This is a genomic window from Streptomyces sp. NBC_01320, from assembly GCF_035974375.1.
GTDB lineage: Bacteria > Actinomycetota > Actinomycetes > Streptomycetales > Streptomycetaceae > Streptomyces > Streptomyces yanii.
In genome coordinates, this window is the sequence record NZ_CP108391.1 from 516,650 (window position 1) to 573,981 (window position 57,332).

49 protein-coding genes and 10 pseudogenes (2 of these 59 running past the window's edge) are annotated in these 57,332 nt (G+C 69.3%); 39 read left to right on the forward strand and 20 right to left on the reverse strand.

Annotation, left to right across the window (positions count from 1 at the left end; genetic code table 11):
• Both OG395_RS57435 and OG395_RS57440 read left to right on the forward strand, forming a co-directional pair.
• Positions 1–1,440: the 3' portion of an ABC transporter ATP-binding protein gene (locus OG395_RS57435; RefSeq protein ID WP_327250084.1), read on the forward strand. The gene continues 318 nt to the left of window position 1, outside the view; 1,440 of the gene's 1,758 nt are visible here — the last part of the coding sequence; the start codon falls outside the window, past its left edge; it ends in the stop codon at positions 1,438–1,440.
• 58 nt (positions 1,441–1,498) lie between these two features.
• On the forward strand, positions 1,499–2,896 hold the full coding sequence (locus OG395_RS57440; protein ID WP_327250085.1) for a salicylate synthase: 1,398 nt from the start codon (positions 1,499–1,501) through the stop codon (positions 2,894–2,896).
• A gap of 160 nt (positions 2,897–3,056) precedes the next feature.
• On the opposite strand, the pseudogene OG395_RS57445 reads toward OG395_RS57440, so the two are convergent.
• Positions 3,057–3,617: pseudogene (locus OG395_RS57445) on the reverse strand (SAM-dependent methyltransferase); the annotation flags it as partial.
• 12 nt (positions 3,618–3,629) lie between these two features.
• A pseudogene (locus tag OG395_RS57450) lies at positions 3,630–4,955 on the reverse strand (IS701 family transposase).
• Positions 4,956–5,808: 853 nt separating this feature from the next.
• Between OG395_RS57450 and OG395_RS57455 the strand changes: the two are divergent.
• The 11 genes and pseudogenes from OG395_RS57455 (at position 5,809) to OG395_RS57495 (ending at position 16,334) form a co-directional block, all read left to right on the forward strand.
• Positions 5,809–8,016, forward strand: a complete 2,208-nt coding sequence (locus tag OG395_RS57455; RefSeq protein ID WP_327250087.1) for a fibronectin type III domain-containing protein — start codon at positions 5,809–5,811, stop codon at positions 8,014–8,016.
• A 16-nt stretch (positions 8,017–8,032) separates the two neighbouring features.
• The gene (locus tag OG395_RS57460; protein ID WP_327250088.1) at positions 8,033–8,755 is read left to right on the forward strand and encodes a hypothetical protein; all 723 of its coding nucleotides are present in this window, start codon (positions 8,033–8,035) and stop codon (positions 8,753–8,755) included.
• A gap of 201 nt (positions 8,756–8,956) precedes the next feature.
• A pseudogene (locus OG395_RS59075) lies at positions 8,957–9,751 on the forward strand (IS701 family transposase); the annotation flags it as partial.
• Between the two features lie 61 nt (positions 9,752–9,812).
• A complete protein-coding gene (locus OG395_RS57465; protein ID WP_327250089.1) occupies positions 9,813–10,280 on the forward strand; it encodes a hypothetical protein in 468 nt (155 codons plus the stop codon).
• A 323-nt stretch (positions 10,281–10,603) separates the two neighbouring features.
• Positions 10,604–11,056: a hypothetical protein gene (locus OG395_RS57470; protein WP_327250090.1), complete on the forward strand. Its 453-nt coding sequence runs from the start codon at positions 10,604–10,606 to the stop codon at positions 11,054–11,056.
• A gap of 45 nt (positions 11,057–11,101) precedes the next feature.
• Positions 11,102–11,521 carry a DUF3800 domain-containing protein gene (locus OG395_RS57475; RefSeq protein WP_327250091.1) on the forward strand — a complete coding sequence of 140 codons (420 nt, stop codon included), beginning with the start codon at positions 11,102–11,104 and terminating at the stop codon, positions 11,519–11,521.
• A gap of 887 nt (positions 11,522–12,408) precedes the next feature.
• Positions 12,409–13,482, forward strand: a complete 1,074-nt coding sequence (locus OG395_RS57480; RefSeq protein WP_327250092.1) for an integrase core domain-containing protein — start codon at positions 12,409–12,411, stop codon at positions 13,480–13,482.
• Positions 13,483–13,822: 340 nt separating this feature from the next.
• On the forward strand, positions 13,823–14,116 hold the full coding sequence (locus tag OG395_RS59080) for an RNA polymerase sigma factor (protein WP_442818847.1): 294 nt from the start codon (positions 13,823–13,825) through the stop codon (positions 14,114–14,116).
• A 64-nt stretch (positions 14,117–14,180) separates the two neighbouring features.
• Positions 14,181–15,446, forward strand: a complete 1,266-nt coding sequence (locus OG395_RS57485; RefSeq protein WP_327241578.1) for an ISL3 family transposase — start codon at positions 14,181–14,183, stop codon at positions 15,444–15,446.
• 28 nt (positions 15,447–15,474) lie between these two features.
• On the forward strand, positions 15,475–15,783 hold the full coding sequence (locus OG395_RS57490; protein WP_327250093.1) for an RNA polymerase sigma factor: 309 nt from the start codon (positions 15,475–15,477) through the stop codon (positions 15,781–15,783).
• A 308-nt stretch (positions 15,784–16,091) separates the two neighbouring features.
• The gene (locus tag OG395_RS57495) at positions 16,092–16,334 is read left to right on the forward strand and encodes a cold shock domain-containing protein (protein ID WP_327250172.1); all 243 of its coding nucleotides are present in this window, start codon (positions 16,092–16,094) and stop codon (positions 16,332–16,334) included.
• Between the two features lie 240 nt (positions 16,335–16,574).
• Here the strand turns inward: OG395_RS57495 and OG395_RS57500 are convergent, their stop codons facing one another.
• From OG395_RS57500 to OG395_RS57510, 3 genes are all read right to left on the reverse strand, one after another.
• Positions 16,575–16,904 (reverse strand): hypothetical protein, encoded by a 330-nt coding sequence (locus OG395_RS57500; RefSeq protein ID WP_327250094.1) that lies wholly within the window; start codon positions 16,902–16,904, stop codon positions 16,575–16,577.
• On the reverse strand, positions 16,864–19,578 hold the full coding sequence (locus OG395_RS57505) for a hypothetical protein (protein ID WP_327250095.1): 2,715 nt from the start codon (positions 19,576–19,578) through the stop codon (positions 16,864–16,866). Before OG395_RS57505 ends, OG395_RS57500 begins: the two co-directional genes overlap by 41 nt.
• 66 nt (positions 19,579–19,644) lie before the next feature.
• A complete protein-coding gene (locus OG395_RS57510; RefSeq protein ID WP_327250096.1) occupies positions 19,645–19,836 on the reverse strand; it encodes a hypothetical protein in 192 nt (63 codons plus the stop codon).
• Between the two features lie 393 nt (positions 19,837–20,229).
• On the opposite strand from OG395_RS57510, the gene OG395_RS57515 reads away from it, so the two are divergent.
• Positions 20,230–21,468: an IS256 family transposase gene (locus tag OG395_RS57515; protein ID WP_327250097.1), complete on the forward strand. Its 1,239-nt coding sequence runs from the start codon at positions 20,230–20,232 to the stop codon at positions 21,466–21,468.
• 139 nt (positions 21,469–21,607) lie between these two features.
• Here the strand turns inward: OG395_RS57515 and OG395_RS57520 are convergent, their stop codons facing one another.
• Complete coding sequence (locus OG395_RS57520) at positions 21,608–23,035, reverse strand: IS1182 family transposase (protein WP_442818733.1); 1,428 nt, start codon at positions 23,033–23,035, stop codon at positions 21,608–21,610.
• Between the two features lie 374 nt (positions 23,036–23,409).
• Here OG395_RS57520 and OG395_RS57525 point away from each other — a divergent pair, with 374 nt between their 5' ends.
• The 6 genes and pseudogenes from OG395_RS57525 to OG395_RS57550 all read left to right on the forward strand — a co-directional run.
• Positions 23,410–23,997 (forward strand): hypothetical protein, encoded by a 588-nt coding sequence (locus tag OG395_RS57525; protein WP_327250098.1) that lies wholly within the window; start codon positions 23,410–23,412, stop codon positions 23,995–23,997.
• Entirely contained in the window at positions 23,994–24,188 is a 195-nt protein-coding gene (locus OG395_RS57530; protein WP_327250099.1) for a hypothetical protein, read from the forward strand. Before OG395_RS57525 ends, OG395_RS57530 begins: the two co-directional genes overlap by 4 nt.
• Positions 24,189–24,541: 353 nt before the next feature.
• The gene (locus OG395_RS57535) at positions 24,542–24,796 is read left to right on the forward strand and encodes a type II toxin-antitoxin system Phd/YefM family antitoxin (protein ID WP_327250100.1); all 255 of its coding nucleotides are present in this window, start codon (positions 24,542–24,544) and stop codon (positions 24,794–24,796) included.
• On the forward strand, positions 24,793–25,044 hold the full coding sequence (locus OG395_RS57540; RefSeq protein ID WP_266992441.1) for a type II toxin-antitoxin system RelE family toxin: 252 nt from the start codon (positions 24,793–24,795) through the stop codon (positions 25,042–25,044). Before OG395_RS57535 ends, OG395_RS57540 begins: the two co-directional genes overlap by 4 nt.
• Positions 25,045–25,273: 229 nt before the next feature.
• Positions 25,274–25,543 (forward strand): annotated as a pseudogene (locus OG395_RS57545) (DUF6192 family protein); the annotation flags it as partial.
• Between the two features lie 10 nt (positions 25,544–25,553).
• Positions 25,554–25,710: pseudogene (locus OG395_RS57550) on the forward strand (RacP protein); the annotation flags it as partial.
• Between the two features lie 552 nt (positions 25,711–26,262).
• Here OG395_RS57550 and OG395_RS57555 read toward each other — a convergent pair.
• Positions 26,263–26,661: pseudogene (locus OG395_RS57555) on the reverse strand (transposase); the annotation flags it as partial.
• 215 nt (positions 26,662–26,876) lie between these two features.
• Between OG395_RS57555 and OG395_RS57560 the strand changes: the two are divergent.
• The 4 genes from OG395_RS57560 to OG395_RS57575 all read left to right on the forward strand — a co-directional run bounded on the left by OG395_RS57560 (position 26,877) and on the right by OG395_RS57575 (position 29,740).
• Positions 26,877–27,167 (forward strand): helix-turn-helix domain-containing protein, encoded by a 291-nt coding sequence (locus OG395_RS57560; protein ID WP_327250101.1) that lies wholly within the window; start codon positions 26,877–26,879, stop codon positions 27,165–27,167.
• Positions 27,168–27,209: 42 nt separating this feature from the next.
• A complete protein-coding gene (locus tag OG395_RS57565; RefSeq protein WP_442818832.1) occupies positions 27,210–27,953 on the forward strand; it encodes an IS256 family transposase in 744 nt (247 codons plus the stop codon).
• A gap of 215 nt (positions 27,954–28,168) precedes the next feature.
• Positions 28,169–29,485, forward strand: coding sequence for an IS701 family transposase (locus OG395_RS57570; protein ID WP_327250102.1), 1,317 nt, complete (start codon positions 28,169–28,171; stop codon positions 29,483–29,485).
• Positions 29,486–29,536: 51 nt separating this feature from the next.
• Positions 29,537–29,740 carry a hypothetical protein gene (locus OG395_RS57575; protein WP_442818833.1) on the forward strand — a complete coding sequence of 68 codons (204 nt, stop codon included), beginning with the start codon at positions 29,537–29,539 and terminating at the stop codon, positions 29,738–29,740.
• A 50-nt stretch (positions 29,741–29,790) separates the two neighbouring features.
• Here the strand turns inward: OG395_RS57575 and OG395_RS57580 are convergent, their stop codons facing one another.
• The 3 genes from OG395_RS57580 to OG395_RS57590 all read right to left on the reverse strand — a co-directional run bounded on the left by OG395_RS57580 (position 29,791) and on the right by OG395_RS57590 (position 33,487).
• Positions 29,791–30,027 carry a hypothetical protein gene (locus OG395_RS57580; protein ID WP_327250103.1) on the reverse strand — a complete coding sequence of 79 codons (237 nt, stop codon included), beginning with the start codon at positions 30,025–30,027 and terminating at the stop codon, positions 29,791–29,793.
• Positions 29,987–32,878 (reverse strand): NACHT domain-containing protein, encoded by a 2,892-nt coding sequence (locus OG395_RS57585; protein ID WP_327250104.1) that lies wholly within the window; start codon positions 32,876–32,878, stop codon positions 29,987–29,989. Before OG395_RS57585 ends, OG395_RS57580 begins: the two co-directional genes overlap by 41 nt.
• 351 nt (positions 32,879–33,229) lie before the next feature.
• Positions 33,230–33,487 carry a hypothetical protein gene (locus OG395_RS57590; RefSeq protein WP_327250105.1) on the reverse strand — a complete coding sequence of 86 codons (258 nt, stop codon included), beginning with the start codon at positions 33,485–33,487 and terminating at the stop codon, positions 33,230–33,232.
• 263 nt (positions 33,488–33,750) lie between these two features.
• Between OG395_RS57590 and OG395_RS57595 the strand changes: the two genes are divergently transcribed.
• Positions 33,751–34,392: a hypothetical protein gene (locus OG395_RS57595; RefSeq protein ID WP_327250106.1), complete on the forward strand. Its 642-nt coding sequence runs from the start codon at positions 33,751–33,753 to the stop codon at positions 34,390–34,392.
• A complete protein-coding gene (locus tag OG395_RS57600) occupies positions 34,386–34,949 on the forward strand; it encodes a PP2C family protein-serine/threonine phosphatase (protein ID WP_327250174.1) in 564 nt (187 codons plus the stop codon). The genes OG395_RS57595 and OG395_RS57600 overlap by 7 nt, the downstream gene beginning before the upstream one ends.
• Before the next feature lie 34 nt (positions 34,950–34,983).
• On the opposite strand, the pseudogene OG395_RS57605 reads toward OG395_RS57600, so the two are convergent.
• Positions 34,984–35,844, reverse strand: a pseudogene (locus tag OG395_RS57605) (helicase associated domain-containing protein); the annotation flags it as partial.
• Positions 35,845–35,880: 36 nt separating this feature from the next.
• Here OG395_RS57605 and OG395_RS57610 point away from each other — a divergent pair.
• The 6 genes and pseudogenes from OG395_RS57610 (at position 35,881) to OG395_RS57635 (ending at position 38,346) form a co-directional block, all read left to right on the forward strand.
• Positions 35,881–36,315 (forward strand): hypothetical protein, encoded by a 435-nt coding sequence (locus OG395_RS57610; protein ID WP_327250185.1) that lies wholly within the window; start codon positions 35,881–35,883, stop codon positions 36,313–36,315.
• Positions 36,312–36,632: a hypothetical protein gene (locus tag OG395_RS57615; protein ID WP_327250107.1), complete on the forward strand. Its 321-nt coding sequence runs from the start codon at positions 36,312–36,314 to the stop codon at positions 36,630–36,632. Before OG395_RS57610 ends, OG395_RS57615 begins: the two co-directional genes overlap by 4 nt.
• A 151-nt stretch (positions 36,633–36,783) precedes the next feature.
• Positions 36,784–36,889: pseudogene (locus tag OG395_RS57620) on the forward strand (transcriptional regulator); the annotation flags it as partial.
• A 240-nt stretch (positions 36,890–37,129) separates the two neighbouring features.
• Positions 37,130–37,567 (forward strand): hypothetical protein, encoded by a 438-nt coding sequence (locus OG395_RS57625; RefSeq protein WP_327250108.1) that lies wholly within the window; start codon positions 37,130–37,132, stop codon positions 37,565–37,567.
• A 318-nt stretch (positions 37,568–37,885) separates the two neighbouring features.
• Positions 37,886–38,128, forward strand: coding sequence for a hypothetical protein (locus OG395_RS57630; RefSeq protein WP_327250109.1), 243 nt, complete (start codon positions 37,886–37,888; stop codon positions 38,126–38,128).
• On the forward strand, positions 38,125–38,346 hold the full coding sequence (locus tag OG395_RS57635) for a LexA family protein (protein ID WP_327250110.1): 222 nt from the start codon (positions 38,125–38,127) through the stop codon (positions 38,344–38,346). Before OG395_RS57630 ends, OG395_RS57635 begins: the two co-directional genes overlap by 4 nt.
• Positions 38,347–38,397: 51 nt before the next feature.
• Here OG395_RS57635 and OG395_RS57640 read toward each other — a convergent pair whose 3' ends face one another.
• On the reverse strand, positions 38,398–39,174 hold the full coding sequence (locus OG395_RS57640) for a class I SAM-dependent methyltransferase (RefSeq protein ID WP_327250111.1): 777 nt from the start codon (positions 39,172–39,174) through the stop codon (positions 38,398–38,400).
• A gap of 190 nt (positions 39,175–39,364) precedes the next feature.
• Positions 39,365–39,952 (reverse strand): molybdopterin-dependent oxidoreductase, encoded by a 588-nt coding sequence (locus OG395_RS57645; protein WP_327250112.1) that lies wholly within the window; start codon positions 39,950–39,952, stop codon positions 39,365–39,367.
• 355 nt (positions 39,953–40,307) lie between these two features.
• On the opposite strand from OG395_RS57645, the gene OG395_RS57650 reads away from it, so the two are divergent.
• From OG395_RS57650 to OG395_RS57670, 5 genes are all read left to right on the forward strand, one after another.
• Positions 40,308–41,192, forward strand: a complete 885-nt coding sequence (locus OG395_RS57650) for a hypothetical protein (protein ID WP_327250113.1) — start codon at positions 40,308–40,310, stop codon at positions 41,190–41,192.
• A gap of 2 nt (positions 41,193–41,194) precedes the next feature.
• Positions 41,195–41,629, forward strand: a complete 435-nt coding sequence (locus OG395_RS57655) for a hypothetical protein (protein WP_327250114.1) — start codon at positions 41,195–41,197, stop codon at positions 41,627–41,629.
• Between the two features lie 81 nt (positions 41,630–41,710).
• Complete coding sequence (locus tag OG395_RS57660; protein WP_327250175.1) at positions 41,711–42,874, forward strand: IS701 family transposase; 1,164 nt, start codon at positions 41,711–41,713, stop codon at positions 42,872–42,874.
• A gap of 1,356 nt (positions 42,875–44,230) precedes the next feature.
• Entirely contained in the window at positions 44,231–44,473 is a 243-nt protein-coding gene (locus OG395_RS57665; RefSeq protein WP_327250115.1) for a type II toxin-antitoxin system VapB family antitoxin, read from the forward strand.
• Entirely contained in the window at positions 44,473–44,892 is a 420-nt protein-coding gene (locus tag OG395_RS57670) for a PIN domain nuclease (protein WP_327250116.1), read from the forward strand. The genes OG395_RS57665 and OG395_RS57670 overlap by 1 nt, the downstream gene beginning before the upstream one ends.
• Positions 44,893–45,129: 237 nt before the next feature.
• Here the strand turns inward: OG395_RS57670 and OG395_RS57675 are convergent, their stop codons facing one another.
• The 6 genes and pseudogenes from OG395_RS57675 to OG395_RS57700 form a co-directional block, all read right to left on the reverse strand.
• Positions 45,130–46,437: a DUF2399 domain-containing protein gene (locus OG395_RS57675; protein ID WP_266753053.1), complete on the reverse strand. Its 1,308-nt coding sequence runs from the start codon at positions 46,435–46,437 to the stop codon at positions 45,130–45,132.
• Positions 46,427–50,590 carry a TIGR02680 family protein gene (locus OG395_RS57680; protein ID WP_327250117.1) on the reverse strand — a complete coding sequence of 1,388 codons (4,164 nt, stop codon included), beginning with the start codon at positions 50,588–50,590 and terminating at the stop codon, positions 46,427–46,429. Before OG395_RS57680 ends, OG395_RS57675 begins: the two co-directional genes overlap by 11 nt.
• A complete protein-coding gene (locus OG395_RS57685) occupies positions 50,587–52,062 on the reverse strand; it encodes a TIGR02678 family protein (RefSeq protein ID WP_266753049.1) in 1,476 nt (491 codons plus the stop codon). Before OG395_RS57685 ends, OG395_RS57680 begins: the two co-directional genes overlap by 4 nt.
• 118 nt (positions 52,063–52,180) lie before the next feature.
• On the reverse strand, positions 52,181–53,713 hold the full coding sequence (locus tag OG395_RS57690; protein WP_266753048.1) for a TIGR02677 family protein: 1,533 nt from the start codon (positions 53,711–53,713) through the stop codon (positions 52,181–52,183).
• Between the two features lie 157 nt (positions 53,714–53,870).
• Complete coding sequence (locus OG395_RS57695) at positions 53,871–54,257, reverse strand: hypothetical protein (protein WP_327250118.1); 387 nt, start codon at positions 54,255–54,257, stop codon at positions 53,871–53,873.
• Between the two features lie 91 nt (positions 54,258–54,348).
• Positions 54,349–54,639, reverse strand: a pseudogene (locus OG395_RS57700) (transposase); the annotation flags it as partial.
• Between the two features lie 116 nt (positions 54,640–54,755).
• On the opposite strand from OG395_RS57700, the gene OG395_RS57705 reads away from it, so the two are divergent.
• Positions 54,756–56,030 (forward strand): ISL3 family transposase, encoded by a 1,275-nt coding sequence (locus OG395_RS57705; RefSeq protein WP_327250119.1) that lies wholly within the window; start codon positions 54,756–54,758, stop codon positions 56,028–56,030.
• A 29-nt stretch (positions 56,031–56,059) separates the two neighbouring features.
• On the opposite strand, the pseudogene OG395_RS57710 reads toward OG395_RS57705, so the two are convergent.
• Positions 56,060–56,812 (reverse strand): annotated as a pseudogene (locus tag OG395_RS57710) (IS256 family transposase); the annotation flags it as partial.
• A gap of 129 nt (positions 56,813–56,941) precedes the next feature.
• Between OG395_RS57710 and OG395_RS57715 the strand changes: the two are divergent.
• A protein-coding gene (locus tag OG395_RS57715) for a Mu transposase C-terminal domain-containing protein (protein WP_327250120.1) crosses the window boundary here: on the forward strand, positions 56,942–57,332 show its 5' portion. Its footprint extends 230 nt past the window's final position; only the first 391 of its 621 coding nucleotides appear in the window; its start codon is at positions 56,942–56,944; its stop codon lies off the right edge, out of view.

Consider the following 57,332-nt stretch of genomic DNA (forward strand, 5'->3'; position numbering starts at 1 on the left):
GCAGGCCGCACGGCCGAGTTCAGCCGACTGGCCGGACAGAACGTCATCCAGGTGATGAGCACACCGGCCCACCTGCTGCGCCCTTTCATCAGCTCCCTCCTCACCCCGGCGACGCTGGTGATCGCCACCTTCTTCTTCGACGTCCGCACCGCCCTGGTCCTGCTGGTCTGCGCGCCCGTACTGTTCGCCGTCCAGCAGGCGAGCACGTCGCTGATGCGCCGGCTCGACCTCGGCCGCGACGCCGCGATCGGCGAGTCAGCCGACCGGGTCCTGGAGTACACGCGAAACCAGCAGGTGCTGCGCGCGTTCGGCCGGACCGCGGAGGGCTACAGGGCGCTGGACGACGCCCTGGTGGCCGAGGCGCGCGCCGACCGGCGGCTCATCGCGCGGGGCCTGCCCGGCCTGGTCTCCTTCAGCTTCGCCACCCGGCTCGTCTTCGCCCTGCTGCTCGCGCTCGGCGTGTCCTGGCAACTCGACGGATCGCTCACCGTGCCCACCCTGCTGGCCCTCCTGGTGCTGCTGGTCCGCCTCATCGACAGCGTGTCGTCAGCCGCCGAGGCCGGCGCGGGCATGCGCATCGCCCGCAACACCCTGGAACGCCTCGGCGCCGTCCTCGACGAACCGCCGTTCCCCCAGCCCGCCGAGCCGCAAACACCCCGCGACACGAGCGTGGAGTTCACCGGAGTCGGCTTCCGCTACGACGACGGGTCGGCCGACGGGGCAGCCGCACGCCCGGTTTTGAAGGATGTGGCCTTCCGCCTGCCCGAGCGCGGCATGACGGCTCTGGTCGGGCCCTCCGGCGCCGGCAAGACCACGATCGCCGGCCTGCTGGCCCGCTTCCGGGACAGCACCGAGGGCACCGTCCGCATCGGTGGCGTCGACGTCCGCGAGATCGCCGCCGACGACCTGGCGGCCCACGTATCCCTCGTGTTCCAGGACGTCTACCTCTTCGACGGCACGATCGAGGAGAACGTCCGGATCGCCGCCCCCGACGCGAGCCCCGGCGAACTGGACACGGCGGCGGCCCTTTCCGGACTCGACCGCGTGATCGAGGAGCTGCCCGACGGATGGGCTACGAAGGTGGGGGAGGGTGGCGCGCGACTGTCCGGCGGACAGCGCCAGCGCGTGTCCATCGCCCGCGCCCTGCTCAAGGACGCCCCGATCCTCGTCCTCGACGAGGCCACCGCCGCCCTCGACCAGGAGAACGAGGCGCTGTTCGCCGAGACCGTACGCACCATGGCTCACCGCAAGACCCTCCTGGTCATCGCGCACCGGCTGAGCACCGTCGTGAACGCCGACCAGATCCTCGTCCTGGAGGACGGCGAGATCACCGAACGGGGCACGCACGACGACCTGGTCACGGCGGGCGGCACCTACGCCGCCTTCTGGGAGCGGCGGGCCCAGGCCCACGGCTGGCGACTGGAGGCGGCACCGTCGTGACCTCACACCCGGCACCAGCGATCGACCGGACACAGCGGCAGAGGAAAGGCATGACACGATGACCACCGGAGTCCGGAGCACCTGGGAGGCATGGGCGAGTTCCGTATCCCCGCTCGCCTGCACGAGCATCCGAGAGCCCTGCCCCGACCCGGCGGCGACCGCAACCCGCCTCGCACAGGCGGGACTCGCCGACCAGTACATGGTGTACGAGGCGGAAGCCGGTGTCTGGCACTTCGTGGCCGGCTCCGCCGTGAGCGTCACCGCCGACGCCACCAACCTCACCGCGCGTTCCGCCGGACAGACCTGGACTTCGTGCACCGGCCAGAAACCACTGACGGCGTTCGCCACCGCCCTGTCCGTCCTGCACGACGCGGGCGACGAATCACGCCACTTCTACGGCTGGGCAGCCTTCGAACTCGCCCACCTCCTTCACGCGGACCCCACGACAGCCGGAGACCAGCCTCTGCTCCACGCGATGATCCCGTCCGTCGAAGTGACCCTCACCGGCGACCGAACAGTGGTCCGCACGGTGGACGAGGCATGGACACAAAAGGTCGCCGACCTGCTTGCGGAGCCCCCACGAGGACGGACGGCTCACGACGAACCGACGCCGGAGAGCACCGAGGGCGTCATCGCCGTCGGCACCGCCGCCTACGGCCAGGCGGTGTCCCGGACGGTCGCGGACATCCACGCGGGGCTCCTGGAGAAGGCAGTGGTCTCCCGGAAGGTCCCGCTGCCCGCCGAGCCCCGCCCGGACTTCCCCGCCACCTACCTCGCGGGCCGCCGGGCCAACACACCGGCACGCTCCTACCTCATGAATCTCGGCGGCTACCAGGCGGCCGGGTTCAGCCCCGAGACCGTTCTGGAGGTCGAGGCGGAGGGGCGCGTCAGCACCCAGCCGCTCGCGGGCACCCGCGCACTTGGCGCCGACCCGGCGGAGAACGAGCGTCGGCGGTCGGAACTGCTCAGCGACCCCAAGGAGATACACGAACACGCCGTGTCCGTCCGCCTCGCCTGGGACGAGATGGCGTCCGTGTGCCGCGCCGGCTCCGTAGCGGTCGAGGAGTTCATGGCTGTCAGGCCGCGCGGATCGGTGCAACACCTGGCATCGCGGGTGACGGGCCGGCTGCGGTCGGACGCCGGACCATGGGACGCCTTCGCCTCCCTCTTCCCGGCGATCACTGCTACCGGGGTCTCCAAACGCGCCGCGCTTCAGGCCCTGGCCCGTCACGAGCAGGGACCACGGGGGCTGTACGGCGGCGCCGTGTTCCGGGGGAGCACCGGTGGAGCCCTGGACGCCGCGCTCGTCCTGCGCACCCTCATCGGTGCTGGGAATGAGGCGTGGCTGCGGGCCGGTGCCGGGGTCACCGGACAGTCCAGCCCCGAGCGGGAGATCGAGGAGACCTGCGAGAAACTGCGCAGCGTGGCTCCCTACCTCAGGTTCGTCGAGGACTGAGCCGGCATCTCCCGAAGAGCTGCCCGAGGTCCTGATCGGTCCGGACCGTGGTGCGGTTCGGGCCGATCAGGACCTCGGGCGGGCCAGGCTTCCGGGCTGCCGTACGGTGATCGTCGAGTACGCCTTCGTCGGACGGCGGACTCCCGCCGACTCGGCCCGGTCAGCCGACCACCGGCCCCCGGCGGACGAGCAGCACGTGGTCGGCCACGGTGGCGGTCTGCCCGCCCGGGCCGGTCGCCTCCCGCCGTGGTGCTTCGGCTCGCTCGACGGTCCAGTCGGAGGCGGGCAGGGCGAGCGCTGCGTAAGTTTCCTGCGGGGTGTCGAAGTGCGTGTCGCTGTCCTGGTTCCAGGACCAGGGCGCGATCGACCCGTGGTCCACCACAAGGAGCCGGCCCCCAGGGCGCAGGGCCTCGGCCGCGGTGCGCAGGATCGCGTCGCGGGGCAGCTCGTAGGGCGTGTGGAAGTACTGGACCGAGACCAGGTCGAAGTCCCCGGCGGGGAAGGTCTGCCCCAGATCGTGGCACTCCGCCGTGACGCGGGCATCGAGGTTCTCCGCGCGGGCGAGCGCGGCCACACGTTCCACCGCGGTCGGCGAGATGTCCACTGCGGTGACCTTCCAGCCGTGGCGGGCAAGCCACAGGGCGTCGCCGCCGGTTCCGCATCCCAGGTCGAGCGCGGCCCCGGGAGTCAGCCCCGAGGCCACCTCGTCCAGCAGGGGATTGACCCGGCTTGCCTAGTACTGCAACGACACTTCGTGATGTCCTCTGCGTTTGTAGTGGCTGATGCGAGCTCGTGCTTGGCTCTTTCTTCGCCATACGGACCAGGCGAGTACGTACTGGAAGCCATGGCGGACGGGAAAGCAGATGCGATTGAAGAGACGCCGGGACTCGTTCATGGCCACGGGTATGAGGGATCGCTCGGTATCGGTTTCGGGACCCCCTTTTTTTGCCTCCACCCGCAGGATTGCGAGGAAGGCGAGGGCGGCCATGGAGAGAGTTATGTGCCGGTACCACGCGGTATAGCCGCGGGCTTGGTAGTGATCAAGTCCGGTCTCGTTCTTCGCAGCCTGGAAGCATTCCTCGACCATCCACCGGGGCCCCGCGATCCGCGCGAGTTCCTCAAGAGGCGTCCCGGTCGGGGAAAAGCAGATGTAATAGGCGATTTCCGTGGGGTCGGTAAGGCTGCGGCGTGCCAGCAGCCAGTGGTCCCAGCCCTCGCGGCGCCAGGGCCGGATCGCGGCTGCCGCCCAGTCGTAAACCCTCGGCCCATGAGCACCGTTGCCGCAGTTCAGAGACTTCCACTCATCGTCGGCCAGCTGGCTGATCAGCTCGTGAGCGCGGGCCTGACCGAAGAATTCCATGGTGATGACCATCTGCGATTTCGGAACCGCCAGCACGTGAGGTATTTCGTGTTCCTCCAGCCACAGCCGGATTCAGCTTGTCTGGCCGTAGACTTCATCAGCAGTCACCCAGCCAAACGGGATCCCGGCCTCCATCGCGCGTTGCAGCATGCGCAGTCCCAGGTCCGGTTTGGTGGCGAACTCGACATCGTCTTCGATACCGGCCGCCCGGCAGCATTCACGGTCCGACGTCCAGCCCTTCGGAAGATACAGCTCACGGTCTATCAGGGCACGCCCCTTCCCGGATCCGTAGGCCAGGAAGACTCCGATCTGAGAATTCTCAATCCGGCCGGCCGTCCCCGAGTACTGTCGGGCCACACCCGCCGACCGGACGCCCTTCTTCAGGAATCCCGTCTCATCGAGGATGAGAATTCCCTGTTCGGGATCCCCGAGGAGTTCCACAACCGCGTCGCGGACATCGTCGCGCAGAGCTTCGGTGTCCCACACGTAGTGGTTCAGCACATGCTGCATGCCCTGGGGGCCGCCATCGCCGACGGTCTCCGCCAGGGTCCAGCCGTTCTTGCGTTCCGTCTCACTGAGCAGTCCCCGCAGGTAGGACACCGCCCGTCTCCGCGACTCCACACGCCCGAACCGACCCGCAAACCGCGCCACGAAGTCATCGAATACATCTGACCAACCGTCAGTTATCTCTTTCTGCACGCAGCGATCAACGAGACAGCGTCCACAACGTCACGAAGTGTCGTTGCAGTACTAGTGCTCACCATCAGCGATGAGCTTCAAGGCGTCCTGGCGACGGTGGAGACCGCCGAATTGACTGTCCAGCACGGCATTGGGTCGAAGAGCGGGGGGCTGGTGATCCCGACGCGATCGGCGGCCTGCTGCACGAGTTGGCGGAACTCGCCCGCGGGGCACAGCGGCGCGGGGAACGGCTGTACTGCTGGATCTGCGTCTGATCGACCCGAGTTCCGCACTACCCCAGAGGACTGACGCGTCGGGCTGTGCTGGTGGGACCGTCTCTCCAAAGGAGCGACACCTAAATGGCTTCGCCGGCGGAACCTGGTCCCGGCATGATTCCCAGCCTCCACGGCTCGCCGAACTCCTTCGGTGCCTTGCCGAACAGCCGCAGCCGCGGCCGCAGCTCTCGCGAGTCCAAGTGGCTGGTGTCGGTGGAGCCGCAGCATCGCCTCGGCGACGGGGCGCGACCACAACCGCGCTCACCGCCGCCTGTGGACACCGCCCCCGCGCGCCGGTCGGCGCCCGGCGGACCGACTCGTCATGTCCGCAACCGGGTTGGCCAGTGCTGATGCGGCATCCAGCCACTGCGAGTGGTTCGCGGCCATGACAAACGGCGACGGACCCCTCTACCATCGCGGCACGCAATTGGCATTTTATGTGACTAGGGGGGCTGATGCGGAGCAGATACTTCCGAAATAGCTTAAGAACGACGGCAGTTGTCGTGTCGTTGGCGCTCCCGGTGGCACTGCTGAGCCTGCCGGCGCCCGAGGCAGCGGCGGCTGAACCGGTCAGGCTCGTCCCTGCCGCATGTGCGGGCATGACCCCGCCGCAGGAGGAGAACCACTCCGCCATCCGGGTCGACGCACCGGAACACGGTGCCGAGGTCGCGGTCGACGAGGAGGGGAAGATCGACCTCGGCGGCGTCCTACACAAGCACGCGACGATGGTCGACGTGTCGGTCGGCAAGCTGGTGACGACCGACTTCACCCTCGGCCCGCCACCGGACGGGGTCTCGGGCTGGGCCTCGTCATGGGAGACGCGCCTGCGGCCGCCGGAACTGGGCGAGAACCTGGTGTGCACCCGCGCTGAGCGCGAGCCCAAGCGGCACGCGAGGGTCCTGCGTTCCATTACCGTCGTCGACAACATCCCGCCGAGCAACGTCGCCGGTCTGACGGTCGGCGACATCACGGCGTACTCGGCCAAGGTGACCTGGGCCGCGGCCACCGACAACTACGGCCTCGCCGGATACGAGATCAGGGTCGACGGCGGCGCCCCGCACCGTACGAACAGCGGCACCCGCTCGTACACGATCACGGGGCTGGCGCCGGAGACCGAGCACACCGTGTCCGTGGTCGCCGTCGACCTGGCCGGCAACAAGTCGCCGACGCCCGCCACGGCGACCTTCCGCACCACGCAGAAGCCGCCGGAGCCCGTCGGGCTGGAGTTCGACCCGGGGGAGGGTGGCGCCCTGGCCACATGGCACCCCGATCCCGCCTATGACGTCACCTACCGCGCCTTCCTCGATGGTTCTCTGTACGAGGAGTTCTCGCTGAAGCAGTACTGCGAGGACACTGCTGGCAACCCGGCTGACCCGTGTACTGCGGACAGCGTCGTCAAGTACCCGATCGAGCCCCTCGAAGCGCTCACGTCGCACACGTTCCGGGTCGACGCGATCGGCGAGGACGGCACGAAGGTACGGGACTTCGGGGGCGAGTTCATCACCTCGGCCGTCGAACCCACGGTGCCCGAAGCGGTCACACAACAGGTGACCAGCGAGGGCTCGCAGTGCGCCGCGCAGGGCGGCGACTTCTACGTCGCGCCGAGCCTGCGCGGCGACGTCCCGGTGCCGGCAGGAGCCACGCAGGTGTTCGAGGGCTGCTACACCGCTGCGGACGCCACCTGCATCGAGGACAACCTTCCGCTGGACGAGGACAAGAAGCTCGACTGCGACGACGACGTCACCGACATGCTCAAGGAGGTCGCTCCGCCCGGCAAGGGACCGGCGATCGACTCGCTGAGCGGCACCACCGGCCAAGTGGGAACGCAGTTCGTGCCAGGAGCCGCGGTCCAAACGGTCGCCTGGTGCGCCCAGGGCGCCTGTGCACTACTGCTGGCGCCTCCCACGGTGGCGGTCGAGGCCGCGGCGGGTGCGGCCGCCACCTCCGCTGTCGCCACCTTCGTCGTCGTCACGATCGCGGGGATCGTCATCGGGATCGCACTCGGCGTGCTCTGGGCGATCCTCTTCCCCACCCCGATAGCCATCGGAGGGCTCCTCGAATACCCGATTCACCACGACGACGACCTCACCACGTTCGACAACTGGCACCTGGACGAAGGCGATTGGTACAACAGCCTCAAGGCGTACGCCCAGGTGATCACGACGACGAAGGAGATAACCGGTCGGGACAACCTGCCCTTCGCCTGGGACGACAGCGAGGACGCCAAACTCAAGAGCATCATCGACGCGGCGTGCACCGCCCAGCGGGGCACCCAGGGAATCGCGGCTTGCGACGACGACGTTGTCGTCTACGTTCCCGGTGGTACGAACTACCGGGGTGCGCCCATGCAGGAGACCGGGACCCATATCGTGGAGGCCATGGGCAACGGAAGCTACCCGCAGCCCCCGGCGCGGTCCAAGTGGTTCTACCCGGGGCGCAGCGAACGCGGCCAGGCCGCGACGGCTGCGGGTTACGACCGCAACTGGTACGACAACAATCCGCGCTTCCAGCCGAACGTCTGCAACGGGCGGGTCGCGAAGACCTGTGACGAGTTCCCGTTCTGGGGGACGGACCAGGCGGTCGACCTGTCGGGTCTGACCGCTTCTCTGAAGCCGGTGCCGAACGCGGAGTCGCTGCCGCAAGCCCATGACCTCTCCGCGTTCTACGGCAAGTGCAAGGTGAAGGACACGGACAAGTTCATCGTGCTGCCGATCAAGCCCTGGGTCGAGGCGAACGGGCCGAGCTTCGGATTCCGGATCAACCCGGGCGGGACCGACCTGTGCATGCAACCCAAGGCAATTCCGTAATGAAGGCAACTCCGTAATGCTCGATGACATGCTGGCGCTGCGTGACGCGGCGCAGGACTACCGGACAGCGGCGTCGACTGCGGGCCTCACCTGGCCCGCAGCCGACGCCCCGTCCGGCGGGCAGCCCCCGCCGGACCTGGTCCACCGGCTCTTCGACGTGGACCACGTCGCGGAGCAGGTGACCTGGCTCCAATTCCAGGGGTGGCATGCGCGGCGGCTCCTGCCCAACGGCGGAAAGCTGCTCCCGTGGCCGACCGACGGGGAGGCACTCGACATCCTGTCGCTCTCCGTCGGCGTGCCGTTCCCCTGGCGGCATCAGCTGCCGCTGTTCCACTTCGACGTCATCGTCTACACGTTCGTGCTCGCCGGTGATCACGAGGGCGAGATCTGGCGCTATGAGATCGCCCCGGACGCCTGGGACGCAGTTCGAGCCGCCACCAGCCTGGCCGCCCTGTTCTCCACCTGGACGAAGGGGATTGAGGCCGGTGTCATCGAATACAACGACTTCAACGGATGGCTCTCCGTCTCCGACGGTACCCGCAGCGGCCTCGACCTGCTCCAGGAGCGAGCGCCGAGCCTTGATCCCCTGGCCTTCCCGGTGTCCATGCCCCTTCATCCGCTGCTGCGGGCTCGACAGGCCGAGTGCGGGGTCGACATGAGCTGCGTCGACCGGGGCTTCGAGTGCATGGAGGAGCTGCTCGGCGAGATCGAGGCCATCCGCACCTCCCTCGGTGTCTGAGCAAGATCGGCAAAACCGTCGCTGTATGGCCGGGCTCCGACGTTTCCGCAGGGCGGCTATGTCGGCCTCGACTTTCGTCGTTCTGACCAACTGTCAGATAGGTAGCTCGCACGGGTGACCTGTGGCCATCGGCCCGGCCGGGAGGCAGACGCCAAGGAAGCATCGGCGGTGCTTATGTCGCCTGCTGTGAGGGACCCGCCGATGCTTCCGGATCCGACCGTACCCGCATCTCTGCTCGCTGTGCTGGGCGCTTTGCGCGGCAGTTTCACCTCGCCGACCTTCTCCACGTTCGCCGCGCTGGTCACTGGGCTGATCGCGAACACCGGTCGGGGCACGGTCACCGGGATGCTGCTGGGCGCGGGGTTGACCCGTTGCTGGTCCCATGACCGGGCCCACTCCTTCTTCGCCCGCGCCCGCTGGGAGCCGCAGACGCTGGGCGCGTCGCTGTCCCACCTTGTGGTGCGCTCTGTGGTGCCCGACGGCACCCCGCTGACGGTGGCGGTGGACGACACGCTGTTCAAACGGCGTGGGAAGAAGGTCTTCGGCGCCGCCTGGCAGCACGACGGCTCCGCCGCCGGCCGCGACGGGATCGGCTACGGCACCTGCTTCGTCGTCCTCGGCCTGATCGTGGACCTGCCGTTCCTGCCCCGTCCGGTGTGCCTGCCGGTGGCCGCCCGGCTGCACCGCCCGAAAGGCGAGCAGACCAAGGTCGAACTGGCCGCTTCCATGATCCGATTCCTGGCCGCCTGCCACTGGAGCCGACGTATCGATGTGGTCGCGGATGCCGCCTACCACGGCAAGGCGCTGCGTGACCTGCCCGTATCTGTCACCTTCACTACCCGGCTGCCGTCCCACGCGGTGCTCTACCGCCTTGCCCCACCGCCGACCGGACGGCGCGGTAGGCCCCGCCTGAAAGGCGACAGGCTCGGCACTCCGGCCGAGCTGGCCGCCACGCTGGCGTTCACCCCGCAGGCCGTGACCCGCTACGGCCGCACCGAGACCGTGTTCACCGCGCGAGACCACCTGCCTGTGGTACGGCTCCTTCCACACCCAAAGGGTGAAGGTGCTGCTGCTCCGCGAGGATGCCATCGACACCGGCTACGACCTGGCGTTGATCTCCACCGACCTGACCGCGTCGGGCGGGCAACTGGTGGCCCGGTATGCCGCGCGATGGTCGATCGAGGTGACCTTCGGCGAAGCCCGCGGCATCCTCGGCGTCGGCCAGGCCCACCACCGGACCCGGCGCGCGGTCCAGCGAGGGGTTCCGTTCGGCCTGTACTGCTACACGATCACCGTGGTCTGGTACGCGCTGTACGGCCACCACCCCCAGGACGCGGCCGAGCACCGGGCACGGGCCCCGTGGTACCTCACCAAGACGCACCCGGCGTTCTCCGACATGACCGCCAAGCTCCGCCGAACGATCATCGCGGCCCGATTTATGCCCATCGACGCCGGTCAGCCCACAGATACCGAAATCCGCGCCGTGCAAGAGGCATGGGCCGCAGCCAGCGCACACCTGGCATGACGATCAATCAGAACGTCGAAAGTCGAGTGTCGGCAACCCGTGTTCGGAATCAACGTCGGCAAACGATGGACATCGACGGACCTACTCGCCAGTTACTTGCTCCCTGGTGTCCAAGCTAGGACTGTTGGCCCCCTTGGGCGCGGGCCCCCTCCTGTTCGCGGTCCGAGCACGGGTGCCGTTGCCCGAAACCCGAAACCGGTGGCCGCCTCGCCCGTCTGCCCGGCATGCTCCAGAAATGAACACTCCCCCCTGACTCGCCCCCTGTTGTCTACGCAGATGAGTCCTCGAACTCAGGGCAGAACCTGCTCGACCCGGATCAGCCGGTGTTCACGGTGGCCGGTGTCCATCTGCCTGACGAGTTGGCCGCGTCCATCGTGGACGAGGTCCGAGCTCAGCTTCCCCCCACCCAGGGAGAGCCCAAGTACGGCTCACTCGCCCGGTCCTCGCGAGGACGGAAGGCGTTGATGCGGGCCTTCGAGCAACTGCCCGAGGGGAGCACCCGCAGCCATCTGATACACAAGCCGTTCATGGTGACGACGAAACTGGTAGACGTCCTGGTCGAGCCGCTGGCGGATGCGGACGGCTTAAACCTGTACGAGGACAAGCAAGGGCTGGCTCTGGCGGAACTGCTGCACGTGTGCGGGCCGGCCTTCGGGGACGCTGCGGCCTACCGGCAGCTACTTCAGACCTTCGTGAACTGGGTGCGTCAGCGGGTCTCAACCGACGACCTGTTCGCAGCCGTGGCCGCATACAAGGCGTCGGTGTCGGTGGATTAGGGCGACTTCGCCGAGTGGATTGATCTACTCGAGTACTGCCGGGGCGTGGCCGATGAGACCGCCGCCGACCTCGCGGCCGGCGAACAGCGGGACCTGCTCGACCCGGCGGTGCCCTCGCTGTACTGCCTGTGCACCAGCTTTGGCGAATCTGTTGGGCAATTCCGTCTCGTTCACGACGCGTCCAAGGTGATCGACCGCAACGCGATGCTGTTGCGCATGGCGCACCTGCTCCCGGACCTTGCCCGCCCGGGGCAATTCAACGACCCGTTTCCGGCCACTCAGATCGACTTCGCAGACAGCAAAGCCCACCCACAGCTCCAACTGGCGGACTTGGCGGCGGGCGCGGTACGGCAATGGGCGGCCCACTTGGCAGTGGGCGGCGGCGACCGATTCTCGGAGGAACTGGCGGACGTGGTGCGGCCCTGGGTGGTCGACGCTATCTGGCCGTCCAGCCCCGAGCATTGAGCTGTCCTCGTCCGGGCCGGGGTGACGGCGATGGACCTGCACCCCATGCAGGTCACTTGGTTCTTCCTCAAGGCCGCGTCACAAAGCTCTCACCGCTACTTTGCGGCTTGGGCCAGAGGTAGGAGTCCGCGGCCTCTCCGTGAGGGGCGCACCGAGGGCCGCGGCCTGCAGGGGGAAGTAGAGCGGACGAGCGCGTTCGCGCTCGGCACTCCCGAGTGCGGGCCTTTGCGGACCGTGCGTTCACCGTCGACGGCCGAATCGGCCGCGACCGGCCTCCCGGCCGTTGCCGGGCGCGGCCCGCCTCCTGCCGCACGTCACGCGCCCCGCCACAGCCCTGCCGCTCCGCTGAGCGCTGCGAGCCGTCCACGCAAGGTGGTGCCTGCCTTCCCTCCTCGAAGCGTGTTTGCGACGCCAGGTGGCTGCTCGACGCCACCCAAAAGCGGGGCGGCGTGCTCGATGGTCCGGTTCGTTGCCGTCTCAGGCGTGGAGGCGATCGCTTTCTGTGGATTGTGGCTGAGGTACCGGGGGAAGCAGTCGCGTCGATCTCGGCACGCGTCGACGCCAGTTCCACATCGTCGACCTTTTCGCCGGACCCCGACGCTTTTGGCCACCGTCCCGCTTGAAGAAGTTGGCTGACACGGCGGTCCGCCCACGAACAACCCACAGCCAGTTCCGTGCCCCTCGGCGCAACTCCCCGGCGATCAAATTCATCGTGTCGATGTCCTGATACGCCGGGTTCCCCATCGCCTTCGAGGTCGCACTGGACGGCAAGCCAAAGCCTCCGGTCACCGTGAGGGAACTGTCCGTAGAGAACCAACCTGCGGGGCTCGTAAAGTCATCGCCGCAGGTCGGGAAGGTAGAGCGTTCTCGGCTGGGACCATGTCGGCGTGATCATCTCGATGCTGTACAAGGTGGCTCGCAGGCTGCTGTCCGTCCCTGGGGTGCTCCTGCGCCGCGACACCGATAAGGAAGCCGAGTTGCTCGTCCTCCGGCATGAGAATGCGGTGCTGCGCCGTCAGCTCGCCCGCCCGGTCCGTTACGAGCCAGCGGACCGGTTCTGGTTGGCTGTACTCTCCAGCCTGATACCCCGTCGCCGCTGGCACGAGGTCTTCGCGGTTACTCCCGGGACCCTGTTGGCCTGGCATCGCAGGTTCATCGCGGCGAAGTGGGACTACAGCGCCCGGCGCGCCCGCACCGGACGGCCGCCGACCAAGGCAGCGCTCAAGAAGCTGATCCTGCAGCTCGCTCGAGAGAACGCGCAGTGGGGGCACCGGCGGCTGGCCCGACTCGGACACCCCATCGCCGCATCCACGGTATGGAAGATCCTCCACGCGGCGGGCATCGACCCGGCCCCACGCCGCGCCGGCCCGACCTGGCGGGAGTTCCTCACGAACCAGGCCCAGGGCATCATCGCCGTCGACTTCTTGCATATCGACACTGTCCTCGGCAGACGCCTGTACGCGCTGGCGTTCCTCGAACACGGCACCCGGCGCCTACACATCGCCGGCATCACCGCCCACCCCACCCGCGAGTGGGCAGTGCAACAGGCGCGGAACCTGACCACCGACCTCTGCACGCCCATGGAACCCCTGCGCTTCCTCCTACGTGACCGCGACGGCAAGTACGGCCAGTCCTTCGACGCCGTTTTCGAGGCCGAGGAGATGGAGATCCTCAAGAGTGCACCGCGAGCTCCTCGGATGAACGCCCACTGTGAGCGGGTGATCGGCAGCATCCGGCGTGAGGCCCTCGACCATGTCCTCATCATGAACGAGGCCCACGCCCGGCACGTCCTGGCCGCCTACGAGCGGCACTACAACGAGCACCGCCCCCACCGAGCACGTAACCAACTACCTCCGGGCGCCGACCAGCAGCCCATCACCGTGCACGACCTCGAAGTCCGCAGACTCCTGCGCACCCGCATCCTCGGCGGCGCCATTAACGAGTACCGCTATGCGGCTTGACCTGCAGCGACGACTTTCCGAGCCCCACAAGATCACGAACAGGAGCGAGCCAGCCGCACGCGGAAACCAGCCGGCCCTCGGATGTCAGAAAAACGGCCTCCACTGCCACTCCTTATCGAAGCGAGGGCACCTGTCCTTGCCCGGAGGAGGAACACAGCGTCGTGGACAGCACAGTCGTCAGCGCGGCAATGACCGTGGCCGCGTGCTCGGCCGGAGGTATCGCCCGGGTGCTCGTGGCCCGGATCACCGCCCGGGCCCTGCTGAGGAGGGCTCGCATCGAAGAGCAAGGCCGCACAGCCCGCATCAACGCGCTGGGGGAGGGGAGACAGCCGTGGACCGTATGGAGGATGACACCGCATCTGCCCCCGTACCAGGCGCGCGGCACCAGGCAGCGACGTCGGCATACGTCGGTACTTCCTACCAGGAGGACCGGCCCTACCTCATCCGGTTCCTCCTGCGCCATGGAGCGGAGTACCCGGAAGCCGAAGACGCCGTGCACAGCGCCTTCGTGGAACTGATGCGCTCAAGCCAGCCGGTGCGCAGCCCACGGGCGTGGCTGCGCACGGTCGCCCTGCGGGCCTTTTTGGGCTCTCCTGCCGCATGTGTGGGTGCTGTGACCTGGGCTGATACGTGAAACACGCCGCTTCCTGTGATCCTTGAGGTGTCTAGGCTCAAGTTTGATCAAGCAGAGAAACGGCGTGTCTTTCTTCAGGATATGGAAGCGGACGCTGACGGCCGAACACACGGTGGTCGAGGGCGTCCGGATCGACGAGAACGAACAGTGTGTGGTCGTGTCGGTACGGCCTGACACGAGACGTCGGCAGCGGTGCGGCCGGTGCCGGCGCCCGGCGCCCTGGTTCGACGCCGGGCGGGGCCGACGTCGGTGGCGGGACCTCGACCACGGCGTGATGCGGGTCTTCCTGGAGGCCGACGCGCCGCGGGTGGACTGCCGCCGACACGGAGTGACGGTGACGGCGGTGCCCTGGGCTCGTCACGCTGCCGGACACACCTACGCCTTCGATCAGCAGGCCGCCTGGATGGCCGCCGAGTGCTCCAAGAGCGCGACCGCACAGTTGATGCGGACTTCCTGGCGCACGGTCGGGGCGATCGTGGAGCGGGTGGTCGCCGACCGCGACCGGGCCGTCGACCGGCTGGCCCGCCTGTGGCGGATCGGCATCGACGAGATCAGCTACCGCAAGGGGCAGAAGTACATGACCGTGGTCGTCGACCACGACACCGCCCGCGTGGTGTGGATGAGCGACGGGCACGGCAAGGACGTCCTGCACCGCTTCTTCGACGCTCTCGGCGCTGAACGGGCCCGCACCCTCACGCACATCTCCGCCGACGGCGCCGGCTGGATCGCCGAGGTCCTCCTCGATCGGGCCCCCGGCGCGATACGGGTGATGGACCCCTTCCACGTCGTCGCCTGGGCCACCGAGGCGCTGGACGCCGAGCGCCGGGCCTCGTGGAACCGGGCCCGCCGCGAGCTCGGCGACCGCGACAGGGCCCGGGCGCTGAAGGACTCCCGCTTCGCGCTGTGGAAGAACGCCGACGATCTGACCGACCGACAGGCCGCCAAGCTCACCTGGATCGCCGCCACCGATCCGCGCCTGCACCGGGCCTGGCGCCTGAAGGAGGCCCTGCGGGCCGTGTTCGCCCTGGCCAAGTCCCGCCCCACCGCCGCCCTGCGGGCCCTGGACCGGTGGATCGGCTGGGCCCGCCGCTGCCGCATCGACGTCTTCGTCGACCTCCAGCGCAAGATCATGCGGCGCTACGAGGCCATCCGCTCCGCGCTGGCCACCGGCCTGTCCAACGGGCTGATCGAGTCCACCAACACCAAGACCCGGCTCATCATCCGACGCGGCTTCGGCTTCCACAGCGCCGACGCCATCATCGCCCTCGTCATGCTCACCCTCGCCGGCCCCCGCCCCACCCTCCCCGGACGCCAACCCGCCACAGAGTGACCCACTCATGCGGCAGGAGAGCCCCTTTTTGCGGCAATCGGTCCCCGAGCAGCCCGAAGGCGATCTCGCTGACCGGCTGGCGGAGACGAGCGCGGACTGGCGCACCCCCCTGCAGGCGACAGAACTGAACGAGCAGCAACGTCACGTCCTGCACACGCTTCTCCAACTGCCTTTCAAACAGCGCAGCGTGATGGCCTGGCACCTCGACGGATTCTCCACCGCCGAGATCGCCGAATCGATGGGCCTGGAACAAGCCGCGGTCCTGCAGAACCTCTCCCGGGCCCGCCGCACCCTCAAGCAGCAACTCGGCATCACTGACCGAAGGAGGCCACAGTGAGCAACGTCGAGCGCACTCCCGACGACGAACTGGACCTGCTGCTCGGACAGATGGACGCAGCTCTCCTGCAGGCAGTCCGTACCCGTATCACCCCGCAGGGCTCGGACGCCGGCGACGGCCATGGCACAGTGCCCGAAACGGGACCCGCGCACGCAGATACGGGCCAGAACACCGACGAAGCACTCGACCACGTACTGGGCGCGACCGACGACGCATTGTTGACGGCTGTCGAGAATCGAGGCCGCCGCCCCGCCAACCTGCCCACTGAGGCCGCCGACGTACGCGCATCCGATGGAAGCGCTGAAAGGATTGACGGGCAGAGATACCCGTACAGGACCGGCACAGTCAAATGGTTCAACGCTGAAAAGGGGTACGGCTTCATCTCGGTCGATGCCGCCGACGGTAGCCCGTCCGTCGACGTCTTCGTCCACTACAGCGCCATTCAAATGGACGGACACCGAACCCTTGAGGAAGGACAGCGTGTCCAGTTCACCATCTCGCACGGCCAGAAAGGACCCCAAGCAGACGGCGTGAGGTATGTGAACGGATAAACAGTCCCACGTCCACACACCGATTTCTGCCACGCAGAGACTTGCAGACTGTCACCGGACGCAGACGCAATGTTCGGCGGCGCGCCAAATTCTGGAAGGAAAACACACCACCGGCTCGTGCACGCGCCGGCCACGAGCACGCGGCCTCGGTCCCCCAGGGTCCAGCAGACATGCAGCGTCCTCCCGGAACCGGTACCCACGTACCGGTCTGCCGTCTTTGCCGTAATCCCGAGACGTCCGTCAGCTCCCGTAGGCGTCATCGATGGCTCCGGCGTTGATCAGGGCCACACGCAATGCCTCACGCTCGGGGGTGTTCTGGGCGGGTGCCGCGGCATAGAGGTCGGCAGCGCGGCGAACGGTCCTGGCCCGATAGCCGTTGACAGGCCCGTGGTCGAGGGCAGCGGCAGCGATGAATTGGGCACCAGGAGAAGCGGGAGTACGCCCGGCGCGTTTGACCATGTAGTGGGCGTATTCCAGGTCGGGCTGCTGGGCGAGAGTGGCGACGGTGAGCTCCAGCCACAGGTCCTGGTCAAGACCAGTGGCGAGCGCGAAATGCCCGACTCCGCGCAAGGCGGCAGCCGGGAGACCGGCATCCAGGGCCGCACGCCACAGGCCGGCGGCCCGCTCGGTCACCTCGCCGCTCTCCGACCGGTCGGTGTAGGTGGCGAGCTGGGACAGCATCGCGGATACGGCCACAGCCCCGCCGGGGCTGCCGGCGAGTCCGGCGAGGAACTCCCCGGCAGGGCCGAGGGGTTCGGTATCGTGCAAGGAAGACCCGGTAGAGGGAGCCTTCGGCGTCCGGCGCACGCAGGACACGCCACAGACCGGTGCGGTCCAGCCGAGCCAGCAACGCTGCGTCGGGCTTGCTGTGAGCCAGCCAGACACGCGCAGGGCGCCATGCCGGCTCCAAGGGCAGGAGCGTGTCGACGTGGCCGGCCGTCCAGGCCGGGGCGCAGCGGTGGAGCAGGGTGAGGCGGAACCCGATGACCGCGAGAGCCTGATCGTCCGGGTCGGCATCCAGCAGCGCCTCCAGCGTCGCCGTCAGCTCCTCAGGCAGACCGTCCGCAGTACGCACAGCAGACTGGATGCCCCAGGCGGTCAGGGAGAGCAGGGCGCTGCCGCCGGGCGCCGTCATGGCCACGGCCAGTGGGGAGGAGGTGCCCAGACGCGGGGTGCTCCAGCCGGTGACCAGATCACGCAGCCACGCCACGGCATCCGTTTCCACGGCCCCCAGGGATGCGCCACTGTCCCAGGCGCGGTGCAGGAGGTTGGAGATGACCAGCTGCAACTGCACCGCCTGCGGCCCGTCGGCCTCCTGCGGGCGGATGGCGAAGGCTGCCTCGGCGAGTGCGCCCAGCACCCCGGGATCCAGCAGGCCTTTATCCGCGGCGTGGTGGAGGGCGTTGAAGTGGGCGGTCTGCAGGACCGGGCGCGCGGCGGCCGCCGCGACCGCGGCAGGATCCGCAGCCCAGGTCTCCAGGTCCTGGGCCACGAGCTCGCCCAGCAGACCGGCACGATCCTCATCAGCATCGCCATCGTCGTCTGCGACGTGGGCGGCAGAGAGCGCGGCGACAGCCGCAGCCGCCCCGTCGGCCTGGGCCCGCGCGCTGAAGACCTCCACGGACAACCCCCCGTAGGCCTCCACCCACGAGGTGGTCTTCACAACGGGCTCAGGCCTGCCCGGGGGAGGCCCGTACTTCTCCTCCAGCAGCGCCAGGACCGGCTCCCACGGCCCGCGTACGGGCTCGGACAGCACCGGGGACAGCCGTCGCACGACGCGCCACCGTCGAGGCACCGGCCCGGGAAACGCATCGGCCCACGCACGCATCTGCGCCGCAGTAGGCGGTGCGCCCAAGCCTTCTCCCAGAGCGGCCTCCATCTGCGCCCGCAGCTCTTGCGGACAGTGGGCGTCCAGCAGGGCGAGGAAGTCGGCCAGGTCCGCGCTCGGCCATGTTCCGCCGCCCACCTCCCGCGCGGCGTCGACCGCCGTCTGCCACCATTCGGCCGCAGCCTCGGCACGCTGGCTGTCGTGGGGCCAAGACTCGGTCAGATGCACAGCCACCAGCCGTGCCCGGTGCTCGGTGGCAGGCAGCTTGCCGTGCACACCCCGCAGCCGCTGTGCGACCGGCATGCCGAGCTGCGCCTCGGCCAAGGCGAGATCGAGCACGGCCCGCATCAGCGTCACGACGATGACACGCGGCGGGTCAGCCAGCGTGATCGTGCCGAGTTCGTTGACGAGCTCGGTCTGCAAGCCCGCGTTCTCGTCATTGAGATGGTCGGCGAGAACACCGGCAAGCGCGGAACGGATGATCACGCCGAGTCGGTCCTTGCCGGTGCGCAGATGGCCTCCGGGCTGTGCGGTGTCGACGAGCTCGCGCAGCACCTGTCCGCTCTCCCACGACTCGTGCGCGGTGAACGTGCGGGACCGCAGGACGCCCTCGAGCACGACCACCCACAGCCCCGTCCGCTCGGCAACGGGAACATCCCTGGCCCAGTCCGCGACACGCATCAAGACAAACCGTTCCGGCTGTGCCCGCACCAGCCTGGCCAGCAAGGCACACGCCGCCATACCCGCCTCGCTGACCACCCCGACCGCCTGCGACAGTGCCCCGGGCCCCTGGGCACAGATCGAGTCCAGGTTCTCATCCACCCAGGCACACACCCGCTCCGGCTCATCAGCCAGCAGCCGCCGCAGATACAGCACAGCCGGCCAGCGCTGCTCCTCGGGCAGCAGCCGCGACAGCGGCAGCAGATCGAGCCATCGCCCACTCACGACAGCCTGGAAGAAATACACCCCTGCCCGCGGGTCGGTCATCCGCGCAACCTCGTCCGCGTTCTGCTGCACCGGTGCATCCAGCCTGGCCAGCTCCCGCAACCGGTCCGCCCGCTCAGGCAAGCCGAGAAAGAGCTGCTCCATGGCAGCAGTGACATCGTTGAACTGACGGCGCGCCTCGTCTGCCCCGCTGCCGGAGCCGTGCAGCACGCTGGAAGCGGCGCTGTAGAAGGCGCTCCAGCTGAGGGCCGCCTCCGTCTCGGCGAGCCCCATCTCCTGCCGGGTCTGCTCAAGCACCAGATGGCCGATCTGCCGCGTACGGAATCCCCCATGGTTCGCCTGCTCGGCACGCAACCGATCGACCGCGCCGACGAGGACATCCAGATCCCCGGCTTCCACTTCGCTGCGATGCCGCCAGGCATCCACCACAGCCCCGGCCGCCTTGGTGACAGCCTCGGTGGCGCTGCGCAACCCAGGGAAATCCTCGCCCGCGATCTTCAGAACACTGTCCAGTGCACCACGCAGGCCGGGGGAACCTCACTGCGCCACCTCGTAAGGAGCCTGGAAGATGACGGGAGCGTTCATGATCTGGGCCGCGTCCAGCAGCAGGCTCAGCGACCGCTGTCCGTGAGCACCCTGAGCCTGCAGGGCCGACACGAGCTCCGAGCGCACCACGCACACGGCTGGCGCCAACTCTGCCTGCTCGCTGCCAAGGGGAGGACTGGACATCGGCCCACCGTAGCCGCACGGATCGGGCAGGCATCGTCCTCCAGGGACAGCCGACACCAAGGGCGGGCAGAACCCGCCCCCGTATCGCCCAGGTACTGGCAGATCGCCGCGCTCGGCTCTCTCGTGCCGGGCGCTGAGACCGCCATTGGTACAGGCTCAGTGACCTGGTGGTTGGTGCTGACGGGTGGTGCTCACCTGTTGCTGACATGAGTGACGAAGGGCCATGTCATTCTCGCGCAGACCGCTATAGCGGAGGTTGCGTCCAGGGAAGTGGTGTACAGGTTTCCATCTAAATCGGGGGTTTGATCCCGTAGTTGAGTGAGAAGCCTGAACGTAAGACGGCCACCGGCTGATCCTTCGAGAACGACCAAGCTCTTGAAGGAGAACAGCACGATGACCGCACCCGACAGTCTGCCCTTTACCGCGCTGCTGGAGGAGAACCTCGCTTCGGCGAGTCCGGATCTACTGCGTCAGATGGTGAAGACCTTCGCCGAGGCCATGATGTCCGCCGACGTCGACAACGCCTGCGGAGCCGCCTACGGAATGCCGAGCGAGGAACGCGTCAACTCCCGCAATGGCTACCGCAATCGATCCTGGGACACCCGGTTCGGAACCGTCGACCTGGCCATCCCGAAGATCCGTACCGGCTCCTACTTCCCTGACTGGCTGCTCGAGCGCCGGCGCCGCTCCGAGCAGGCCCTGATCTCCGTGGTCGCCACCTGCTACCTGCTCGGCGTCAGTACCCGCCGGGTGGAGAAACTCGCCGCCACTCTCGGCATCACCCAGCTGAGCAAGTCCCAGGTCAGCGAGATGGCCAAGGTCCTCGACGCCCGGGTCGCCGAGTTCCGCAACCGGCCGTTGGACGCCGGCCCCTACACCTTCGTGTGGGTCGACGCCCTGACCCAGAAAGTCCGAGAAGGAGGCCGCGTCGTCAACGTCCACTGCCTGGTCGCGGTCGGCGTCAACAACGAGGGCAAACGCGAGGTCCTCGGCATCGACGTCGCCTCCAGCGAGGACGGCGCCGGCTGGCTGGCGTTCCTGCGCTCCCTGACCACCCGCGGCCTGACCGGCGTCGAGCTGGTCGTCTCCGACGCCCACGTCGGCCTCGTCAGCGCCATCGGAGCCGCCCTGCCCGGCACCGCCTGGCAGCGCTGCCGCACCCATTACGCCCGCAACCTGCTCTCCCAGGTCCCCAAATCCGCCCAACCATGGGTGGCGACCCTGCTGCGGACCGTCTTCGAACAGCCCGACGCAGCCGCCGTCCGCACGCAGATGGCCGCCGCCATCGCCGGCCTGGACGAAAAATTCCCCAAGGCCGCCGAGCACCTCGAAGCCGCCCGCGAAGACCTCCTGGCCTTCGCCGCCTTCCCCCGCGAAGTGTGGAAGCAGATCTGGTCCAACAACCCCCAGGAACGCCTGAACAAGGAGATCAGGCGCCGGACCGACGTCGTCGGCATCTTCCCCGACCGAGGCGCCATCATCCGCCTGATCGGCGCCGTCCTGGCCGAGCAGAGCGACGAATGGGCCGAACAGCGCCGCTACATGGGACCCGAAATCCTTGGCCGCTGCCGCCTTCACCTGATCGAAGGAAACGCCACCGAGACAACCGCCCCGGCAGCCCTCACCGCCTAGGAGCGTGTCCCGGTAACGGGCAATCGGCTGGTGATCGTGACGGTGAGATCGGTGGTTGCTCGCTGGGTGCCTGCTGGGGCGGGTGGCCTGGTTATGTCGGCTTGGGGATCGGCCTGAAGGGGGCCGTTGACCGGGCCGGTCAGCTGATCGCCGCGGCGAGTCCTGCGGTTCCGGCGTGTCGGAAGATCTTGCGGAGGTTGTGGCAGGCGGCCAACAGTCGCCACTCGCCGCGGGCTCCGTCCTCACCGCGCAGGAGGAGTTGGCGGCCGTTCTGGCAGGTCATGATCTGGCCGAAGACGGGTTCGACGATGGCTTTGCGGCGGCTGTAGGCGGCCTTGCCGGGCTTGGTCCGCAGTTTGCGGGCCATGCGCTCCTTGAGGGTGGCGCTGGCAGGGATGCGTCCGCGGGGCGCGGGCGGGACCTGTTCGTCGTGGCCGAGTCGGCCGGTGGCCATGAACGTGTCGGTGCCGCAGGCGAGTTGGCGCTCTTGGGCGGCTTCCAGGTTGGTCTCGGAGCAGTAGCCGGCGTCGACGAGGGCCTGCTTGGGGTGGACGCCGGTGTTCTGCGCGGACTGGTCGAGCATCGGGGTGTAGTTCAGCGCGTCCGAGGCGTTGGTAGTGATGTCGGCGGCCGTGATGACCTGGTGCTTTTCATCGACGACAGCTTGGGCGTTGTAGGCCTGGATGTAGGCGCCGTCGCTGTTCTTCATGATCCGCGAGTCGGGGTCGGTGAAGTTGGCCTGGGCCTTGGGCTTGGGCCGGACCTTCGCGGCGGCCTTCTGCCCGGCGTCGGTGACGGCCCGTTCGTCGCTGGTCCCGGCGCGCTCCTGACGGCGGCGTTCCTTGTCCTCGGCGTGGCGGCGGGCCTTGTCGGCAGCCTCGGCCTCGATCTGCGCGCGGGCGGCCTGCAGCCTGGCCAGGCGCTTCTCACGCCGGTCCAGCTCGGCAGGCAGGTCGGCCTCTTTGCCGTCCACGCCGAACCGGGCATCTTCGGTGGTATCGACTGCTTCGGCGTCGTCCAGCAGGGACCGGGCCGCGGCCTCCAGGGCGGCGATCTCGGCTTCGATCTGCTCTTCCTTGCCGATCAGGCGGCCGTAGCTCATCGCCTTGTGTTTGGAGGCGCTGGCCTCCAGCTTGGTGCCGTCCAGCGCGACGCGGCCCATCTTGACCATGTCCAGCTTCCGCGCCAGGTGCAGCGACTGCAGGAACAGGCCGGCGAGCGCGTCCAGGTGGCGGCGGCGGAACCGGGCGATCGAGCGGAAGTCCGGAGTCTGGTCGGCGGCCAGGAACCGGAACGCGACGTCATCGACACACTTACGCGTGATCGCCCGCGAGGAGCGCACCCCGGTGGTGTAGCCGTAGATCAGCAGCCGCACCATCAGCCGCGGGTCGTAGGGCGGGTAGCCGCGCTTTTCGGTGTAGTCGGCCAGGATCGGCGACAGGTCGAGCACCTCGTCGACCAGGTCGGCGACGAACCGGGCCAGGTGGTCCTGGGGCAGCCAGTCCTCCAGCGACGGCGGCAGCAGCAGGACCTGGTGCGGGTCGAACGCCCGGAACGTCTTGTCCACCGCCGCCGGACGACCCTGCGACTGCTTCTTCTCACCCGGCTCGATCTCGAACAGCCCATCCCGATCACGCATACCGTGATCATCCCGCATGAATGATCACGAACCGCAGGCGGGGTGCGGGTTACTGGGACACGCTCCTAGCTTTCACAGTGGATCACCGAGTGGCCGTCGTTACACCACGCCACCGGACGTGACCCCGCTTCGTCGTCGCCCACCGTCAGCTGATGCAGCCCATCCTCCGCTGGAACAACCTGTTCCCTACCCCTGTTCGCATCCTGGGAGTGAATCCCTTCGCCGACTCCATGACCCGGATTGCGCGACTTGTCGCTCCGATGCGGGACATGGCCTCGTGGGTCGCCCGGATCCCCTGGTTGATGATCGAGGCCGAAGCGGCGCTTGAGGCATACCTGGAAAACGACAAGAAGCCCCTTTTCGACTTCATGGTGCAGCGCCTCAAGCTGCGGCGGCCGTCTGAGGACCATGCACAGGCCCTGATGCTTGCCCTGCTGTGCAAGGACTGGAAGCACGAAACGGACCTCAGCGATCCGCGGGCGGTCCGGCTCGCATTGCGCAAGCTCACGGACGCCGGTGAGGGCTGGGAAGCCAACCACCAGGTCGCCGGAGGCAAGATCACCTCGCTGGAGGACCTCCAGGCACGCGAGGTGCCCCTCCCACCCTCGCGGACCTCCGGGCCGGAAGAGTTCGTCATCGCGAATCTCGTGCCGTGGGCCGAGAGCTTCGACAACCGGCACGTCCGCCACGCTGTCGCACGTCTCGACCAGGCTGAATCGGCGGTAACACGCAGATGGGCTGAGGAGACTTTTCCGAACTGGCGCGAAGCAGTTCTACCGCACGAGCAGCAGGCGCCCGAGTTCAGCGACCGAGTGCGTCGCAAGCTGCGGCGTCATGGCAAGGAGATCATCAGGCGCCAGAGCATCCTCGGCAGCCGGGAGGAAGCATGAGTCGGAACCAGACAGGTCAGCAGCCGCTCATCAACCTCCGCGCGGCCGTCGTCTTCCTGATCGGGGCACTTGTCGCGATGACGACCGGAGCCCTCACCTACGTATCCGGCAATCCCGTTCCGGCAGCCCTTCTGGCGGGAGGTGCGGCCTTCGGGGCTTCGGTGGCCTTCGCGCACTCGATCATCGGTTGACCCAGCCTCACCGGCGAAACCCGCGCGCACGGATTCTCTCAATCCGATCGACGCGCGGGTCCCGCGCATCATTCCGAGGCCGTCTTTCGGCCACCGGACGGATGGGGCAGATGGGATCGCAGAGCTGGGTCCCGCAGTGGCCAGCCACACCGACCCCTACGGGACGCCTGCCTGGCCGTCGAATGCCGTGGGTCAGTCGGACCCGGGGCGGGCGGAAGTAGTCCGGAACCGGTGCATGGGCCCTGGCCCCGAACGGTGGAGGTGTTCCGGACCACCGGCACGTTTCACCGTTGCGTTGTGCGGACCTCAGCGTCCCTCTCTACAGAAGGGGCATGAAGTGTACAGTTCTGCCCATGAGTGACACTCTGCCGATCACTGAAGCGCGGGCCCGGTTCGGGGCGCTGGTTCGCCGTGCGTCCCACGCCCGCGAGCGCATTACGATCACCGACCACGGCCAGCCGGCGGCCGTACTGATAAACCCCCAGGAGCTCGCCGACCTGGAAGACGCCCTGGCCCTGGCGCAGTACCGCGCCCGGCAGGCGTCCGGTGAGACCGCGGGCGTTCCGCATGACGAAGTGCGCGCACGGCTCGGGCTGGGGCGCGGTTGACGTACGAGATCACCTGGGACGAGGCCGCCATCGACGCGGCCGCCCGGTTCCTCAAGGACGACCCCGACGGGCTGCGCCAGCTGATGGACGCGGTCGACCTGCTTGCCGAGCAGCCACGGCCAGCGGGCAGCGCCGAGTACGGGTCACCGGATCTGCGCCGGATGCACGTCGGCCGCTACCGCGTCCTGTACGAGGTCACCGAGGCCACTGTCACCATCGTCGTCATCCACGTCGGCCGCCTCGGCTGACACCGCGGTACGGCCCTGCCCGTTCGGGGCTGCCCCATCTCCGTCGCGACCGACGCGATACTCCCGACGGCCGCGGCTAAGCGTGCACCCGAAATCGAACACATGCCCTAATCAGCCCTTCCTTAGCTTGACTCTGACGCGTAAATAACTGCAGGTAGGAGCTGTCTTGGGCAGGGCCGTGCGCCCGGTCGGGACCTCGTCCGCCGGGTTTCGTTCCCGCTCGTTCATCCACTTCGACCGGACCAGCCCCGTCGCCCCCGTAGTCCGCCAGATCGACCGGATCGTTGAGTTCCTCGACCTGGTTTCTGCCTGCCACTCCTTCGTCGCGGCCGCAGGCCGCACCGTCCCCGGCCTGCGGGACCGGCAGTTGGGCGAGGACGAGCGCGCCATCGTGCACGAGAACGTCGCCAGGGTGAGGGCCACGCTGGACTGGATCGAGACCGTGGTCGACACCGGCAAGGTCGACGTCGACGGCGAGTTGGCCCGTCTCCTGGCCGGCCCCAAGCCATGCCCCCAGGCGCCGGGGTCAGGCTGCTCGGCGGCGCGCCGACACACTCCGCTTCATCCTCTTCGAGGCCCGCCCCGCCGGGCTGCTGGGCCGCTGCCGGTGAACTCACACCCAGCCAGGTGCGGGCAGGGCTGGCCTGCCTGCGCGACATCATCGCGGGCCCGGCCCTCACCCCGGCTGAGCTGGCAGAAGCCGCCTGAGCCGGGAATTACGCAGGTCGTCGGGCCCTCTCAAACGCGGCCCGGACTTCTGCGAAGCGTTTTTCGCTCTGCACCTTGCCGGCGGCCATGTCGCTGAGCGCATACGCAGTGGTCTTGAACCCGTCAGTGTGATGGAACTCGGCACCCCAGTTGCCGAGCGTCACATGTGTGACCTGCTGTAAGGGCAACCGCTGAGTACCCCACGGGTTCACGGCGACAACCAGCTCCGGACCAATCTCCAGCCGGACTCGCAGTATCACCCACCAGAAGAAACAGCAGGCACCGACCGCCAGGCCCGTCCACAACCCTGCCCGTGTGAAGCCCACCCACGTCGGTGCAAGCACCCACCAGAACCAGCACCGAGCGGCTGCCACCACGACAACAGCCGACATGACATACGCCGCGGGGCGAGCACCCCCGCCGACGCGCCACACCGCGACCTCATCCCCACCCCGGTCTCCCATGGCGACATTGTGGCTCTCACCGCCCACGATGGCCCCGTTATTTCGTGGTGATCGTCGCCTTGGACACCTCCGCGCCGTAGACCTCGGCGAGGTGCGCGGAGATCTCCCCGTGAGTCAGGCCCTTCGCGGACAGCGACAGCACCATCTCGTCCACGCCGGTCAGACGCCGCTGGCGCTTTTTGACGATCTGCGGCTCAAAGGTGCCGGCCACGTCTCGCGGGACCTTCACATCGACCGGTCCGACGTCGGTCAGGACAGTCTTGGCGCGGGTGCCATTACGGCTGTTGCCGCTGTTCCGGCCCTCGGCATCGTGCTTGTCATAGCCAAGGTGATCGGTGATCTCGCCCTCCAGGGCGCCCTCCAGGACCCGCTTGGTCAGCTGCTGAAGCAACCCGCCCGCACCGGTCAGCTGCAGCCCCTCGGACCGGGCCCGGTCGACCAGCATCCCGATCAACTGGTCGTCCGACACCGTCTCCACAGCCGGTACGACGACCGGCTCCTCCACGGCCTCGGTCTCAACGATGGTCTCGCTCATCAGGCGTCTCCTTGATCATCGGATCCGCCGTTGATTGAACACTCCCGCGCTCTCCGAAGGGCCTCGCGTGAACCGCACGCCAGCGGGCCCGCGAGCCACCACAGCAGGTGGAGTGGAAGCTGCGGATGGCCGCAGCACAGCGCGGAGTCTGGACGGGTACCGAGCTGCGCCGCTTGCTGGCCGAGCGGGCCGGCCTTGAGCTGTCGGTGGCATCGGTGTCCGCGCTGTTCACCACGCAGCCCTCCCAGGTGAAGCTGTCCACGCTGGCCGCGCTGTGCACTGCCCTCAACTGCACCCCGGGCGACCTCCTGACCCTGCGCGAGACCATCCCACCCCCCGAACCCTCGCCGCGCACCACCCCCGCCTCGGTCCCGCAGCCACCTGCGCCCCGCAGACGATCCCTGCCGCCGCTGTGAAGCCCCTGCCGCAGCCCCCTTCCGGAAGCCGAACACCGTCGGATGACAGCCACCGCAACCGATTCCATCCAAAACCGCTGCCCCGCCTGCCATAAACTGCGGTGGCTGCGCGTCGAGACCGGCCGCTGCGCCTGGTGCTCGCGTGTCTGCGCCACCTGCAGTGCACCCCGACGATCAACGGAGCGGCAGTGCGCGGCGTGCCGACGCCGGACGGCTGGACAACCGGCACGGGGTCAGTGCCAGCTGATGCTGGTCTGCGACGGCCTGTCCGCCCTGCCCGACGCGGTCAACACCGTCTGGCCGCAGACCGTGGTGCAGACCTGTGTGGTCCACCTCATCCGCAACAGTCTGCGCTATGCATCGCGCCGCGACTGGGCCGATGTCGCCCGCGACCTCAAGCCCATCTACACCGCCGTGAACGAGGAACAAGCCCGCACCCGGCTGGAGGAGTTCGCCGAGAAGTGGGCCAAGCGGTATCCCTCGATCTCCCAGTCGTGGGAGCGGGCCTGGAGCGAGTTCGTGCCCTTCCTCGGCCTCCCCGACGCGATCCGTCAGGTCGTCTACACCACGAACGCGATCGAGTCGTTGAACGCCCGCTACCGGCGCGCGGCCCAGGCCTGCGGACACTTCCCCAACGAGACCGCCGCCCTCAAGCGCCTCTACCTGGCCACCCTCGCCCTGGACCCCACCGGCCGCGGCCGCCAGCGCTGGAACAACCGCTGGAAGACCGCCCTGAACGAGTTCGACGTCCTCTTCGACGGCCGCCTTACCGCCACACGAGCGTAGGCCGATCAGTCCACCGAAGAACCTGTAGGCCAAACAGACGAACTACACCTGATTCCTGATAGACCCGGATGCTCTGCGCGCTCGACTTTCGACGTTTCCGTTGATCGTCGTTGGGGTCGCTCGGGTGGGTGATGGGGGCCTGATCTGGCGGTGCGGGGCGGGACAGCAGAGAAGCATCGGCGGTGCTTGCGTCGCCTGCTGAGAGGGACCCGCCGATGCTTCCGGACACGACCGTACCCGCTTCGCTGCTGGCGGTGCTGACGTTCCTGCGGGGCTGTTTCACCACACCGACCTTCACCACCTTCGCCGCGCTGGTCACGGGCTTGATCGCGCAGACCGGCCGGGGCACGGTGACCGGCATGGTGACGGGCGCGGGATTGACGCGCGCCTGGTCCCACGACCGTGCCCACGCCTTCTTCTCCCGCGCGAGCTGGAACCCCGACCTGCTGGGCATCTCCCTCTCCCATCTGGTTGTGCGCCAACTCCTGCCAGCAGATGGGGTGTTGACAGTGGCGGTGGACGACACGCTGTTCAAGCGGCGCGGGAAGAAAGTCTTCGGCGCGGCCTGGCAGCACGACGGCGCGGCCCGGGGTCCGAAGCCGGTCGGGCGCGGGACCTGCTTCGTGGTGGTCGGCATCGTGGTCCAACTGCCGTTCCTGGCAAGGCCGGTGTGCCTGCCGGTGATGGCCCGGCTGTGGCGCCCGAAGCAGGAGCAGTCCAAGGTCGGCCTCGCCGCGTCCATGATCCGCCTGCTGGCCGCCTGCCACCACGGGCGGCGCATCCACGTCGTCGCGGACGCCGCCTACCACGGCAAGGCGCTCCGCGACCTGCCCGCGACCTGCACGTTCACCACCCGCCTGCCCGCGAGCGCGGTGCTGTACGACCTGGCCCCGCCGCCCACCGGGCGCCGCGGCCGACCCGCCCTCAAGGGCGAACGCCTTGGCACACCCAAGGACCTGGCCACCACCGCCGCCTTCACCAGGACCGAGGTCAAGCGGTATCAGCGGACCGACACCGTGCACCTGGCCGAGACCACCTGCCTGTGGTACGGCTCCTTCCACACCCGCACCGTCCGCGTGATCCTCCTGCGCGACGACACCACCGACACCGGCTACGACCTGGCGCTGGTCACCACCGACCTCACCACCCGCGCGGCCGGCCTGATCGCCCGCTACGCGTCACGCTGGTCGATCGAGGTCACCTTCGCCGAGGCCCGCGACCTGCTCGGCGTCGGTCAGGCCCAAAACCGCACCCGCTCGGCCGTCGAGCGCACCGTCCCGTTCGGTCTGTACTGCTACACGATCACCGTGGCCTGGTACGCGCTGCACGGCCACCACCCCCGCGACGTCGCCGAGCGCCGCGAGCGGGCCCCGTGGTACACCACCAAGGCCGAGCCGGCCCTGTCCGACATGGCCGCCAAGCTCCGCCGGGTGATCATCGCCGCCCGATTTACGCCCACCCGCCCAGGCCAGCCCACGGATGAGGAAATCCGCGCCGTCCAACAGGCGTGGGCCGCAGCCGGCGCAGCCTGATCACCCAAACCTGTCAGAACATCGAAAGTCGAGCTGCGCGCCCGCGCGTGTGTGGAGCGCGGTATCGATCCCGACGAGGAGACGGTCCCGTTGCACGTGGTGTGGGCGAGCTTCCTGGCGTTCACGGCCGGCGTGCGTCTGCTGGTGACGGTCGCGTCCGTCCTGGCCGGCCTGGTCATCACCGGCTGGAGGAGTGCCTGCCTGGGCGCGGCGAAACCGGGCCGTGGTACTCGAGGCGCGGCGCCCTGGCGATAGGGGTTACCTATGCGGTAGGGAAGCTGCTGGGTGCAGCGGGGGTGGGACGGTTACTCCTGGGGGTTGAGCCGCTCGGGTGGGAGGTGATCGCGGCCCGTGGCGTCGGTGCTGTCGTTGATGTGAACGGTGAGGTTGTCCAGGTCCGCGAGTGGTGCCAGGTCGATGGGCCCCTTGCAGTCCCACAGAGTCAGGTGGGTCAGGTGCGGGAGCTCTCTGAGTGGAGCGAGGCCTGAACTGATCGTGCAGTCACGGAGAGCCAGGAAGGTCAGTTCGCGGTGACGCTGCACGGTGGTGAGGTGGAGGGACGACTGCTTTTCGATGTTGAGGTTCCTGAGGCTGAGTGGGGGACGCAGGCGGCTCAGCTGTTCGCCCTGGGCGTCGCCCGCGATGACGAGCCAGCTGAGCGAAGGCCAGCGGTCCAGCCCCTCGAGGGTGATGTCCTGGCTGTTCTTGGTGAAGACCAAGGCTGTGAGGCCGGGGCCGGCGGGAATGTCTCCGGCGCGGGTGACGTCGGGGGGGGAAGCCCAGGGTCAGATGGTCCAGAGTGGGCATGTCGGTGAGGGGGGCGAGCGACATGCCGCGTGCGAGGTCGTGGAGATAAAGCTTCTTCAGGTGCAGGCCGCGCAAGGGCTCGAGGTCCTGCACCGCTGGGCAGCGTCCGATGACGAAGGTGGTGAGGCTGGGAAGGAGCGAGAGGGGCGACAGCTCGCGCAGTGAACGATCTCCGTCGAGGTACAGGTATTCGAGCCCGTCGCGCCGCACTATCTGGGGCGGAAACCCCTGGAACCCTCTCAGGGTGATGCGCTTGAGCTGCGGCAGGCGCGGCAGCTCGGCAAGCTGCGCGGCCGTGCTCACCTGGACATGGGCCTCGGGCGTGATCGCGGACAGCACCTGGTCCGCGTACTCCCTGGCGTCGAAGGAAGCCCAGGCGGCGGCCAGTTCCGCGGCCACCGCGAGTCGACTGTCCGTACGGAAGCGTGCGATCACCTCGAGGGCAGAGTCCCCGCGGATCAGGGCCGCGGTCTTCACCACCGCGCTCGCGGTGTGGCTGTCCAGCCCCTCGGGGCCGGGAAGCAGCTCCAGGACCAGTTCCCCCACCTTGGCAAGCTGCTCGGACTCTGCAACGGATCGTGGCGGGACCAGCTCGGCGGCCCGGTCCTGCACGTGCTGGCGCACCACGGGATCGAGTTCGGGCGCGTGTTCCAGGCTCGCCGCGGCGAGCAGCACCAGCCGCTGACGATAGCGCGGTGTTCTGTCCGCCCGGCGCAGCAGCTGCCGCAGCAGCCGCACCCGTTCCTCCACGCGCGCGTGTCCCACCGCCATGCGCACCACGTCGTCCCACTGGTCGTCGTGGGCGTTGCGGACCAGGACGCCGAAGTCGCGGGCCTCGATCGCCGCCTTCGAGCCCAGGTAGTCCTGGAAGGTGCGGTGTACGAAGTCGACGTAGCCGGGGACTGGTTCGCGCAGCAGGCCGCTGCGGATCAACAGGTGGGAGAAGACCTGGTCCGCGTTGCCCTGTTCCCGTACCTGCGGCATGGCGGCCAGCCACTCGTCCAGCATCGCGACGACCTCGTCCCGGGCCGTTTCCACCTGGCCGTTGCGGATGAGCCAGTACGCCAGCCGCTGGATCAGCGCCGTCTGTTCGTCCCGAGAGAGGGACACGCCCTCCACCGAGGTGATCTCCCGCTCCGTGTCCCGGCGGACCAGCAGCATGTCCAGGGCAGCGTCGTACAACTCCTTGCGCGCCCGCGGCAGTTGCATGCGCCGGTCGCGGTTCAGCGCGCACAGCAGGGCGCACATCAGCGGGTTGGTCGCCAGCTGGCCCAGGTCGCGGCGCGTCGTCACTGCCTGGTTCAGGCTCGTCTCGTAGCGGTCCAGCGACTCGCGCTCGGCGTCCGGGGGACACTCCTGGCGGACCGCGTCGTGCCAATGCCGGATGAATGCCCGGATGTCATCCCGCTCCATCGGCAGCAATGTGTGTGCGGTGAAACCCTGGGCCGCCAGCCAGTCCTCCGGTGCAGCGGACGGGCGCGTGGTCACCACGTACCGTGCCCGCGGAAACGCGGTGATCAGTGATTTCAGCCAGTGCTCCGTGCGGCTGCGCAGCCGCGGCGGCACCTCGTCGACACCGTCCATGAGAACCAGCGCCCGACTGGTGCCGAGGAGTTCCTCGATCCAGCCCTCAGGTGCCCGCAGCGGTACGCCCGACGCCGTCAGGAAGTCCTCCGGCATGGGTAGTCCCTCGGGGGTGTTGAAGGACCTCAGCCGCAACACGAACGGCACGCAGCGGTTGAAGTCGGCCAGCTCCGGGCCGAAGCTCTGCCGGGCCGCGTTCAGCGCCAGCCACTGCACTAGCGTCGACTTGCCCGACCCGGCCGGTCCCCGCAGCACCAGCCGGTCACAGCTACCGAACGCCTGTTCCGCCTTCACGGGAGTCCGCACGGTGCCCGAGACATCGAGTCCTTCGCGGTGCGGCTCGTAGGTATGCCCGTTGTTCACCGCGAGGCTGATGTACGCGGTGTCCAGCGGCCATTCGGCACGGCGCCGACCTCCCAGGGTCACCCCGAACAGCTCCAGGCGGGAGTGCGTCCCGGCGACGAAGTCCGCATACCGCTGTTCGAAGCCGAGCGCCATCTCCCCGGCCGGTCCCGAAACGGCCCGTTCCCGTAACAGCGCCCCGGTCCGCCGCGTGTGCTCCACCGCCGCTCGCGCTGCGAACGTCGGGTGGGCCGTGAGCTGTTCGACCAGGTGTGCACAGCACAGCCGAAGCAGTTCCCCGTACAGGTCGCGAGCTCGTTCCGCCAGGTCTGTCACGGGGCGCCGCAGCTCGTCGGCCAGGCGCCCCGGATCAAGGTCCGCGGCGAACAACCGTTCCGCGTCGAGGGCGCCTGCGGCGGCGAAGGTGTCCTGGACCGCCGCCACCGCCGCCAGCCTCTCGTGCTCCGGCACTGAGGTATACGTGGACGCGATGCGCTCCCCGAGGACCCGCGCCAGCTTCTCCGGCCCCGCCGGCTTCGGCAGCGGTCGCACCGGATTTGCCACCAGACCCGCCCCCGGCTTCGGCGCCAGCACCGACTTCGCGACCGTCGAGACCACCGTCGACGCCAGCCGGACGACCACTGCTTCGAGTCCGCTCATCCCCCGACCTTCCCGTTCCCGCAGACTGCATCGTAGGCAGACCATCAGCGTGGGCAAGCCGGGCTTGCCCGATCGTGGGCAAGCCCGGTCCGCCCAGGGGTTCGAAAGCCGTTCTGGCACTGCTGGGGGGTTGCACCGACAGTTGTCCGCACCGTTGTCTGCACAGGCGTACCCAAGGTTGCACCGGAGGTACTGCCGGAGGTGTGAACCCCCCTTTCCGGGACCGCGTGTTTCCACAGGTCAGACCCCGTGGGCAAGCCGGTTTCGCGCGGCGACACCTCTCTGCGGGAGAGAGGTCCCTCCTCATTCGGCCCCTCCCGGGCAGAGGCGTGATCGTGCCGCTGCGCCGCGTTACGGTGATCGCCGGTCCAGACCGGTGCCGCCTTCGGTGCCGGACGAAGGAGGGCTCGGGGGTCGGCCTTTGCCGACGCTGCGCGGCTGCTTCCAGTCGACCTCGGTGCGCGTGGTGGGTAGAGCGTCGACGTCGGCGACGCGGTAGAGCGCGACGTCGACGACCCCGGCCCGGGACGTTCCGAAACGGACCTCGATCGACTGGGCGGGTTGATCCACCTCAGCCGCACAGATACCCGACCGCCTGGAAGCAGCCAAGCTGACGAGGCTGACGGCCCAGCGGATCCGCCAGCTCGCCGAGATCGACCCGGACTGGCCCCCTCCCCTTGGACCAGGACCGAAGGCTGGACGTACCCATTCTCTTCGACTGGGCGCGTGCTGGAGCCGTACTTCCGTAATCGGAAGTCACGGCAGGGTCAGCGGACGGACAGAATGAGGCCGCCGCAGGAAGGCTGGGAGAAGACCCGACCCGTGCTCGTCGGCTGGCTGGGGGCGCGCTATCGATGGAGCATAAGGGGTATATGGGTGTGCGACGTTTGTGGGATCACTTCCTGGAGCATCCAGCCGGCGGTGGGCTGGTGGCGGTGCCGTTCGTGCTGATTGTGACGATCGCCGCGCTGGATATCCACACCGGACGCGATGTCCATTTGGGCCCACTGCTGGTCGTCGCGCCCGCTCTGACCGCTTCCCTCGCCGGGACACGGCTCACTGCTCTCGCCGGGGTCCTGGCAGTGGCGGCCCAGGTGTTCATCGCTGTCTTCCTCGGCGGAGTGACCACGCCCAACCACTTGGCGCAGATCATCGCACTGACCGTGCTCTCCGCCTTGGTGGTTTCTATGCGGTTTGTGCGGGAGCGGCGCGAGCGGGCGCTGAGCCTGGCGCGCTCTGTGGCGGAGGCGGCTCAGCGGGTTCTGCTGCGGCCTCCGCCACGCCGGATCGGGCCGTTGCAGGTGGCATGGCTGTATATGTCCGCGCAGGACGAGGCCGAGATCGGGGGTGATCTGTTTGCGTTCGCCCGCGCCGCGCATGCCGCGACCCGGGTGGTCATCGGCGATGTCCGGGGCCACGGGCTGGCCGCCATCGGCGAGGCCTCGCTGGTGCTGGGGGCCTTCCGTGAGTCCGTGAGGGCGCTCACCGGCGTGCCACCCTCCCCGGGCTGGTAGCTGCCCTCGGAGAGAGCGTCTCCCGGAACCTGGAGGACGTGGCGGACACCGAGCACGACGCCGGCGAGCACTTCATCACCTGCCTCGTCCTGGAGATCCCCGACGACGCCCCGTCGGCCGCCGAGATGATCAACTGCGGACATCCCCCGCCTCTGCTGGTGCACGATCAGCGGGTCACGGTCCTGTATGCCCGACAGCCCCTGCCTCCGCTGGGCGTGTGCGAACGACCGAACGAGGACGACCGCGTCGACCCGTTCACCTTCAAAGGCGGTGACATGCTCGTCCTCTACACCGACGGTGTCATCGAAGCCCGCTCGCCGTCCGGAGCGTTCTACCCGCTCGCCGAACGAGTCGCCTCCTTCCCCACCAGCAGCCCCGACACTCTGCTGCACCACATCCACCGCGATCTGCTCACCCACATCGGCGGCCACCCCGCCGACGACGCCGCCCTCCTGGTCATCGAACGCACCCCGTCCCACCGGCCGCACCTCACACCCCATCCCAGTGGTCACCACCAGCACCACCTCAGTGGCTCGCCCCCGCCCCCAGGCCGCTGAACCCAAGGAACCGGGCGACCCCCGGCGGGTGGTGTCAGGCCCATTCCACGCCGAGTCCAGCGAGCGCTGCCCGCTGTTCCTGGGTGAGCTTGTCCCGCCTCGACTTGGTGTTCGAGACCCACACGCCCAGCTTCACGACCACCGGCTCCGTCTCGCCGTCGACCGCGATCTGTTCACCGTGCCCGCGCGGTACTGCCCGGTTCGAGCCTTCCCGCTCCACCGACTGCGCGAGGGCGGCCAGGCCGCGCTGGAATGCCTGCTGCGTCTTGCTCGGGCCTCTTCGTCGACGGGGTGGCCGCCGGGGCGGGAGACGGGGTCTCAAGCGGCGTGACGCCCAGCCGGGACAGCCGGCCCTGCTGCTCGGCGGACAGCTGCGCCCAGGTGCCCGGCTGCTTCTGCCGCTGAAGCCACTTGCCGATGTCGTCGCCGTCCATTAGCACGCCGGGCTGGATCTCGGGCAGGCTGCCGTCGGCGTCGACCAGGTCCGCGAGGACGCGGTAGTGCCGCTGCCAGTCGAGCGGCCACGGGCAGTCCCATTCCGGGTCGACCGCTGTGAGCTGCGCCGCGCGCACGGCGGCCCGCTCCGGGTCCTTGCCCAGGCCGTTCTTCGCTCCCTTCCTGCGGAGGTTGGCCATGTGCTGCCCGATGGGCACCATCGCCTCGCCCTCGCCCCACACTGCGTCCTGGCGGGGTGCGAGGTGCCCGGTGGCCCGCCGGTAGGACCGGAGTGCGGCGAGCTTGTTCTCCCCGGCTTCCTCGCCGGGCTCCCACACCATCCCGGCCTCCGGCAAGTCGAGCAGGGTCTTGCGCCGTTCCTCCAGCTCCCCGGCCCGCAGCGCCTTCCTCTGCTGGTGCACCCACCTGCCCAGCGGAAATCCTTCGTGACGCCGACCTCCGCGCGCTGTACCCGCGCGACACCGAGGACCAGGCCGTGCTGCGCCCGCTGACCCGCAACCGGGCCGCGCCCCCGTACGAGCGAGCCCGCCTCGCCGCCGGCGCCCTGACCGCCCGGGTCCACGCCGTGCGCCGCGCGGACCGCCTGAGCTCCCGCGCCCGGCCGCACACCGTCGCCGTGCCCGCCGCCCCGACGTCGCGCCTGCGCCCGGACCGTGCGGACCGTGCGGACCGGAAGGCCGGCCGGGATCAGGAGCAGGCGACCGACGTCGCCACGGTGGAGCAGACCCGGCGGGTGTTCGAGGCCGTCGCCAAGATGGCCGCCAAGCTCCAGGACGGCGTAGGGGAACGCGCTGTCGCCCATGGCCCCCGGCCGCAGCCGGCCCCGGCAGCGTCGACGCCGACCCACACCCAGCAGCCCGCACTCCCGCCCGCACCGGGCCGGAACACACCCACTGGAGGAGTCGCATGACCACGCCGTCGGAGGACCCGAGGATCGAGGCCGCCGCAGCCCAGGTGCAGGCGAGCATCCAGGAGCGCGCCGACGCGTACGGGCCGCCGCCCTGGGAGCCGATCTGGAAGAGGCCCCGGACGCCGAAGGCGCAGGCGCAGAAGAAGCAGGAGCTGCGCAAGCAGCGACGGCGGCTCCAGGACGCCGGTCGCCGACGCTTCTTCGCCGGGCAGTCGCGCAGGCCCCGGTCCCGGCAGAACCGCATCGGCAGCGCGGCTGCGCGCCGCGATGCGCGCGCCCTGTCCCGGGTGCGGCACTCCACCGCGTGGCTGTGGTGACGATGCAGTGCACCGAGCCGGAGCCGGTGGAGGACCGAGACCACGAGCCGGGCAAGCCCCACCGCAGTCTGTTCCGCCGCCGGACCTGACTCGGGCAAGCCCAACGGGAGCCTGGGCAAGCCGCCCCGAACGACGGCTTGCCCAGGCCCGCGACCCCGACGCCATGAAGGGCCAGCTCCGCAACTTCCTGGCCGTGATGCCGCTCGCGTCCGTCTCACTGGGCATCATCCCCGTTCACCGCGCAGCGCACCGTGTGGTAACTGGAGGCGTTCGCCTCCACGAACGACTGGGTCGCACCGCGCCCGCGATCCTGGCTGTCTGAACTGCCGGAGGCTTGCCCGGCCCTGACGGAGCGGTGCCGTGCGGCCTGGAGGGGGTTGCACCCAAGGGCGGCTGGACAGTGGGCTGGACGGTTGCTTTCAGCGGGGGATCGGAGGTACTGCCGCAGGTGTGGACCCCCCAAATCGGACACCGCCCATTTCTGCAGGTCACCCCTTGTGGGCAAGCCGGTCCCGTGCGCCGACACCTCTTTCCCACGCGATAGCCGAGGGAAAGAGGTCTGCTTCGCCCTGCCGGGCCCGGACAACACCCGCGTCGCGTACGTGAAGACGGGCGGCGGGATCAGCGAGACCTGGCACACCCCCGACTGCCCGGCCCTGGCGATCACGCAGATCAACATGGAGGAGGGAAGCAAGCGGGTCCGAGAGCAGGACGCGTGGGCCCGGGGCGTCTTCCCCGCCGCGCACGAGCGGCTCAGGAAGGCCGCGGCCGCGGTGCCCGCGGGCACCGCCGCCCAGCCCTTCGTCGACGCCCTGAGCGAGCTGGTCCAGGCGCAGGCCGACACAGACGGCTTCGTCGTCCTGCATCGCTGGGCGGAGATCCTGGAGCGGCAGTTCCCGCCGGAGCTCCCTGACCCTGACCGCACCACCGAGTAGTCACACCCGGGAGCTGCACGGGTGGGGCGCTGGCGTTCCGTTGGGCCGGGGGATCTGGCTGCTGACCGGCAGGCTGATTCGGACACCCGGGTTGCATGGACCGGTCACGCCGCTGACGTGCGGTGTGACCGATGGCTGCGATCGGATCGGTCACACGGCCGGTCACCGGTCATGGCCGCGGACATAGGACTGGTCACGAGTGCTGGGCAAGCCCGAGAGGACCCTGGGCAAGCTCACCGTGCGGCGGCTTGCCCAGCCCGAAGGCCGGCGGCGTGTCTCGACATGACAAGGAAATCGAACACACGATCTAATACCGTCATGGACTCCACCGCTTTTCCTCACGATCTGGTGCAGGCCCAGCACGACTGGAACACCACCTACCGAGCGCTCACCACGTCAGGCAACCGTCACACCACCGCCCTGCGCCGTCGCCTGCTGGAGCTGTCCGGCAGGATCTGGTGGCACCCCTTCTGGACCACCGTCCCCGGCAGTGCGCCGGCTGCCCGGGTGGAGCTGCGTCGCCTCACCCGTACACAGAGCCGCGGCGGGGAAGCGGCATGAGCGGAGGCGGTGGGCTCTCACCGAGGCAGGAGTCGATCCTCCGGGTCATCCGGAACTCGATCATCGAGTGTGGCGAGGGGCCGACCGTGCGGCAGATCGGCGAGCGCGTCGGCCTGTCCAGCACCAGCTCCGTCGCTTACCAGCTCGGCCGCCTCGAAGCACTCGGCCTCATCAGTCGCAGCGCTCGCCGCTGGCGTTCTTGCCGGCTCGGCACCTGAGTCGGTGGTGAGCTGTGCTGGCAGATACCTGAGCCGGGGCTTTGCTGTTGGTCAGGGGGTTGCGTGAAGGAGGACGAGGGATCCGTTGTAGGTGGGACGGTTGCGGAGGTGGCCGAAGGCTTCGTCCCAGGTGCCTGAGCCGAGGGCGCGGCGCAGGGAGGTGTCGAAGGCTTGGCGGGCGTGGTCGTCGATGAAGCTCCAGGCTGAGCAGGCTTGTCGGGCTGCGGGGTTGAGGAGGAGTTCGGGGCGGCCGTAATAGGCCTCGTTGAAGCCGTCGGTGCAGTCCAGCGGGATGGGGATGGGCTGGATGGTGGTGGTGCCGCCGAGAGCGGCGGTGATTTGGTCGAGGGGCGGGTAGCGGCGGGCTTCGGTGTCGAGGACGTCGGGGGCGTACTCGTAAAGCCAGAAGTCGCGTACGCGGGCTGGGTCGCAGGTCAGTACGACGACGGGGCCGCGGGTGACGCGTCGCATCTCGCGTAGTCCGGTGGTGGCGTCGGACCACTGGTGGACGCTGAAGAGGGTCATCGATGCGTCGAAGTGTCCGTCGGGGAAGGGGAGGTCTTCGGCGACGGCTTCTACGGCGGTGGCGAGTTCGGCCGGCCGCTGGGCTCGCATGGCCAGTGAGGGTTCGACCGCGGTGATCGTGTGCGCGGCGGTCTCGTACGATCCGGTGCCCGCACCGACGTTGAGGACGGTGCGCGCATCGCCGAGGGCCTGGGCGATGACGTGGGCGATGCGTTCGTCGGGGCGGCGCCAAGCGGCGTAGCCGGCACCGATGGTGCCGTAGTCGACGTCGCCGACGCTGCCGTCGTGGGTGCGCATGACCATGAGGGACCTCGCCTTGTGGGTCTGGCCGGGGCGGCGGCATCCGCATCCCGGACAACGCTCCCCATTTTGCATCTGCCATGCGCGATCTCATAGATCGTGGGCACATGCTTGGCTGAACGACCAAGAAGAGTGGCAGATGAGGTGTCGCTCTTGGAGGTTTGGTCGGCGTGTGCCTGGGGTTTGCCCGTGACTAGGGGCCGTCGTCCTCCTGATAGGAGTGGCGTTGGCCGGCCCAGGGGTCGGCGATGTTGTGGTAGCCGCGTTCCTCCCAGAACCCGCGGCGGTCCTGCGTCATGTACTCGATGCCGCGCAGCCATTTGGGGCCCTTGTAGCCGAAAGGGTGCGGGACCACCAGACGCAGGGGGAAGCCGTGTTCGACGGTGAGCGGCTCGTCGTCGTGATGGGTGGCCATGACAGTGGTGTCAGCGATGAAGTCGCTCAGGCGCAGGTTCGCGCTGTACCCGTACTCGGCCCAGGCCATGACGTGGGACACACCTGCGGCGGGCGGGGCAAGGTCCAGCAGGGTGCGGGCCGGCACGCCGAAGAACGTGTGGCCGGTGGTGCTGGTGCCTGAGGCGCAGTGCAGGTCCGCGTGCACGGTGATCTTTGGCATGGTGGCGACTTCATCGAACGTCCAGGAGTGGGTCCGCCCGCTCACGGTCGCGCCGAACACCTGCAGGTTCCACCGGTCCGGGCGGAAGCGGGGCACCGGCCCGTAGTGCGAGACGGGCCACCCTTTGGCCAGGCGCTGCCCCGGCGGCAGCATGCCTTCCTTCATGACTCAGCCCCATCAATTGCCTCGTCCGCAGATGTAAGGGCAAATCCTATGTCAGGCCAACAGAGGCCAGCACTATGGGTGAAAAAGGGTCGTATCTGCCGCATGACGCGCCGCATCACGGACGCTCTCGGGTAAGCCGAAGGGGAACCTGGGCAAGCCGCCCTCCGCGACGGCTTGCCCACCTTCAGCTGCGTGCTGCTGCCCATCGCCAAGGGCCCGACACGTCCTTCGAGGCCCTGGAGCCGTCGGCCCTGTGCGTCGCTCGTCCGGGCCGGGTGTCGCCGAACGTTCCCGCCTGTCCTGTGGGCCTTGATGTACTGGACTGTCGGAGCTGGGCGAAGCAGGGGAGCGGGACGTGGCCGCGTACAGCAGGGGTCACACCGGGCGCGTGAAGGACTTCAAGGACTTCGAATGGGTCGTGTGGCGCCTCGAGGTCCAGGACCCATCGCAGCTCGCGGGCGAGGATCCGGACCTGGACGAGCGCACCCAGGAGACGATGACGGAGCTGGCCGCCTCACTGGGCTGCGCGTACGACCACTGCGTCGACTACGACTCCTACGACGACGAAACGCCGTATTACGCCTGGTGGGTCCGCCTGCCCGCAGCCGAGCATGCCCGACTTGACAAGGACGGCCTGCCGCTGGCCATCGGCCCGCTGCGCCAGTACCTGACCACCCAGCTTCCCGACGGTTTGAAGTGGGAGATCACGCCGGACCGCGAGCTGACGTACGACCACGCCGGCAGCGTGGCCATGCGGGCCGCCTACGACGATCTGATCGCCCCGTTCGAGCGCGCCCTGATCCCCCTGCGCGTGGACGGGGCTGATGCTCTCGATCCGCGGGCGAAGGTCTGGAAGTGGGAGGAGAACCTCCTGGTCGGAACGTTCGACCTGTGGCTGTGCAACGACCCGGACCACCCGCACACCTGGATCGTCGTCACCGTCGGCCTGTGGGCCGAACCGCAGCTCTTCGGCGAAGCGCCCGCAGCCCGCCTCGGCCACTTCGACTTCACCCCGCACCACCCGCTGCTCTTCCTGCCCCGCCCGTCAGCCCCGGCGACCTTCACCGCCCGCATCACTTCCGGCTCTTTCCCCCGCACGGGCACCTCCAGGACGAAGGCCGCCGACGCCATCGGGACAGCTCACCAGTGGACGGCCAACGACCCCGACGTCCTGGCCGAGCGGGTCGCCCGCGACATCAAGCTGCTGTGGCCGCACCTCACGGGCCCGGAAAGGAGCTGACGATGGCCTCGTACGCGAAGGACCCGCGCTGCACCGCCATGGCCGAAGCCCTCGTGCCCCTGCTGCGCCGCAACTGCCCGGAAGGTGCCGGTGGATTCGGGGGCTCGTACCAGGTGAATCTGGATGACGAGGAGGCCGTCGGATTGGGTGGGGTGGAACTGATCCGGGCCGCGATGCGTAAAGCCGCCCGGCGCCTCGGCTGGAAGGTCACCACGATCGGGATGATCGGCACCCGCCACGGCACCATGGTCGTCGTCCAGGACGTGCGCGAGGTGCCCGAGGAGCACCAGGCCGTCCTCAACGACGCCATGAACGACCGGATGCGAACCGCGCTGCACAAGGTGTGGGGCGAGCAGGGCCCGGCCCCTGTCCAGCGCGGCTCGGTGGCATTGATGACTCAGGAGTTCCGCGCGGCCGTTGCCACGGGCAGCGCCTAATACTGCAACCGCATGTGGCGTGACGGGTCGTCGTCTTGGTCGTTGGGCTGACTGTGTGATGAATCGCTGACGGTCGCGCAGATCGAGGACTGGTCCGATGGGATAGCCGGGCTTCATGCCCGGTTTGCGGGACGTTTTGGCCGGTCGGAGCCACGTGAGCGGGCGTTGGACTACCTGTCCACGTTGCTCGCGCCGCTGGAAAGGAAGAATGGGTGGACGCTGGCTGAGCAGGCTGGCCAGCGTCGCCCGGACGGTTTCCAGCGGCTGCTGAACTTCGCCGACTGGGACGAGCACGCGGTCCGCGACGATGTGCGCGACTTCATCGTCGAGACGATCGGCAGCAAGGACGCGGTACTGATCGGGGACGACACCGGCTTCCTGAAGAAGGGCGTCAAGTCGGCCGGGGTCCAGAGGCAGTACTCCGGAACGGCCGGGCGCACGGAGAACTGCCAGATCGGCACGTTCCTGGCCTACGCCTCCGCCGCAGGCCGGGCCTTGATCGACCGCGAGCTGTATATCCCCGTCTCCTGGACGGATGACAGGGAACGGTGCCGGGCGGCCGGGATCGGTGACGAGGTGCCCTTCGCCACGAAGATCGAGCACTTCAAGTGGATGCTGCAACGCGCGATCGACGCACGCGTCCCTTTCGCCTGGGTCACCGCGGATGAGGCATACGGCCAGGTCAAACACATGCGGGCCTGGCTGGAGGAACGACACGTCGCCTACGTCCTGGCCACCAAGGTCAACGACACCGTGCCCACCACCGGCGGCACGGACGCCGAGGTCCGCGACCTGGTCACCGCCGTGCCCCGGCAGGCATGGAAACGGATCTCCGCTGGTGCGGGCGCGCACGGCCAGCGGTTCTACGACTGGGCCCGGATCGCAATCCGCCCGGCATGGGAGGACGGCTTCGGGCACTGGGTCCTGGCCCGCCGCAGCATCAGCGACCCCACCGAGATCGCCTACTACGTCTGCTACGGCCCCGTCGCCTCCCGGCTGAAAGACCTGGTCAGGACCGCTGGCGCACGTTGGCAGGTGGAGGAATGCTTCCAGATCGCGAAGGGAGAGTGCGGTCTGGACCACTACCAGGTCCGTCTCTACCGGGCCTGGTACCGGCACATCACCCTGGCAATGGCCGCCCTCGCCTACCTGACCGCCATCCGCGCCGCAGAAGCCGCAAAAGGGGCAGCGGAAACGACGAGCAAGACCTCATACCCCTCAGCGTCCCGGAGATCCGCCGACTGATCGGGCACGTCGTCATCACGCCCCACTGCCATTCCAACGAGCACCGTCTGCACTGGTCACACTTCCGACGCCGCAGCCAAGCCCGAGCCCGCCGCTGCCACTACCAACGCCGAGGCCATGACCCCCACATGCGGTTGCAGTACTAACGCTGTACCGGGGCCTGGGCGGCTTGGGCGAAGTGCAGCACGACGGCCCTTGGCTCCGGCTGCGACCTCGTCGGAGAGGACATTGCTGCGCGGAAGCGGCAACAGCGCCTCGGGCAAGTCGTCCGTCGTGCCTGCCCGGGCGCGGTCCGCTCCTGCTCGACCACCACGCCTGCCGGGTCCGCGTCCGGCCGGCCCCGGCGGAGACGGCCGTGCCCGTGCACCGGCAGGCGGCGGCTGTTGCCCGTACCGCGGGGCGAGGCCGGTAGGCCGCATTAATGTTGCTGCATCACCATAAGGCACACCCCGCAAAACCGCAGCGCAGACTTGGATGCACTTTCGGACCCCTCGTTGTCATACCAGCCGATTCGCTGCCAGAGCCAAGGACGCCAACAACACCCAGCAGCTTCGGGATTCGAACCCGAGACCTACGCATTACGAGACCATGAGCGATCATGTCGTCTGGTGCCGCGTCGTGCTGCTGGGTGACGTTCAGCCTGATCAGAGCATGTACGGTCGGTTGTCCTGTGCCGTCTCGTATGACGTCGTCCAAGGGCGTCCGGCCACCGGGCGGCCACCGGCAGCGCCACGGCCACTGGCACTGACCGCCTCCACGCACCCAGCACACCCGTTGTGGCAACCCCACAAGCGACCGAGGCCCCGCCCCAAGTGCCCTGCCTACGAATCCTGCAGGGGCCGGCATCGACAATGACAGCAGCAATCCCGCGTCGCTTCCTCACGCGTGGGAGTGCTCCCGTGGACCTGCGGCGGCGTCCTTGACAGTCGCTGGTTCGCCCAAACGAGTGAGTGCCCGTTAGTAATCCGTTACTGCCGTCGGCTGCGTCCATCAGTCACGTCCGTATGCGACGCAGCCCCAGAAAGACCGATGGCCCGGCTGTCGCGTCGAATGAGCCCCAGGTTCCACTGCACTGGTGGCGTGCCGCCCGGTGGGACGGGGCCGTTATAGCTGGTCAGACATGGTGCAGGAGAGCTTGGATCCGCTCGAACGCGGTCGTGATCGCGTTGGCCGAAGGCCAGTGGGCTGGCGAGGCGGAGCCAGCGGCGGTGGTGGTGACGATCTGGGCGGCGGAAGAGAACAGCCGCAGCGGGAGGCGTTTAGGTTCCCAGTAGACGCAAGGAGAGAAATGACATCGTTGCACACGTAAAGATGGTATCGTTTAGTTCTGGCTACGACCGTCTGGGAGGTGCCTTCGTGGCCCGTACCGTGATCGATCTCGACGAAGACATGGTTAGCGAGGCCATGCGCATCTTCGGCACCAAGACAAAGGCCAAAGCCGTCCGCCTGGCCATGGAGGACGCCGTCAAGCGGCACCTGCGGCAGGAGGGCTTCGATGCCATGGACGCCGGCGAGTTCGACTTCAGCGAGATCATCGAGAGCACCGGCCCCCGCAACGCCGACGGAACCCTCAAGCACCACGGCGGCCAGGCCGCCTGATGCAAGACCGCTACCTGATCGATAAGTCTGCTCTCGCCCGCTGGACGAAACCCAGCGTCCGAGAAGTACTGAAACCGCTCCACGAACGCTACCTGCTCGCCGTCTGTCAGCCCACCGAATACGAGATGATCCACTCAGCCCGGGACAACGCAGAGGCAACGCGCATCAGCACCTGGCTCCACGCCTTCGACTACCTGCACGCCGAGGACGACGCCTTCGCCCGCGCACTGGAGGTTCAGCGGCACGCACTCAACGCGGGCTTCCACCGCGCCCTGTCACTCCCCGACCTTCTCATCGCCGCCACCGCCGAACTGAACCGCGTGACGGTTCTCCACTACGACGGCGACTTCGACATGATCGCCTCCCTCACCGGCCAACCCACCGAATGGGTCACACCGCCCGGCAGCGCCGACCACTGAGCACGTTGGCGAAGCACTCACAAGACCTGTGCACAGCCGGCCTCACTGCCGGTCGCTGACCGACGCGCGAGAGCGGCGACGGCTGATCCGTTTCACTCGGCGCCGGACGACGACACGCACCTCGTCGAGCACAAGACCGTCCTGTCGACATCGCACAGGACCGCGATACCTCACCTCGAGAGCGCGTCACCCTCGTCCAATGTGACTCCGCCAGATCGGGGGTTCGCCTTGGCAGTGCTAGCGGGTGAGGTCGGACAGGAGAATGGGCAGAAGGCGTTCCTCCATGACCGTGCTGCCCGACTCCCGCATGACACGGGCCAGTTCGGGGTCCCAGGGGCTGGCCGTGGGCGGTCCCGCAAGCGGTGTGGACTCGCCCTTGCCGAGTGCCGCCGTGTAGTCGGCGGCGGTCATCCGCCAGGGGCGGGCACCGTGGCGGGCCACGGCGTCCGCGGTGATGCGCAGGCCGGCCCAGTCGAAGTCGGCGCGCCAGTGCAGCCGGGCTCCCGCGCGTACGGCGTCGCCGAGCAGTTTGTGGCAGGCGGCGGACGGGATGCCCTCGGTGCAGACGAGGGCGGCGCCGGTGTCCTGGGCTTCGCCGGCCGCGGCGCGCAGTACGGCCGGGTTCTCGCAGACGAAGATGGTGCGGGCGGCGGGGACGACGGGGTCGGTGGCGAGCTGGTAGAGGGTGAGCCGGAAGGGAATTCCGAAGTCGGCGGCATCGCGCAGCCAGTCGCAGACCACCGTGTCGCCCTCGGCCCCGATGTTGAGGACGAGTACCTGGCTGGCGAGATCGTCGGCGATGGCTCCGGCGCTCTCCCACAGTGCGCGCCGCCCGGTCCGGTCGCGCGGTACGACAGAACCGCCGCCGGTGCGCTGGGCGAGGGCGCGCAGGACGAGCTGTTCGAGCGGGGTGCCGGAAACGAGGGCCTTGGTGTCGCCGGTGGCCCACTCGGCGAGGACCGGAAGCGGCAGGACGCCGATCGGGTGCGGGGGAAGCCAGCTCTGGTCACCTGGGAGCCGGTCCGGGGAGCCGGGGAGTCGGTCCCCGTCACCGGGGAGCCTTTCCAGGACGCGTACCGCCGCGTCGAGGAGGGGTGCGTCCCCGCGGCGTACGAGACGGGTGAGGGTGCCGTCGGCCGCGATCTGCTCCAGCCAGGCCGCGAACCACCCCTGCCCGGCGAGCCGGCTGGAATGGGCGGACTTCAGGGCCTGTTCGCGGCGCGCTTCCTCGTCGGCCCGTTCGGCCGGCCGGTCACGCAGCGGGCCGTACAGCAGGCCGAGGGTCGCAAGCAGACCGGTGCCGTAGCGATCGTGCAGATACCCGTCCAGGTCACTCAGGGGTACGGCGAGCCGCTTGGCCGTCTCGGGCCGGTAGCGGCCGGTGATGCCGATGACGGTGCGGCGTTCGGCCTCACTGGCTCCCGCGAGCCCGATGTCGCCGTCGATCGCGCCGCCGGTGCGCTCCAGCCTGCGGCGGGCGGCGGCGAGCAGTCGGGCCCATCCCTCGTCCCGCAGTTCGTCGTATTCACGCCGCTCAGCCGGCAACCGCGGCCTCCTCGGGCATCGGGACGCGCCGGGTGCCGGGCGAGCCGAGGGCGGCGGTGAGATCGCCGGTGTCGTCGGCGAGGAGCCGGTCGCCGTCCCAGACGAGCAGCAGCGCGGAGACGGTGTGATCGACGGCGGTGTGCGCGAGGTCGTAGTGGGCCGCGGCGGACACGGAGGCGTGGGCGGCCCACAGGTCGTAGCCGGTCATGAACAGGTCGAGGTCGAACTGGGCGGCCAGCGACATGAGTTCGCCGCGTCCGGTGTCGTCCACGCCCGCGAAGGCCTCGTCGAGGGCGAGCAGGCGCGGGGCGTGCGGGTCGGCGGAGTTGAGCATGGCGTGCGCGGCGGCGAACAGCGGCAGGTGCAGCGACACTGACTGCTCACCGCCCGACAGTCGGCTGTGCCGGGCGCGGGTGAGCCTCTCCTCCGTCTTTCCGGACTCGCCGGGCCGTACCAGCTGGAACGCGAACTGCCGCCAGCGCCGGTAGTCGAGGACCTCGGCGAGGAGTTCGCGGTAGGGCTGGTCGCGGTGGCGGGCGCGGGCGGTCTTGATCTGCGCGGCGAAGTGGGTGCGCACCCGGGCGAGACCATCGGGGCCGAGGCGGGCCGCGTCAGCGTCGAGGAGGGTGCAGACGGCGCGCTGCTCGTCGTCGAGATGGTCGGCGAGCAGCCAGCTCACACCGACCGTGGTCCCTGATGACATCGTGCGCCTGCGCATGTCGGTGTTCATCCGCCTGATCAAGTCACGGGCGTCGACGGTACGGTCGTGGATCTGCTGGGCAAGCCGGGTGAGCAGGGCGTCCTCCAGGATCCGCTGCTCGGAATCGGAGAGCAGTTCGGCCTGGTCACGACGGTGCGCGGCGATCTTCTGGGCGAAGGCGGCGACGGGCAGCAGGCCCTCCTCGTCGGCCACGCGTACGACGATGACCCCGTCGGAGCCGTCCCATTCGGGCCGGTAGTCCTGTCCGGCTGCGGCAAGCTGCGCCTGCAGGTCGTCCAGGGCCTTGGTGAGACGGGTGACGGACTGCTTGAGGCTGGATTCGGTGGGGGTAAGGTCGCGGGTCGCGGACAGGATCGCCTCGTGTACGGCGATCACGGCCGGCGGTAGGGCCTCGCCGGCCCAGTCGGCCTCCTGGGCGGGCCAGGCGAGGCCGGGCGGGCAGCGCAGGATGTCAAGGAGTTCACGGGCGGCGTACGGGCACAGGCCGCGGGCGGTGTCCTTCTCCTCCACCGCGGCCACCGACCCGGCTTCGGCCCCGGCCGTACGGCGGGCCTCGGCCGCGGCGGTGCCCGCGATCGCGGCGTGCTGGGCCGCGCGAGCCGCCTCGGCCTCCCTGACCAGGGTGTCGATCCCGTCCTCGGCCTCCCGCACCTGGCGCATCACCTCCTGCGCCTCGGCCCCGACTGCCTCCTGGAGGGCCTGGAGTCCCGCGGCCTCCTCGGTATGCCTGCGGCGCGCCGCGCGCTCGGTGTCCAGCGCCGCCTCCTCGTCCTCGGCGGCGGCGGTGAGCCGATCGGCGCCTGCCTGGGCGGCCTCGGTCTGGCGGGCGTGTTCGCGGCGGCGGGCGGTGAGTTCGCGTACCGCCGTCTCGAAAGCGCGGGTGGCGGTCTCGACGGCGTCGAGGCGTTCGATCTCGATGGCGTGCTCAGCCGCGGTGCGGCGCAGGGCGCGCTCGGCGACCGAGCAGGCGGCCACCGACTCGTCGTAGGAAGCCTGGGAGGCGTCGGCGGCGTCGCGGGTGGCGCGCAGCCTCGCCGCGGCCTTGTCGAGTTCGCGCAGTGCCTGTGTGATGGCGGTGGTGCGGGGCAGGCCGGCGCGGGCGGCGGCGTACGCGTCGAGTGCGGCGTCCCTGCGGGCCTGCGCGTGTGCCAACTCGTCGAGTTGGGCGGAGAGTTCCGCCAGCAGCGTTTCGCAGGCTGCGATCCGGGCGGCGCGCCGGCGCGCGCGGGCGGTGGCGCCGACGTACTCGGCGTGCTCCTTGGTGTGGGCACCGACCAGGACACCGGCCGCGTACCGGCCGTCGGGGCTGATCTGTGGGATCCCGGTGTCGAGGTCGCCGGTGACGGCGACGGAGCGCAGTACGGCGGTGATCCGCGCGGCCGGGATCGCGGCGTTGTCCTCGGGGTTCTCGGGGTTCTCGGGGCGCAGGAGGTCGGCGAGGCTCGGTCCGCTCACCGGGGCACCGGCGCGGAGGTAGCCGTCGCTGTGCCCGGCCGTCACGGGAGTGTCCTCGGTGGTGAGGAGGGCGTCGAGGAGGCCCGATGCCTCCAAGGCCGCTTCCAGGCCCGCCCGCTGACGATCCGTCAGCTCGTCATCGAAGTCGACGAGTTGCCACAGCGGCACGCCGCCATCGGGCGCCCGGCCGGCGGTGCGGCCGCGGGCCGGGGGCGGGGCGTCGTCGTGTTCGGCGGCGATCCGGTCGCGTTCGGCCCCGGTCTCGGCAAGGCGGCGCTCGACGTCGGTGCGCCGGCCGCGCAGGGAGGCGAGGGTGTCGCGCAGTTCCTGCACGGCGGGAGCAGTGGCCTCGGTGAAGGCGTCGGCAAGCGTGGGCGCATCGGCCTCGCCGGTGCGTTCGAGGGCTTCGGCGATTTCGTCGGCACCCTCCCCAAGCCTTCGGCCGGGGGGATCCCCATCCCGCTCCGCTTCGGCCAGGAGCGCGCCGTGTGCCTCCGTCCACTGTCCGAGCGCCGTACGGGCCTGTTCGCGGGCGGATTCGAGGGCCGACCCGGCGGCCGCTTCGGCGGTCTCGGCTGCGGCGACGGCCTCCTGCGCGCGGTCGAGCGAGACCCGGGCGAGGTCACGGGTCTGCTCGGTCCCGCGTGCCGCCTGCTGGGCTCCACGCACGGCTCGAACGCCCTCATGGCGGGCGGCGGCGAGCGCGGCGGAGCGTTCGGCGAGGCGGGCGGGCCCGGCGTCGGCCGGGGTCCAGGGGAGGCCGGCGGTGTGGGCGTGCTCGGCGACGGTGGCGGCGTCCCGGGAGACGGCGGCGTCGAGTTCGGCGGCGAGCCGGGCGGCGTGTTCGGCCTCGGCGCGGGCGCGGCCGGTGGCGGCCGTGCGGCGTTCGCGTTCGGCGGCCGCTTGCAGCGCGGTCTGCTCGCAGGTGCGCACCAGGCGTTCCAGGTCGGCCAGTTGCTCGATGGCCTGGTAGGCGGCGGAGGTGCGCAGCTGGTCGAGACGAGCGCGCTGGGCGGCGAGCGAGGCGTCGGCCGACTCGGCGCGCGTCTCGGCGGCGGCCTGCTGTTCGCGGGCCGCCGCCAGGTCCGCGGCGGCGGTGCGCAGGGCTGCGGTGCGCTCGGCGGTTTCGGTGCGGCGGGCGGTGAGCCTGTCCGCGGCGGTGCGGGCGTGGACCCGCAGATAGGTGGAGTAGCTCGCGAGGAAGGCTCGGGTGGCGTCGTCGGCGGCGGCCAGCCCCTCCAGGGTGCGCTGCACGGACTCCATGTCGTCGAAGGAGCGGGCCGCCTCGGCGATCAGGTCGTCGTCGAGCGGGCGCAGGCCCGCGGTGAGGGTGTCGGAGAGCTTGGCCGGATCGAGGTTCTTGGCGAGCTGCGGGCGGCGCAACGTGAGGATCAGGGTGAGCAGCTGCTCGTACCGCTCCCGGCCGAGGCCGAACAGGCGCTGGTCGACGGCGGCGCGGTAGTCGGCCGTGGAGGCGATCAGCTCACGTCCGAGCTCGGCGGCGAGCTGCTTCTTCGTCATCGGCCGGTCGTCGTCCGTCAGAAGGGAGAAGTCCTCGCCGACGCGGCCCTCGGCGACGAAGTGCCAACGAGCCGGGGTGTCGCGGTGCCGCTGGGCGTGCAGCCCGATGCCACAGGTGACGGCCTCGCCCGTCTCCCGGTGGGTGAACTCGATCCAGACGTAGCCGAGCGCGCTGTCCTGCCCGCGGAAGAGCAGGTTGGACTTCATCGTGCGGTCCTCGGCGGCGAACGGGTTGAGCCGCTTGGGATCGATACGCCCGTCGAGGACGAACGGGAAGAGGACTTCCAGGGCCTTGGTCTTACCGGATCCGTTGGGGCCGCGCAGCACCAGCCAGCCGTCGGCGAAGGAGAACTCCTCGTCCCGGTAGTCCCACAGGTTGATGATCCCGGCACGGGTGGGGACATATCGGGCAGACGGGGCGGGGGTGTCGCCCGGGGTGGGAGCGAGAGTGCTCACGGAGTCGGGTCCTTGGCGGTGTCGTCGGCGAACAGGGTGGTCTGGGCGGGCAGCTGGACCGGAGACAGGGCCGGCGGGCGGGACACGGTACGGGTCTTCACCCGGGCGGTGACCCCGCGGTAGCGGGCGAGCAGGGGAAGGGCCAGGGCTCCTCCGTCGACCCGGACGATCAGCGACATGGCGGCCAGCAGGTCGAGAGCCTGGTCGAGCAGCCGGTCCGGGTCGCCACGCAGATCGGCCGCGAAGCCCGCACCGTACTCGCCGGTGATCTCCTTGAGCCTGCCCCGGAGCCAGGAGTCCGTGACGAAGGGATACCGGGCCTCCCCCCGCTCCTCCCCTGCCTCGTCGTGCGTCTCATACGCCTCATACTGCTCATACGTCTCGTACGCGGCCGCCGCGTCAGGCTCGTCGGGCGCGGCGAACTCGGCGATCACCGAGCGCGTCGGCAGAGCGCCGTCGATACGCCGGGCGCGGGCCGCGAGGCGTTCGGCGGCGGTGGGCGCGGGCAGCAGTTCGAGGGCGTGGCGTCCGGAACGCCGCACGGCGGCGCTGATCCGGGCGGCAAGCAGCAGCGCGGCTTGCGCAACGGTTCCGCCGCCGGGGAAGCGGATGTCGGACAGCCTGCCGGAGGTGTCGATGAGCGCCACTCCCTCGGCTCGCCGCTCCACCGTCAGCCCGGTCAGGCGCTCCAGGTCCTCGGCGAGGGCGGGGGCCCGCAGCTGGCCCAGGAGTTCGGTGTCGGCGTCGGCGTAGTACGCGACCGGGTTCTCCAGCACCAGGCGGCGGGCGCGGCGGGCCTGGTCGCGGCGCTGGGCGGCGCGGCCGGCGGACATGCCCAGCGCGCCTGCGGAGTCGAGGAGCGCGGTGACAGAGGTCAGGTGCTGCAGGACGCGGGTCGGGTGGTGGACGGCGGTGAGGATCTCGCGGTCGATGTCGTACAGGGCCTCGGCGCGCTCGGGATCGCCGGCCCAGGCGGTGGCGGAACCGTCGGCGAGGGTGAGCGCGCCGCGTTCGGTGAGCCAGGTGACGGCGTCGACGAAGGCGTCCCGGTCGGGTTTGCGTGCGGTGTCGAGCCCGAGTCCGTCGATGCGTACGGCGTCGGCGGCGACCGCGTCGGCCAGCTCGCCCAGCGCCACCTGCGCGCCGTGGCGGCCCAGGGCCGCGAGGGTGAGGACGAGGTAGGCGTAGCGGCGGCGGTCGAAGGGGCGGCCCGCACGGGTGAGGGCCGGGCGGGTGGCGTCCAGGCCGTCCTGGGCGCGCTGCAGCCGGGCGGTGTCGGCGGTGGTGACGAGCCGGTAGCCAAGCATCTCCATCAGATCGGTGCGCAGCTGCCCGGACCAGCGACGCACGGTCGCCAGCGCCGTCTTGTCCGGATACCCGGGCGTGACCAGCGAATGCCGAAGTACGAGCCGTACCGCCTTCTGGTAGTCGGCGAGTTCGAGAGGGGAGACGCCCTCGGCGACGCGGCTCACGCTGTCCTGCCTTGCTCGTGGGGCGTACTGTCCACCGGATCCCGTCGCACTTCCCTCGGGCTACCCTTCGTACGGCTGGTCGTGAGGTCCATGGGCCCCAGGACGCCGGGGAATGCCTTCATGTGGTGACCTCCAGGCGCAGCCCGTCGAGATGGAGGCGGCCACGCACGGTGTCGACGGTGGTGGAGCCCTCGGCGGGGGCGAGGGTGAGACGTACTCCGTGGGCGGATCCGGCGGCGGCGGTGACCAGGCGGCTGGCGGGGACACGGGCGGCGAGCGCCACGTCCAGCAGGGCGAGCAGGGCGCGCGTCTCAGGCTCGTCGAGCATCCGGCCGTACACGCCGTCGGATGCGAGGGCGTTCGCGGCACCGCGGCGCTCGGCCTGCTCCTTCAGTTGCTCGGCACGGAGCAGGGCCCGCCGGTCGTCGTTGCGTTCGATGCGGCCGGGGCCGTGCAGGGCGGGGGTGCGGCCGGACTGGACCAGGGTGCGGGCGAGTTCGACCGGTTCGGCATCCCACCAGGACGTACGCCCGGGGATCTGCTCGGGATCGGCGTACGGGACGGCGATGTGGCGGGGTGCGCCGAGCCCGAAGACGGCCTGGAACAGGGCGTGCGCGTCCTTGTCGCTCTCGCATGAGGTGAACCACTGGGCGAGGTGGCGTAGTTGGCTCTCCCGGCTCACCCCGCCCCGGCGTGCCTCGGTGACGCGGCGCAGCAGGGCGAGGACGGAGCGGATCGCGGTGACGGTGGCGTCCTGCAGCCGCTCGGTCTCGCTGTGCTCGCGCTCCGCGAACCAGTGGACGATGCCGTCCCACCGGTGCCGCCAGTCCGCCAGGCGCTCGGCGGGGCTGCGGAAGAGCCGCTCGTCGGCCTCGGCCGCGTACTCGATCATGCGGTCCACACCGGTGGCCGCGGCCTTCTCGACGGCCTCGGCGAGCAGCGGGGCGTAGCGGCCGAGCTCGGCGGTGAACTCCCGCATGTGGGCGAGGAGCGTGTCCTTGTGGGCGAGGAACACCTCGGGCCGGGTGTCGTTGGTGCGGGCCAGGTCGCCCAGCATGAGGTAGAAGCGGGCGGCGCGCTGCGCCATCTCGTTCAGCACGGAGTCGAGACGGCCCAGCTTGCGGTACACCTCCTCGGCGTCGCCCGCGACGTTGGCCTCGGCCAGCGCGTGCAGGTCGCCGAGAATGTCGGGGAAGACGAGGCGGGAGAGCTGGGCGTCCTCAAGGCGCGCGCCGAGTACGTCCTCCACGGCCCGGTAGGCCCGGTATCCGGCCTGGGTGAACTGGTACACGTAGTGGCGGTTGCGGTACTCGGCCAGGTTCGCGGCGCGCGTCCCGTCGTACGACCGGTCCAGGATCTGCCAGTCCGCGAGTGCGTCGAGCAGCGGCTGAACGCCGGCCGACCCGCCGACAGCGCCCGCGGCGGGATGATCGGCTGCGAGCCGCTCCACCAGTCCCACCGCGTCCGAAGCGTGCAGCAGCACCTGGTAATTGGCGCGCCCGCGGTCGAAGGCGCGCAGCAGCCACAGGTATTCGTGGCGCTTCTCGGCGGCGGCGAAGTGGAACAGCCGCAGCCGGTCGTCGAGGGAGAACGCATCGATGCCGAACGCGCCCTCGTCGGCGGGCTCCGGGGCGTCGGGCTCGTCACTCACGGATCCTGCGGCCTCTCTTGCTCCGGGTGGTACACGCTGTCTCGGCTGGTACGCGTCCGGCTGGACACCACCGGAATCCGTACCAGTGTGCCGCACCCCGACCGGCGCGGGTAAGTCGCGCCCCGCACCGCACCACCTGCGCTACCATGCGCCCTTCTCACACCCCCGACCGGGCGGCGGCCGCCGCAGGGACCCGCCCGGCGGCCGGCTCAGCGGCGGATCGCGGTGTACGCCCCCCGAGCCACCCCGTCGCCAGCCGGTCACCGTTGGTGAAGACGGCCGCCGCCGTTGCCGGACGGGCCGTCGGAAGCAGGAGCAGGGTGTTCTCCACGCCGTCGCCGATGTGCAGGGTGGTGGTCGCGCCGTTCCACAGCCGGATCACCAAGCCCGCCGGGGCCGCTACCCGGACCCTATCCTCCCGAAGGTCCAGGCGGACGCCAGTGGCGCGCTCCGCGAGCAGGGCTTGGTAACGGGCTGGGGTCAGGGCGCAGTCGCCCGAGCGTGACCCACGCCCGCCGACCTGTCCGGCCAGATGCTGGTCCATCTCGAGGTTGTCAATTCCTTTGTGTATGTCGTGATGCGTGTTCTTGCTGGTCGGGCCCGTGGGGTGGTTACTGAGGGTGATCTTGCTGGGGTCAGAGGGGGAGGCGGTCAGGGAAGGCGAGCATGAAGTGGTTCATGGCGCGCTTCCAGCCGAGGGTGCCGGTGCCCCGGACGCGGCCTTGGGGGATGGGGCCGTCGCCGTCGATGTGCCGGCCCTCGATGCGGCGGATGCCGAGGTAGAGGAGCTTGATGGCGGCGTCGTCGGAGGGGAAGTGGCCGCGGGTCTTGGTGATCTTGCGGAGCTGGTAGTTCAGGGATTCGATCGCGTTGGTGGTGTAGATCACGCGACGGATGTCGCGGTCGAAGGCGAGGAAGGGGATGAAATCCGGCTCTCCTGTCGCTTCCGTGGGTCGCTGACCAGGGCTGATACGCAGAACACGCCGTAGCCCGGCTACGTTTCGACTTGCGACAGTACGAAACGGAAGAACCTGGATACGGCGTGCGATCTGCAAGCATATGGACTCGGCTGCTCGGAGTCGAACACACGGTGGTCGCGTCGGTCGAGGCCGAGGAGGGCAACGGCGCGGAGGCGGGCCCCTGGGATGTGGTGATCGTGGCCCATGCCCGCCCGGCGAAGAGGCGGCGGCAGCGGTGCGGGGTCTGCGGTCGCCGGTGCGCCCGGTTCGACAACGGCGAGGGCCGCCGGCGCTGGCGTGCCCTGGACCTGGGGGTGGTCCGGGCGTTCATCGAGGCCGACGCGCCGCGGGTATCCTGTCCCCAGCACGGTGTGGTCGTCGCCCACGTGCCCTGGGCCCGCCACGGTGCCGGGCACACCCTGGCCTTCGACGACACGGTGGCCTGGCTGGCCACGCACTGCTCGAAGACCACGGTGGTCCAACTGCTGAGGATCGGCTGGCGCACGGTCGGCGGCATCTGCGCCCGCGTGTGGTCGGACGTCGAACAGCGCGTGGACCTGCTCGCGGGCCTTACCCGGGTCGGCATCGACGAGATCTCCTACAAGCGGCACCACAAGTACCTGACCGTGGTGGTCGACCACGACAGCGGCCGGCTCGTGTGGGCGGCGGCCGGCCGGGACAAGGAGACACTGCGGTCCTTCTTCGACCTGCTCGGACCTGAACGCTCCGCGAAGATCACCCACGTGTCCGCGGATGCCGCCGACTGGATAGCGAAGGTAGTCGCCGAGCGCTGCCCGCAGGCGGTGCGGGTGATGGACCCGTTCCACGTCGTGCAGTGGGCCACCGACGCCCTGGACACCGTGCGCCGCGAGGTCTGGAACGCCGAGCGCGGCGGCAAGGGCCGCGCCACCCCGGGCTCGAAGTCACTGAAGAAGGCCCGCTGGGCCCTGTGGAAACGCCCTGAGGACCTCACCGAACACCAGCGCGCGCAACTGGAGTTCATCGCGAAAGCCCACCCCGACCTGCACCGCGCATACCTGCTCAAGGAGGCCCTTCGCCTGGCGTTGAAGTCCGGCCCCGACACCCCCGAGGCCCTCCTCGACTGGGTGTCTTGGGCCCGCCGCTCCCGACTGGAGCCCTTCGTCAAGCTGCAACGGGCCATCGTCAAGCACTGGGACGCCATCACGGCGGCAGCCGAGCACTCCATGAGCAACGGGATCGTGGAGAGCATCAACACCAAGATCCGCCTGATCACCCGCATGGCCTTCGGCTTCAAGGACCCCGCAGCGCTCATCGCACTGGCCATGCTCAGCCTCGGCGGCCACCGACCCCACCTACCAGGGCGTCAAGCTGCATGAACCTACCCACGGAAGCGACAGGAGAGCCAGAAATCCTCCCAGGCCCGCTCCCAACTGGCAATCAAACCAGGGTAGTTCTTGCCGTAGTTCGCCCTCAGCTCGTCCAGGGCGGACAGCGCCTCGGACTCGGTCGCGGCCGTGTAGATGGGTTTGAGGGCGGCGGCGACCTTCTTGCGGTCGCTGTAGGAGACGTACTTCATCGACGCCCGGATCAGGTGGGTCACGCAGGTCTGGACCAGGGCTTTGTCCCAGACGGTGTTGATGGCCTCGGGCAGGCCGGTCAGGCCGTCGCAGCACACGATCAGCGCATCGCGCAGGCCGCGGTTCTTCAGCTGGCTGAGCACGTTCAGCCAGAACTTCGAGCCTTCGGTGTCCTGGATCCAGATGCCCAGGACGTTCTTGATGCCGTCGACGTCGACGCCGATGACCAGGTGGGCGGACTTGTTGGTGACCATGCCGCCGTCGCGGACCTTCACGCTGAGTGCGTCCACCGGGCCGACCTCGGTGGTCACGGTCTTGGACCGGTGGCCGTTGCGGTAATTCTCCCGGCCGCCCTCGACCCGTTCACCGCGCTCGTGTCCGAGGTGGTCGGTCAGCTCACCCTCCAGCGCGGACTCCAGCACCTTGCGCGTCAGCTCCGCCAGAAGGCCGCCCTCGCCGGTCAGCTTCACTCCGCCGGCCTGGGCCCGGGCCACCAGTTCGGCAACCAGACCGTCATCCACAGCATCCAGCGCACCCACGGCGGCCTCCCCGGCCTTGATGTCACTCATCACGTCAGTCATCAACTGTCGCTTCCAGCTCGGGAGTTACACCGGTTACCGTACAGACCCACTCGTAGGACCGGCCGTGCCACGGATGAAACGGATGCGTGACCCGCACAAGTCGCTCCGCACCATGCGGATCGGGAGCATTTGACGGTTCGGTCCAAGGGCACGGTGGAGGGGTTGAACCGGGCGGTGGAGTCGATGTTCCTTGCCGCTCTGCCCGGCTACGTCCGCCAGCCGCGCCCGGGCCGGCGCCGGGCACGGCCGAAGGACGAGGTGCTGTTGGGGTTCGAGGACTTCACCGCCCGCTTGTTGGACTGGGTGGCGTGGTGGAACACCTTCCACCACCCCGGGCCTTTGAAGGGCAGGTCCCCGCTTGAGGTGTGGGAGGCCGATCCGACGCCGCTGCGTGAGATCGGCGCGGATGAGTTGTGGACGTTCACCTTGGAGGACGACGGCCGTACCCGGGTGGTCTCCACCAAGGGCATCCGCTTCAGGAACCGGGACTACGTGGGGCTGTGGATGACGGGCGAGGCGG

Bases quoted from the DNA above. Each gene is read 5' to 3' on its own strand.
- OG395_RS57525 (WP_327250098.1), top strand. From the start codon at position 23,410: ATGATCGAGGCCGAAGCGGCGCTTGAGGCATACCTGGAAAACGACAAG.
- OG395_RS57695 (WP_327250118.1), bottom strand. From the start codon at position 54,257: ATGGACCAGCATCTGGCCGGACAGGTCGGCGGGCGTGGGTCACGCTCG.
- OG395_RS57670 (WP_327250116.1), top strand. From the start codon at position 44,473: ATGCAAGACCGCTACCTGATCGATAAGTCTGCTCTCGCCCGCTGGACG.
- OG395_RS57615 (WP_327250107.1), top strand. From the start codon at position 36,312: ATGACCACGCCGTCGGAGGACCCGAGGATCGAGGCCGCCGCAGCCCAG.
- OG395_RS57630 (WP_327250109.1), top strand. From the start codon at position 37,886: ATGGACTCCACCGCTTTTCCTCACGATCTGGTGCAGGCCCAGCACGAC.
- OG395_RS57585 (WP_327250104.1), bottom strand. From the start codon at position 32,878: ATGAGCGGACTCGAAGCAGTGGTCGTCCGGCTGGCGTCGACGGTGGTC.
- OG395_RS57510 (WP_327250096.1), bottom strand. From the start codon at position 19,836: ATGTCCAGTCCTCCCCTTGGCAGCGAGCAGGCAGAGTTGGCGCCAGCC.
- OG395_RS57515 (WP_327250097.1), top strand. From the start codon at position 20,230: ATGACCGCACCCGACAGTCTGCCCTTTACCGCGCTGCTGGAGGAGAAC.
- OG395_RS57570 (WP_327250102.1), top strand. From the start codon at position 28,169: ATGCTTCCGGACACGACCGTACCCGCTTCGCTGCTGGCGGTGCTGACG.
- OG395_RS57655 (WP_327250114.1), top strand. From the start codon at position 41,195: ATGGCCTCGTACGCGAAGGACCCGCGCTGCACCGCCATGGCCGAAGCC.
- OG395_RS57455 (WP_327250087.1), top strand. From the start codon at position 5,809: ATGACCCCGCCGCAGGAGGAGAACCACTCCGCCATCCGGGTCGACGCA.
- OG395_RS57560 (WP_327250101.1), top strand. From the start codon at position 26,877: ATGGCCGCAGCACAGCGCGGAGTCTGGACGGGTACCGAGCTGCGCCGC.
- OG395_RS57645 (WP_327250112.1), bottom strand. From the start codon at position 39,952: ATGAAGGAAGGCATGCTGCCGCCGGGGCAGCGCCTGGCCAAAGGGTGG.
- OG395_RS57440 (WP_327250085.1), top strand. From the start codon at position 1,499: ATGACCACCGGAGTCCGGAGCACCTGGGAGGCATGGGCGAGTTCCGTA.
- OG395_RS57565 (WP_442818832.1), top strand. From the start codon at position 27,210: ATGACAGCCACCGCAACCGATTCCATCCAAAACCGCTGCCCCGCCTGC.
- OG395_RS57535 (WP_327250100.1), top strand. From the start codon at position 24,542: ATGAGTGACACTCTGCCGATCACTGAAGCGCGGGCCCGGTTCGGGGCG.
- OG395_RS57595 (WP_327250106.1), top strand. From the start codon at position 33,751: ATGGGTGTGCGACGTTTGTGGGATCACTTCCTGGAGCATCCAGCCGGC.
- OG395_RS59080 (WP_442818847.1), top strand. From the start codon at position 13,823: ATGGAGGATGACACCGCATCTGCCCCCGTACCAGGCGCGCGGCACCAG.
- OG395_RS57460 (WP_327250088.1), top strand. From the start codon at position 8,033: ATGCTCGATGACATGCTGGCGCTGCGTGACGCGGCGCAGGACTACCGG.
- OG395_RS57530 (WP_327250099.1), top strand. From the start codon at position 23,994: ATGAGTCGGAACCAGACAGGTCAGCAGCCGCTCATCAACCTCCGCGCG.
- OG395_RS57635 (WP_327250110.1), top strand. From the start codon at position 38,125: ATGAGCGGAGGCGGTGGGCTCTCACCGAGGCAGGAGTCGATCCTCCGG.
- OG395_RS57640 (WP_327250111.1), bottom strand. From the start codon at position 39,174: ATGGTCATGCGCACCCACGACGGCAGCGTCGGCGACGTCGACTACGGC.